General features: G+C 50.8%; 57 protein-coding genes (1 of these 57 cut by a window edge). 35 read left to right on the top strand and 22 right to left on the bottom strand.

From position 1 onward, the window contains the following. Positions 1–47: 47 nt before the first annotated feature. Positions 48–287 (bottom strand): septal ring assembly protein ZapB, encoded by a 240-nt coding sequence (gene zapB, locus ACLBVC_RS20500; protein WP_013577585.1) that lies wholly within the window; start codon positions 285–287, stop codon positions 48–50. Positions 288–876: 589 nt separating this feature from the next. On the opposite strand from zapB, the gene ACLBVC_RS20505 reads away from it, so the two are divergent. The 3 genes from ACLBVC_RS20505 to glpX all read left to right on the top strand — a co-directional run bounded on the left by ACLBVC_RS20505 (position 877) and on the right by glpX (position 4,448). After that, positions 877–1,725, top strand: a complete 849-nt coding sequence (locus tag ACLBVC_RS20505) for an MIP/aquaporin family protein (protein WP_152325022.1) — start codon at positions 877–879, stop codon at positions 1,723–1,725. A gap of 45 nt (positions 1,726–1,770) precedes the next feature. Then, entirely contained in the window at positions 1,771–3,294 is a 1,524-nt protein-coding gene (gene glpK, locus ACLBVC_RS20510; protein WP_152325021.1) for a glycerol kinase GlpK, read from the top strand. 143 nt (positions 3,295–3,437) lie between these two features. Further along, positions 3,438–4,448 (top strand): class II fructose-bisphosphatase, encoded by a 1,011-nt coding sequence (glpX, locus tag ACLBVC_RS20515; protein WP_195816148.1) that lies wholly within the window; start codon positions 3,438–3,440, stop codon positions 4,446–4,448. Positions 4,449–4,505: 57 nt separating this feature from the next. Here the strand turns inward: glpX and emrD are convergent, their stop codons facing one another. After that, the gene (gene emrD / locus ACLBVC_RS20520; RefSeq protein ID WP_410151159.1) at positions 4,506–5,699 is read right to left on the bottom strand and encodes a multidrug efflux MFS transporter EmrD; all 1,194 of its coding nucleotides are present in this window, start codon (positions 5,697–5,699) and stop codon (positions 4,506–4,508) included. 308 nt (positions 5,700–6,007) lie between these two features. Here emrD and fpr point away from each other — a divergent pair, with 308 nt between their 5' ends. Then, positions 6,008–6,754, top strand: coding sequence for a ferredoxin--NADP(+) reductase (gene fpr, locus ACLBVC_RS20525; protein ID WP_410151160.1), 747 nt, complete (start codon positions 6,008–6,010; stop codon positions 6,752–6,754). Between the two features lie 7 nt (positions 6,755–6,761). Here the strand turns inward: fpr and ACLBVC_RS20530 are convergent, their stop codons facing one another. Then, complete coding sequence (locus ACLBVC_RS20530) at positions 6,762–7,190, bottom strand: DUF805 domain-containing protein (RefSeq protein ID WP_410151161.1); 429 nt, start codon at positions 7,188–7,190, stop codon at positions 6,762–6,764. Positions 7,191–7,347: 157 nt separating this feature from the next. On the opposite strand from ACLBVC_RS20530, the gene ACLBVC_RS20535 reads away from it, so the two are divergent. Continuing rightward, entirely contained in the window at positions 7,348–7,953 is a 606-nt protein-coding gene (locus ACLBVC_RS20535; protein ID WP_410151162.1) for a DUF1454 family protein, read from the top strand. Positions 7,954–8,079: 126 nt separating this feature from the next. Further along, on the top strand, positions 8,080–8,847 hold the full coding sequence (tpiA, locus tag ACLBVC_RS20540) for a triose-phosphate isomerase (protein ID WP_104923984.1): 768 nt from the start codon (positions 8,080–8,082) through the stop codon (positions 8,845–8,847). 64 nt (positions 8,848–8,911) lie between these two features. Here tpiA and ACLBVC_RS20545 read toward each other — a convergent pair whose 3' ends face one another. The 3 genes from ACLBVC_RS20545 to cpxP all read right to left on the bottom strand — a co-directional run bounded on the left by ACLBVC_RS20545 (position 8,912) and on the right by cpxP (position 11,938). Further along, a complete protein-coding gene (locus ACLBVC_RS20545) occupies positions 8,912–9,901 on the bottom strand; it encodes a sulfate ABC transporter substrate-binding protein (protein WP_104924834.1) in 990 nt (329 codons plus the stop codon). A 194-nt stretch (positions 9,902–10,095) separates the two neighbouring features. Then, positions 10,096–11,082 carry a 6-phosphofructokinase gene (gene pfkA, locus ACLBVC_RS20550; RefSeq protein ID WP_152325016.1) on the bottom strand — a complete coding sequence of 329 codons (987 nt, stop codon included), beginning with the start codon at positions 11,080–11,082 and terminating at the stop codon, positions 10,096–10,098. A 346-nt stretch (positions 11,083–11,428) separates the two neighbouring features. Continuing rightward, positions 11,429–11,938, bottom strand: a complete 510-nt coding sequence (gene cpxP / locus ACLBVC_RS20555; RefSeq protein ID WP_410151163.1) for a cell-envelope stress modulator CpxP — start codon at positions 11,936–11,938, stop codon at positions 11,429–11,431. Between the two features lie 151 nt (positions 11,939–12,089). On the opposite strand from cpxP, the gene cpxR reads away from it, so the two are divergent. From cpxR to trmL, 3 genes are read left to right on the top strand one after another with little or no spacing between them, the layout of a single operon-like run. Next, the gene (gene cpxR / locus ACLBVC_RS20560) at positions 12,090–12,791 is read left to right on the top strand and encodes an envelope stress response regulator transcription factor CpxR (protein WP_120133127.1); all 702 of its coding nucleotides are present in this window, start codon (positions 12,090–12,092) and stop codon (positions 12,789–12,791) included. Continuing rightward, positions 12,788–14,158, top strand: coding sequence for an envelope stress sensor histidine kinase CpxA (gene cpxA, locus ACLBVC_RS20565; RefSeq protein WP_101079902.1), 1,371 nt, complete (start codon positions 12,788–12,790; stop codon positions 14,156–14,158). Before cpxR ends, cpxA begins: the two co-directional genes overlap by 4 nt. A gap of 37 nt (positions 14,159–14,195) precedes the next feature. Then, the gene (gene trmL / locus ACLBVC_RS20570) at positions 14,196–14,669 is read left to right on the top strand and encodes a tRNA (uridine(34)/cytosine(34)/5-carboxymethylaminomethyluridine(34)-2'-O)-methyltransferase TrmL (protein ID WP_195825782.1); all 474 of its coding nucleotides are present in this window, start codon (positions 14,196–14,198) and stop codon (positions 14,667–14,669) included. A gap of 58 nt (positions 14,670–14,727) precedes the next feature. On the opposite strand, the gene cysE is transcribed toward trmL, so the two are convergent. The 5 genes from cysE to ACLBVC_RS20595 all read right to left on the bottom strand — a co-directional run bounded on the left by cysE (position 14,728) and on the right by ACLBVC_RS20595 (position 17,928). Beyond that, entirely contained in the window at positions 14,728–15,549 is an 822-nt protein-coding gene (gene cysE / locus ACLBVC_RS20575; RefSeq protein WP_101079904.1) for a serine O-acetyltransferase, read from the bottom strand. Positions 15,550–15,637: 88 nt separating this feature from the next. Continuing rightward, positions 15,638–16,657, bottom strand: a complete 1,020-nt coding sequence (gene gpsA, locus ACLBVC_RS20580) for an NAD(P)H-dependent glycerol-3-phosphate dehydrogenase (protein WP_410151164.1) — start codon at positions 16,655–16,657, stop codon at positions 15,638–15,640. Then, positions 16,657–17,127 carry a protein-export chaperone SecB gene (gene secB, locus ACLBVC_RS20585; RefSeq protein ID WP_410151165.1) on the bottom strand — a complete coding sequence of 157 codons (471 nt, stop codon included), beginning with the start codon at positions 17,125–17,127 and terminating at the stop codon, positions 16,657–16,659. Before secB ends, gpsA begins: the two co-directional genes overlap by 1 nt. Positions 17,128–17,191: 64 nt before the next feature. Then, positions 17,192–17,443 (bottom strand): glutaredoxin 3, encoded by a 252-nt coding sequence (gene grxC / locus ACLBVC_RS20590; RefSeq protein ID WP_101079906.1) that lies wholly within the window; start codon positions 17,441–17,443, stop codon positions 17,192–17,194. A 53-nt stretch (positions 17,444–17,496) separates the two neighbouring features. Continuing rightward, positions 17,497–17,928, bottom strand: coding sequence for a rhodanese-like domain-containing protein (locus tag ACLBVC_RS20595; RefSeq protein ID WP_104923978.1), 432 nt, complete (start codon positions 17,926–17,928; stop codon positions 17,497–17,499). A gap of 305 nt (positions 17,929–18,233) precedes the next feature. Between ACLBVC_RS20595 and gpmM the strand changes: the two genes are divergently transcribed. The 5 genes from gpmM (at position 18,234) to ACLBVC_RS20620 (ending at position 24,494) form a co-directional block, all read left to right on the top strand. Then, entirely contained in the window at positions 18,234–19,778 is a 1,545-nt protein-coding gene (gene gpmM, locus ACLBVC_RS20600) for a 2,3-bisphosphoglycerate-independent phosphoglycerate mutase (protein ID WP_410151166.1), read from the top strand. Between the two features lie 172 nt (positions 19,779–19,950). Next, complete coding sequence (envC, locus tag ACLBVC_RS20605) at positions 19,951–21,216, top strand: murein hydrolase activator EnvC (protein ID WP_410151209.1); 1,266 nt, start codon at positions 19,951–19,953, stop codon at positions 21,214–21,216. A gap of 2 nt (positions 21,217–21,218) precedes the next feature. Next, entirely contained in the window at positions 21,219–22,151 is a 933-nt protein-coding gene (locus ACLBVC_RS20610) for a divergent polysaccharide deacetylase family protein (RefSeq protein WP_410151167.1), read from the top strand. A gap of 187 nt (positions 22,152–22,338) precedes the next feature. Then, positions 22,339–23,562, top strand: a complete 1,224-nt coding sequence (locus tag ACLBVC_RS20615; protein ID WP_410151168.1) for a glycosyltransferase — start codon at positions 22,339–22,341, stop codon at positions 23,560–23,562. Between the two features lie 2 nt (positions 23,563–23,564). Then, positions 23,565–24,494, top strand: a complete 930-nt coding sequence (locus ACLBVC_RS20620; protein WP_410151169.1) for a hypothetical protein — start codon at positions 23,565–23,567, stop codon at positions 24,492–24,494. 58 nt (positions 24,495–24,552) lie between these two features. On the opposite strand, the gene tdh is transcribed toward ACLBVC_RS20620, so the two are convergent. Both tdh and kbl read right to left on the bottom strand, forming a co-directional pair. Continuing rightward, entirely contained in the window at positions 24,553–25,575 is a 1,023-nt protein-coding gene (gene tdh, locus ACLBVC_RS20625) for an L-threonine 3-dehydrogenase (RefSeq protein WP_410151170.1), read from the bottom strand. A 9-nt stretch (positions 25,576–25,584) separates the two neighbouring features. Beyond that, on the bottom strand, positions 25,585–26,781 hold the full coding sequence (kbl, locus tag ACLBVC_RS20630) for a glycine C-acetyltransferase (RefSeq protein WP_410151171.1): 1,197 nt from the start codon (positions 26,779–26,781) through the stop codon (positions 25,585–25,587). Between the two features lie 241 nt (positions 26,782–27,022). Here kbl and rfaD point away from each other — a divergent pair, with 241 nt between their 5' ends. The 11 genes from rfaD to coaD all read left to right on the top strand — a co-directional run bounded on the left by rfaD (position 27,023) and on the right by coaD (position 38,291). Continuing rightward, complete coding sequence (gene rfaD / locus ACLBVC_RS20635; RefSeq protein WP_101079915.1) at positions 27,023–27,955, top strand: ADP-glyceromanno-heptose 6-epimerase; 933 nt, start codon at positions 27,023–27,025, stop codon at positions 27,953–27,955. A gap of 29 nt (positions 27,956–27,984) precedes the next feature. Continuing rightward, positions 27,985–29,034, top strand: coding sequence for an ADP-heptose--LPS heptosyltransferase RfaF (rfaF, locus tag ACLBVC_RS20640; RefSeq protein WP_410151172.1), 1,050 nt, complete (start codon positions 27,985–27,987; stop codon positions 29,032–29,034). After that, positions 29,034–30,017, top strand: a complete 984-nt coding sequence (rfaC, locus tag ACLBVC_RS20645) for a lipopolysaccharide heptosyltransferase RfaC (protein ID WP_410151173.1) — start codon at positions 29,034–29,036, stop codon at positions 30,015–30,017. Before rfaF ends, rfaC begins: the two co-directional genes overlap by 1 nt. Positions 30,018–30,019: 2 nt before the next feature. Beyond that, positions 30,020–31,117, top strand: coding sequence for a glycosyltransferase family 9 protein (locus ACLBVC_RS20650; RefSeq protein WP_410151174.1), 1,098 nt, complete (start codon positions 30,020–30,022; stop codon positions 31,115–31,117). Then, positions 31,110–32,114, top strand: coding sequence for a glycosyltransferase family 8 protein (locus tag ACLBVC_RS20655; protein WP_410151175.1), 1,005 nt, complete (start codon positions 31,110–31,112; stop codon positions 32,112–32,114). Before ACLBVC_RS20650 ends, ACLBVC_RS20655 begins: the two co-directional genes overlap by 8 nt. Positions 32,115–32,252: 138 nt before the next feature. Next, complete coding sequence (locus tag ACLBVC_RS20660; protein ID WP_410151176.1) at positions 32,253–33,260, top strand: glycosyltransferase; 1,008 nt, start codon at positions 32,253–32,255, stop codon at positions 33,258–33,260. A gap of 159 nt (positions 33,261–33,419) precedes the next feature. Further along, positions 33,420–34,502, top strand: a complete 1,083-nt coding sequence (gene rfaQ / locus ACLBVC_RS20665) for a putative lipopolysaccharide heptosyltransferase III (RefSeq protein WP_410151177.1) — start codon at positions 33,420–33,422, stop codon at positions 34,500–34,502. Further along, complete coding sequence (locus ACLBVC_RS20670) at positions 34,495–35,640, top strand: glycosyltransferase family 4 protein (protein ID WP_410151178.1); 1,146 nt, start codon at positions 34,495–34,497, stop codon at positions 35,638–35,640. Before rfaQ ends, ACLBVC_RS20670 begins: the two co-directional genes overlap by 8 nt. 120 nt (positions 35,641–35,760) lie before the next feature. Continuing rightward, complete coding sequence (waaA, locus tag ACLBVC_RS20675) at positions 35,761–37,035, top strand: lipid IV(A) 3-deoxy-D-manno-octulosonic acid transferase (RefSeq protein ID WP_410151179.1); 1,275 nt, start codon at positions 35,761–35,763, stop codon at positions 37,033–37,035. Then, the gene (locus tag ACLBVC_RS20680) at positions 37,035–37,802 is read left to right on the top strand and encodes a glycosyltransferase family 2 protein (RefSeq protein WP_410151180.1); all 768 of its coding nucleotides are present in this window, start codon (positions 37,035–37,037) and stop codon (positions 37,800–37,802) included. Before waaA ends, ACLBVC_RS20680 begins: the two co-directional genes overlap by 1 nt. Before the next feature lie 6 nt (positions 37,803–37,808). Next, positions 37,809–38,291, top strand: coding sequence for a pantetheine-phosphate adenylyltransferase (coaD, locus tag ACLBVC_RS20685; RefSeq protein ID WP_410151181.1), 483 nt, complete (start codon positions 37,809–37,811; stop codon positions 38,289–38,291). A 7-nt stretch (positions 38,292–38,298) separates the two neighbouring features. Here the strand turns inward: coaD and mutM are convergent, their stop codons facing one another. From mutM to radC, 4 genes are all read right to left on the bottom strand, one after another. Next, positions 38,299–39,108 (bottom strand): bifunctional DNA-formamidopyrimidine glycosylase/DNA-(apurinic or apyrimidinic site) lyase, encoded by an 810-nt coding sequence (mutM, locus tag ACLBVC_RS20690; protein WP_410151182.1) that lies wholly within the window; start codon positions 39,106–39,108, stop codon positions 38,299–38,301. A gap of 140 nt (positions 39,109–39,248) precedes the next feature. Beyond that, positions 39,249–39,416, bottom strand: coding sequence for a 50S ribosomal protein L33 (gene rpmG / locus ACLBVC_RS20695; RefSeq protein WP_004392084.1), 168 nt, complete (start codon positions 39,414–39,416; stop codon positions 39,249–39,251). Positions 39,417–39,427: 11 nt separating this feature from the next. Next, positions 39,428–39,664 carry a 50S ribosomal protein L28 gene (rpmB, locus tag ACLBVC_RS20700; protein WP_004953342.1) on the bottom strand — a complete coding sequence of 79 codons (237 nt, stop codon included), beginning with the start codon at positions 39,662–39,664 and terminating at the stop codon, positions 39,428–39,430. Positions 39,665–39,930: 266 nt separating this feature from the next. Further along, positions 39,931–40,611, bottom strand: coding sequence for a RadC family protein (gene radC, locus ACLBVC_RS20705; protein WP_410151183.1), 681 nt, complete (start codon positions 40,609–40,611; stop codon positions 39,931–39,933). A gap of 182 nt (positions 40,612–40,793) precedes the next feature. Here radC and coaBC point away from each other — a divergent pair, with 182 nt between their 5' ends. The 3 genes from coaBC to slmA all read left to right on the top strand — a co-directional run bounded on the left by coaBC (position 40,794) and on the right by slmA (position 43,215). Further along, on the top strand, positions 40,794–42,011 hold the full coding sequence (coaBC, locus tag ACLBVC_RS20710) for a bifunctional phosphopantothenoylcysteine decarboxylase/phosphopantothenate--cysteine ligase CoaBC (protein WP_410151184.1): 1,218 nt from the start codon (positions 40,794–40,796) through the stop codon (positions 42,009–42,011). Further along, a complete protein-coding gene (dut, locus tag ACLBVC_RS20715) occupies positions 41,989–42,447 on the top strand; it encodes a dUTP diphosphatase (protein ID WP_410151185.1) in 459 nt (152 codons plus the stop codon). The genes coaBC and dut overlap by 23 nt, the downstream gene beginning before the upstream one ends. 171 nt (positions 42,448–42,618) lie before the next feature. Further along, entirely contained in the window at positions 42,619–43,215 is a 597-nt protein-coding gene (gene slmA, locus ACLBVC_RS20720; RefSeq protein WP_410151186.1) for a nucleoid occlusion factor SlmA, read from the top strand. Between the two features lie 69 nt (positions 43,216–43,284). Here the strand turns inward: slmA and pyrE are convergent, their stop codons facing one another. Together pyrE and rph are read right to left on the bottom strand one after the other, a co-directional pair. Then, on the bottom strand, positions 43,285–43,926 hold the full coding sequence (gene pyrE / locus ACLBVC_RS20725) for an orotate phosphoribosyltransferase (RefSeq protein WP_101079932.1): 642 nt from the start codon (positions 43,924–43,926) through the stop codon (positions 43,285–43,287). Positions 43,927–44,011: 85 nt separating this feature from the next. Beyond that, positions 44,012–44,728: a ribonuclease PH gene (gene rph / locus ACLBVC_RS20730; RefSeq protein WP_101079933.1), complete on the bottom strand. Its 717-nt coding sequence runs from the start codon at positions 44,726–44,728 to the stop codon at positions 44,012–44,014. 126 nt (positions 44,729–44,854) lie between these two features. Between rph and ACLBVC_RS20735 the strand changes: the two genes are divergently transcribed. After that, positions 44,855–45,718 (top strand): YicC/YloC family endoribonuclease, encoded by an 864-nt coding sequence (locus tag ACLBVC_RS20735; RefSeq protein WP_195816120.1) that lies wholly within the window; start codon positions 44,855–44,857, stop codon positions 45,716–45,718. Between the two features lie 89 nt (positions 45,719–45,807). Here ACLBVC_RS20735 and fabF read toward each other — a convergent pair whose 3' ends face one another. Together fabF and ACLBVC_RS20745 are read right to left on the bottom strand one after the other, a co-directional pair. Then, positions 45,808–47,082 carry a beta-ketoacyl-ACP synthase II gene (gene fabF / locus ACLBVC_RS20740; protein WP_410151187.1) on the bottom strand — a complete coding sequence of 425 codons (1,275 nt, stop codon included), beginning with the start codon at positions 47,080–47,082 and terminating at the stop codon, positions 45,808–45,810. A 140-nt stretch (positions 47,083–47,222) separates the two neighbouring features. Continuing rightward, positions 47,223–47,843, bottom strand: coding sequence for a TetR/AcrR family transcriptional regulator (locus tag ACLBVC_RS20745; protein WP_410151188.1), 621 nt, complete (start codon positions 47,841–47,843; stop codon positions 47,223–47,225). 344 nt (positions 47,844–48,187) lie between these two features. Between ACLBVC_RS20745 and ACLBVC_RS20750 the strand changes: the two genes are divergently transcribed. Further along, positions 48,188–48,805 carry a trimeric intracellular cation channel family protein gene (locus ACLBVC_RS20750; protein ID WP_410151189.1) on the top strand — a complete coding sequence of 206 codons (618 nt, stop codon included), beginning with the start codon at positions 48,188–48,190 and terminating at the stop codon, positions 48,803–48,805. 21 nt (positions 48,806–48,826) lie between these two features. Here the strand turns inward: ACLBVC_RS20750 and ligB are convergent, their stop codons facing one another. Continuing rightward, positions 48,827–50,524 carry an NAD-dependent DNA ligase LigB gene (gene ligB, locus ACLBVC_RS20755; RefSeq protein ID WP_410151190.1) on the bottom strand — a complete coding sequence of 566 codons (1,698 nt, stop codon included), beginning with the start codon at positions 50,522–50,524 and terminating at the stop codon, positions 48,827–48,829. 278 nt (positions 50,525–50,802) lie between these two features. Between ligB and gmk the strand changes: the two genes are divergently transcribed. The 5 genes in view from gmk to recG are tightly spaced (at most 54 nt apart) and all read left to right on the top strand, a layout consistent with a single transcriptional unit that may run on beyond the window. Next, a complete protein-coding gene (gene gmk, locus ACLBVC_RS20760; protein WP_410151191.1) occupies positions 50,803–51,426 on the top strand; it encodes a guanylate kinase in 624 nt (207 codons plus the stop codon). 54 nt (positions 51,427–51,480) lie between these two features. Next, entirely contained in the window at positions 51,481–51,756 is a 276-nt protein-coding gene (gene rpoZ, locus ACLBVC_RS20765; RefSeq protein ID WP_015699238.1) for a DNA-directed RNA polymerase subunit omega, read from the top strand. A gap of 19 nt (positions 51,757–51,775) precedes the next feature. Further along, positions 51,776–53,884 (top strand): bifunctional GTP diphosphokinase/guanosine-3',5'-bis pyrophosphate 3'-pyrophosphohydrolase, encoded by a 2,109-nt coding sequence (gene spoT / locus ACLBVC_RS20770; RefSeq protein WP_410151192.1) that lies wholly within the window; start codon positions 51,776–51,778, stop codon positions 53,882–53,884. A 5-nt stretch (positions 53,885–53,889) separates the two neighbouring features. Next, positions 53,890–54,588, top strand: coding sequence for a tRNA (guanosine(18)-2'-O)-methyltransferase TrmH (gene trmH, locus ACLBVC_RS20775; protein WP_195825802.1), 699 nt, complete (start codon positions 53,890–53,892; stop codon positions 54,586–54,588). Next, positions 54,585–56,623, top strand: the 5' portion of a protein-coding gene (gene recG, locus ACLBVC_RS20780) for an ATP-dependent DNA helicase RecG (protein WP_410151193.1). It continues 43 nt past the right edge of the window; the window shows 2,039 of its 2,082 coding nt (coding positions 1–2,039); it begins with the start codon at positions 54,585–54,587; its stop codon lies beyond the right edge, outside the window. Before trmH ends, recG begins: the two co-directional genes overlap by 4 nt.

Here is a 56,623-nt window from a genome sequence, read left to right on the forward strand (position 1 = left end):
CAAAAAAGGACGCCGTGGCGTCCTTTTTTATTTTCAGGCCGAAGTCATCAGACTTCTTCCATTTTTCCCAGTAATGCGCGCAGACGATCCTGCCACACGTGCTGTTCTTCTTTCAGCTGTGCATTTTCACGCACCAGCGATTCATGATTACCACTCGCCTGCTGAACTTCCTGAGACAGAGTATTGTTTTGTTCTTTCAGTTCTTCGATTTCCATCTGCAAAAGAGTAATGGTATCGATCGCTTGCTGAACTTTAGCTTCTAATTTCTCAAATACTTCAAATGACATTTTTCGGTCCCCTTATGTTCGCAAGGCGCACATCTTAAGTTCTGCCACATCATCCGGACACGGCTCAAGAATTCCTGCACTCCGTCGATTTTGATAACGAATTCAAACCAAATCCGGGTCTGAATTACGCCAAAGTCTTGTAAAACCAGCGGGTGTCTTACCGGGTGATTGTATGTAGCCAGCTTTGCCCTGTCTAGCAAGAACCCCTTCCTGCACGCAGTCTGTTGCAATTTTACTGCGCCGGGTATCAGGAAATGCTTAAAAAGCAGCGTCACTCACCAGAAATCCCCGTTAATACCGAATAACCTTATCCGGCCTGTTGTGATGTTCGTTTCACCCGACGCAGCCCGAAAATTGTTAAATCGTGGCCTTTTTGCCGCGCGTGATGGCCTGAGAATACGCGAAATCGCTCATTTTTATGACACGACACACAAAATTTGATTTCGCTATTTCTCGTTTATGCTCGTTAACGATAAATTCACATTACGTTCTCATTTAATGATGAACGTCAAAATCCGATTACGTTCACGTACGACATAACAGAAAAACTATAACCAATCATTAACATCATCCTTAGCAGGATCAAACTATGAGCCAAACCATGAGTTCCACATTAAAAGGTCAGTGCATCGCTGAGTTTCTGGGTACCGGGCTTATCATTTTCTTCGGTGCAGGCTGTGTTGCTGCATTGAAGCTTGCCGGAGCATCCTTTGGCCAGTGGGAAATCAGTATCGTCTGGGGTTTCGGTGTGGCCATGGCCATTTACCTGACGGCGGCGATCTCAGGCGCACACCTGAACCCGGCTGTCACCGTCGCGCTATGTTTGTTTGCAAACTTTGAAGGACGCAAAGTTCTGCCTTACATCATCGCGCAGGTCGCAGGCGCCTTCTGTGCCGCCGCGCTGGTTTACGGCCTTTACTACAATCTGTTTTACGATTTCGAGCAAACTCACAATATGGTACGCGGCAGCGTAGACAGTCTGAGCCTTGCCGGTATCTTCTCGACGTATCCGAACCCGCACATCAGCGTATTGCAGGCGTTCCTGGTGGAAACCGTGATCACCGCCGTTCTGATGTCGCTGATCCTCGGCCTGACTGATGACGGCAACGGCCTGCCGCGCGGCCCGCTGGCTCCGCTGCTGATCGGTATTCTGATTGCAGTTATCGGCGCATCCATGGGACCACTGACCGGATTCGCACTGAACCCGGCGCGTGATTTCGGACCAAAACTGTTCGCTTACTTCGCAGGCTGGGGCAAAGTGGCCTTCACCGGCGCCCGAGATATCCCTTACTTCCTGGTACCGATTTTTGGCCCACTGCTGGGTGCGTGTCTGGGTGCGGTCGGCTATAAGGCATTGATTAGTCGTCATCTGCCACACCAGATTAACGAAACTGCTGCTGACAAAGCGTCACAGCCAACCAAACAGCGCAAGGCCTGATCGGCTAAACTGTTCCACAGCTTACTCATTTGCAGGATGAAAATTATGTCAGCAGATACGACTCACGAAAAAAAATACATTGTCGCACTCGATCAGGGTACGACCAGCTCACGCGCAGTAGTGCTGGATCACGATGCCAACATCATCAGCGTTTCGCAGCGTGAATTTACCCAGATCTACCCTAAATCTGGCTGGGTTGAGCATGATCCGATGGAAATCTGGTCATCCCAAAGCTCGGTACTGGTTGAAGTGCTGGCCAAAGCCGACATCAATTCCGATCAGATTGCCGGTATCGGTATCACCAACCAGCGTGAAACCACCATCGTGTGGGAAAAAGAAACTGGCAAACCGATTTATAATGCGATTGTGTGGCAATGCCGTCGTACTGCTGATATCTGCGAAAAGCTGAAAAAAGACGGGATGGAAGAGTACATCCGTCACAACACCGGCCTGGTAGTTGACCCGTACTTCTCCGGCACCAAGCTGAAGTGGATCCTCGATAACGTCGAAGGCTCCCGTGAACGTGCAAAGCGCGGCGAACTGCTGTTCGGGACTGTGGATACCTGGCTGGTCTGGAAAATGACTCAGGGACGCGTTCACGTGACGGATTACACCAACGCATCACGTACCATGCTGTTCAACATCCGTGATTTGAAGTGGGATGAACGCATGCTCGAAGCACTGGATATTCCGCGTGAAATGCTGCCGGAAGTCCGTCCTTCCTCAGAAATTTACGGCCAGACCAACATTGGTGGTAAAGGCGGTACGCGTATTCCAATCGCCGGTATTGCGGGTGACCAGCAGGCGGCGCTTTACGGCCAACTGTGCGTGCAACCTGGCATGGCGAAAAACACCTACGGCACCGGCTGCTTCCTGCTGATGAACACCGGTACTGAAGTTGTTGCATCGAAAAATGGTCTGCTGACCACCATCGCCTGTGGCCCACGTGGCGAAGTAAACTACGCGCTGGAAGGTGCCGTATTCGTCGGTGGCGCATCTATTCAGTGGCTGCGTGATGAGCTGAAGCTGATCAGCGATGCGACTGACTCCGAATATTTTGCGATGAAAGTGAAAGACACTAACGGCGTTTACGTAGTGCCTGCTTTCACCGGCCTCGGCGCACCTTACTGGGATCCGTATGCCCGTGGCGCAATCTTCGGTCTGAGCCGTGGTGCGAACAGCAACCACATCATCCGCGCAACGCTGGAGTCTATTGCTTATCAAACCCGCGACGTACTGGATGCCATGCAAGCCGATTCCGGTGCCCGTCTGCAATCCTTACGCGTAGACGGCGGCGCAGTCGCCAACAACTTCCTGATGCAATTCCAGTCCGATATTTTGGGTACCCGCGTTGAGCGTCCTGAAGTGCTGGAAGTTACCGCGCTGGGTTCTGCTTTCCTCGCAGGTCTGGCCGTCGGTTTCTGGAACGATCTGGAAGAAGTTCGCAGCAAAGCCACTATCGAACGTGAATTCCGCCCAAGTATTGAAACGACGGAACGTAATGTCCGCTATAAAGGCTGGCAGAAAGCGGTGGCACGCGTTCGTTCGTGGGAAGATCACGACGAATAATCCCGTCAGTTTTACGCCAACATCTTTTATGAAACTCCCCATCCGGGGAGTTTTTTTATGCGTCCTTCCCACTGTGCTAAAATCTGGGGCACAGATGAGCCTTGCCTCACCGAACTCTTTCTTTTCTTCCAACAGGTTTTCCAATGAAACGTGAATTAGCAATCGAGTTCTCCCGCGTGACCGAAGCTGCCGCGCTCGCCGGTTATAAATGGCTGGGCCGTGGGGATAAAAACCTCGCCGATAACGCCGCCGTGCAGTCCATGCGCATCATGCTTAATAAAGTCGATATCGACGGCACGATTGTGATTGGCGAAGGTGAAATCGATGAAGCGCCGATGCTGTATATCGGCGAAAAAGTCGGTACCGGTAACGGCGACGCTGTCGATATCGCGGTGGATCCGATTGAAGGCACGCGCATGACCGCCATGGGTCAGTCCAACGCGCTGGCTGTGCTGGCGGTGGGTGATCAGGGTTCTTTCCTCAACGCCCCTGACATGTACATGGAGAAAATCGCCGTCGGTCCTGGCGCAAAAGGCGCGATTAATCTGAACCTGACGCTGGCAGAAAATCTGGCGAATATTGCCAAAGCGCTGAACAAACCGCTGACCGAACTGACCGTCGCCGTGCTGGCAAAACCGCGTCATGACGACGCAATCCGTGAAATGCTGGCCGCCGGTGTCCGCGTCTTTGCGTTCCCGGACGGCGACGTCGCAGCAACCATTCTGACCTGCATGCCGGAAAGTGAAGTTGATGTGCTCTACGGAATTGGCGGCGCGCCTGAAGGCGTGATTTCTGCGGCCGTTATCCGCGCGCTGGATGGCGATATGCAGGGGCGATTACTGGCGCGTCATGACGTCAAAGGGGATACGCCGGAAAACCGCCGGATTGGCGAAGAAGAGCTGGCGCGCTGTAAAGCGATGGGGATTGAAGCCGGGAAAGTGCTGTTGCTCGATGATATGGCGCGCAACGACAACGTGATTTTCTCCGCAACCGGGATTACCAAAGGCGATCTGCTGGAAGGCATCAGCCGTCAGGGAAATATGGCGACGACCGAAACACTGCTGATTCGTGGCAAATCCCGCACCATCCGCCGCATCCGTTCGACGCATTATCTCGACCGCAAAGACGCCGCGCTGCACGAATTCATTATCTGATCCACGGCATTCCGGTCATCAAAAAGGCAGGGGGTTTTACGCCCTGCTTTTCTCAATTCAGACTACATGACCTTCATGCTGACTGCGGTTCGACATCGGCCACCAGCACAACAAAATCAGTACGGCCATCGCAAACATCAGCAGGCCAAGACTGAACTGACCGGTTTGCGGCAACATTGCTGACATCCACGCCACCAGCCCGGATCCCATATTCTGCAAACCGCCCACCAGCGCCCCTGCCGCACCCGCCAGATACGGGAAAGGCTCCATCGCGCCAGTCGTCGCCAGCGGGAATAACATACCCGCGCCGAAGAAGAACAAAGACGCAGGCACGATCAGCGTCCAGATATTCATGATACCCAGCCAGCCCGGGAGCCACATCAAGAGCCCCGCCAGCAGACAGCTGATGACCGAATGCCACATCAGTTGCTGGAAACTTTTCTCCGTGCGCCCGGCATACCAGGCACCAAAGAATGCGGCAGGGATCGGCAGGATAAACAGAATGCTGACCATTACGCCGCTCAGCCCCAACACGCCGCCCATCAGCACGCCACAGCTGGCTTCAAAGACCGCCACGCCCGCCAGCGCCCCCACCAGCATCACCAGATAACGGCTGAAATTGGCGTCTGCCAGCAACAAACGCAGGCTGCTAAGCATTTTGCGCGGCGGGTGGTCAGCGGTAAATTCCGGGCGGGTTTCCGGCAACCAGCGGTACATCGAAAACGCGACGCCCGCACATAGAATCAGCAGAAAACCGAAACTCGCCCGCCAGCCTAACCACGCGGCCAGCGCACCACCAATAACCGGTGCTAACAGTGGGCTGACCAGAATCCCCATGTTCAGCAAACTGTTGGCGTGGCGCAAAGCCCCGCCGCTGTATAAGTCACGTGGCATAGTTCTCGCCATCACGCCCGCTACGCCGGTGCCCAGCCCCTGCACGGCGCTGGCGGCAATCAGCATATTCAGACTTGACGACATCATCGCGCCCGCCGCACCCATCAGAAAAATCATCAGACCGGTGAGGATCACCGGTTTGCGCCCCACGTTGTCGGACAACGGGCCGTAAATCAGCTGCGAGCCGCCGTAGGTCAGCAAATAAGCGGCCATAACGCGCTGCACTGCCCCCGGTTTGACGGCCAGACTGGTCGCCATATCCGCGATGTTCGGCACATAAATGGTCTGCGCCATCTGACCGACCGCCACCAGCAATATCAGCATCACAAGCAGGTGAATATTTTCCAGATTTTTCATTTTTCAGTTCGTTATCAGATGGAGTAGGAAAAGTGCAGAACAAATAACCAGCAAAACCGCCGATAATACGGCGGCGCATAAGTTAACAAATTCAGATAAATAAGCGAGGGGTGCGGCAAACTCTCCTGTTATTTTGCTGGCAGCGGCAGGAGCCAGATCTGTAACGCAGACTGTACAGAAATCGATACCGGCTAACGGCTGCAGAACAGGCTGATAACATTTAACCGATAAGGGATCCGAAAAATTTGAAATAAAATCAGCGCATAAATTCGCTATGCATGACGAAATCAGAAACGACGGGAGTTTTTATGGCTGATTGGGTGACGGGAAAAATCAAAAAAGTTGAGCACTGGACGGACAATTTGTTCAGCATCACGGTCAATGCGCCAGTCGACTCTTTTACCGCAGGCCAATTTGCCAAACTCTCTCTGGAAATCGACGGCGAGCGGGTTCAGCGTGCGTATTCCTACGTCAATCCGCCTTCCTGCGCGGATCTGGAGTTTTATCTGGTCAACGTGCCGGAAGGAAAACTCAGCCCGCACCTGCACGTGATGCAGCCCGGTGATGAAATTCATGTCACCAAAGAAGCCGCCGGTTTTTTCGTTATTGATGAAGTCCCCGGGTGCGACACCCTGTGGATGCTGGCAACCGGCACCGCTATCGGGCCTTATCTTTCGATTTTGCAGGAAGGAATTGGTCTTGAGCGTTTTAAAAATATCGTTCTGGTCCACGCTGCGCGCTTTGCCGCCGATCTTAGCTATTTACCTCTGATGCAGAAATTACAGCGCAGTTATGAGGGCAAACTGCACATTCAGACCGTCGTCAGCCGTGAGGAAATTTCAGGCTCGCTGACCGGGCGTGTTCCGGCGCTGATTGAAAACGGCACGCTTGAAGGGGCTGTCGGCCTGAAGATTAACGCGGACGACAGTCACATCATGCTTTGCGGGAACCCGCAGATGGTTCGCGATACCCAGCAGGTTCTGAAAGACTTGCACGGCATGCGTAAACATCTCAAACGCAAACCGGGCCATATGACCAGCGAGCACTACTGGTAAGCGTGATTTATGCGGATTTAAATTTGACGTCTTCCGGTTCCGGGCCAAAACGATTTGTGCCCGGCGTACCAACAAAGGCACCGCAGTCGATAATCAGCATGATGAAAATCACCGAAGGCGCCAGCCGTCCTAATACCCAGCTCCACGTCTGCGGCATCGCCGCCGCCCAGTTTCCGGCCACCAGCATCCACGCCAGCACAAACAACAATGCCCACCAGGCCGACTTATTGCGGTCATGTAACCTTTTTACCAGCACCGCCGCCGTTGGCCACAACAGAACGACCAGCGCGAAACCGGCTGTCTGATAGGTAATCCAAAGCTGTGCGGCAAAGAAGAAATCTGCAGCCATCAGCGCCAGCCAGCTGATCATCCAGAGCCAAAAATCGCGGCGGCTCAGGCGGCCGTTAAAAGAAAACAGTGCGTGCTGTAACGTCATTGACCGTCGGTTCCCTAAAAACAATGAGAGGAAAATGTTAAAACAGGGCGAGTGTACCTGATGCACCGTGGCCGGGAGAATCTTTACGCACTCCTTTTGACATTGCCCCCCGATCACCGCTTTAATCGTTCTGTTGAAACAAAATAAGAAACGCCCTATGACTGTTGCAAAATCGATTTTACAACTGGCTTTGCCCGTATTGCTGATACTCGCGGGCCAGAGCACTGCCTTTGCCGATCCGCCGACGGACCATTCCGGCGCAGAAGAAATGCCGAAAGCCCCCTATCTTCTGGCAGGCGCACCGACGTTTGAAACTACGCTGATTAATTTTCGCGCCAAATACAACGAAGCCAATCCGACCCAGCAGATTGGTGAATTCCGCGCGATCAGTGAGCCCGCCAACAGCTCGCTGACCCGCGCAGCCAGCAAAATTAACGAAAATCTTTATGCCTCAACCGCACTGGAAAAAGGCACCGGCAAAATCAAAACGCTGCAAATTACCTATTTGCCGATTCAGGGCCCTGAAGAAAAAGCGGCCCGCACGCTGGCTGTCCGCTATATGGCCAATCTGATGCGTCAGTTTGATGCCACCCTTTCGTCAGAGCAAAGTGTGGCAAAAGTGACATCCTTGATTGAAAAAGGGAAAGGACAGCAATTCTATAAACAGGAAGTTGGGGCGGTGCGTTTTGTGATTTCAGACAATGGCGAAAAAGGCCTGACGTTTGCCGTTGAGCCGGTAAAACTGGCGCTGGCCGAGCCCTGAGATGACGGTTTTAATGACAAAAAGCAAAGCCTTTATGGTCAATGATCTCTATACTGTTGCACAGGTAATCTGCTCGTTTGGCAGAAATTTTAATCGACACTCGCGTCCCCTTTTGGAGGAAAAAACATGCGACATCCATTAGTGATGGGTAACTGGAAGCTTAACGGCAGCACCCACATGGTTAACGAACTGATTGCTGCTCTGCGCACCGAGCTGAGCACCGTTGTAGGTTGTGGCGTTGCAATTGCTCCACCAGAAGTTTACCTGTCACAGGCTAAACACGCTCTGGCCGGCAGCCGTATCGCGCTGGGTGCTCAGAACGTTGACGCTAACCTGTCTGGCGCATTCACCGGTGAAATCTCTGCCGATATGCTGAAAGATATCGGTGCAAAATACATCATCATCGGTCACTCAGAACGCCGCACTTACCACAAAGAAAGCGACGAATTCATTGCTAAGAAATTTGGCGTACTGAAAGAAGCGGGTCTGATCCCTGTTCTGTGCATCGGTGAAACTGAAGCAGAAAACGAAGCCGGTAAAACTGAAGCCGTTTGCGCTAAGCAACTGGACGCCGTTCTGAACACTCTGGGCGCGAAAGCATTCGAAGGCGCAGTGATCGCTTACGAACCAGTCTGGGCTATCGGTACTGGCAAATCAGCGACCCCAGCTCAGGCTCAGGCAGTTCACAAATTCATCCGTGACCACATCGCTAAACAAGATGCTGCTGTTGCTGAACAAGTTATCATCCAGTACGGCGGTTCTGTGAACGCTGCTAATGCTGCTGAACTGTTCACTCAACCAGACATCGATGGCGCACTGGTTGGCGGCGCATCACTGAAAGCTGACGCTTTCGCCGTGATCGTTAAAGCTGCTGCAGAAGCAAAACAAGCGTAAGTCTGTTTCTTTTGAGCGCAAAAAACCCCGGCATGCCGGGGTTTTTTATTTCCTGAATGCAGGATTAACGTTTGCTGATTTGGTCGAAAATCCCGTCAGTCGCGAAGTGATCTTTCTGTGCCTGAGCCCAGGTTCCTGCCACATCGCCAATAGTGAACAGTTTCAGTTTAGGGAATTCAGCATCGAATTTTTTCTCAACAACCGGATCACGCGGACGATAGTAGTTTTCAGCCGCAATAGTCTGGCCTTCCGGTGAATACAGATACTTCAGATAGGCTTCCGCCACGGTGCGGGTATCACGCTTATCAACCACTTTATCCACTACAGAAACTGTTGGCTCTGCCAGAATCGATTCGCTTGGCGTTACGATCTCAAATTTGTCTTTGCCGACTTCTTTGGTTGCCAACAGAGCTTCGTTTTCCCAGGCAATCAACACATCACCAATACCGCGTTCCACAAAGGTATTTGTCGCGCCGCGGGCACCGGAATCCAGCACCTCCACGTTTTTATACAGCGCTTTCACAAAATCCTGAGCTTTTGCTTTGTCATTGTTGTTGTGATGCAGGGCATAGCCCCACGCAGCCAGATAGTTCCAGCGCGCGCCGCCTGATGTTTTAGGATTCGGGGTGATAACCGACACGCCCGGTTTGATCAAATCATTCCAGTCGTGAATTTGTTTCGGGTTGCCTTTGCGTACCAGGAATACGATGGTCGACGTGTAAGGAGCAGAATTGTCTGGCAGACGGGTGATCCAGTTTTTATCAATACGACCGCGTTCAGCGATAGCATCCACATCATACGCCAGGGCGAGGGTCACGACATCGGCTTCAATACCGTTAATGACAGACGTTGCCTGCTTGCCTGAACCGCCGTGTGACTGACGAACGGTCACGGTATCACCGGTTTTACCCTGCCAGTATTTGCTGAACGCTTTATTGTATTGTTCATAAAGCTCACGGGTTGGATCGTACGACACGTTCAGAATCTGAATGTCTTTGGCAATCGCCCCGGTTGCTACCAACAGTAATGCCAGACCTGCACCCCATTTACGCATACGCATCGCACTCTCTCCCAAAAATAGTTTTTATGGATTTCATTAATTTGATCGGATGAACAGAGCGTGCCAGAGAAAAAGAAAACAACTAAAGAATAAAAGGTTTTTTTCTATTACCTTTTGGAATAACCAGAAACAGGTCGAAAAAAAACCTCCCGTGAAAGAGGTTCTTATATTCAGGCAAGAAGCTGTTATTAGAACAGTTTTTTAGCAGTGTCGTACCAGTCTTCTTTAAACTTACTTTTCTTGTTCTCAGGAGAGATACACACAGAGATCAGTTCGTGAACCATTTTCTCATTTTGAACACCGACGCAGTAACCGCCTTTGCCGTAGTCACGACCTTCTTCCATCAGCAGGTCTACCGCGTAAGCACCCATGCGGGACGCTAAAATACGGTCATAAGCAACCGGTGCGCCACCACGCTGGATGTGACCCAGTACGGTGCCACGGGTTTCACGGCAGGTTTCTTTCTCGATGTATTTAGCCAGCTCATCGATATCATCTAACTTTTCAGTGATGGCGACGATAGCGTGCTTTTTACCTTTCGCGATACCGGCTTTGATTTCAGCAACCAGATCATCACGTTTGAATTCAACTTCAGGGATAGCGATAAATTCGCAACCACCGGCAATTGCCGCAGCCAGGGTCAAATCGCCGCAGTAACGGCCCATCACTTCAACGATAGAGATACGCTGATGTGAAGAAGAGGTGTCACGCAGACGGTCGATAGCTTCAACCACAGTCCCCAGAGCAGTGAAGAAACCGATGGTGTAGTCAGTACCGGCAACGTCGTTGTCGATGGTGCCTGGCAGGCCGATACAACGAATGCCACCTTCTTTGGTCAGCAGGTCAGCACCGGCATAAGAACCGTCGCCGCCGATAACGACGAGGCCGTCGATACCACGATCTTTCAGGTTTTGCAGGGCAACTTTACGCATGTCCGGATCGCGGAATTCAGGGAAACGCGCTGAACCAAGGAAAGTACCGCCACGGTTGATCATGTCTGAAACGCTGTAGCGGTCGAGTTCTCGCATGCGATTTTCGTACATGCCGAGATAGCCATCTTCAATACCGAAAACTTCCAAACCTGCGGATAACGCCGAACGCACAACGCCACGGATCGCAGCGTTCATGCCCGGGGCATCGCCACCGCTTGTCAGTACACCAATTTTTTTGATCATGACTACCTCTGAACTTGTAGATGCAATTTCTTAAGAATCTTGAGCCTGCCTGTTGGACGGATTTAACTTATGCAGCCAAAGGGCTTATTAGCGTTTAAGCCTATAGTATAACAAAACACCGTAGCTGAATTGATTCAAGTCAGCAAGAACACGCATACAACGCTCTGTACATCGCAATTTACTGATTCATACGGCTTTTACAAGATATTTCCGGTTGGTTACGCGCAGATTTCCATCTTGTTAATTTCCGGTTTTGTGAAACATTTCCAAATTGCGGACAAAAAAAACCCCACCTTTCGGTGGGGGAAGACAGGGATGGTGTCTATGGCAAGGAAAAACAGGGATCTTACTCGGTCGTGCTGGTACTACTCGTCTTCTGGGCAGAAGGGGTTTGTAAGCCAGAAAGCTGTGCCTGCATTTCTTTCATGCGTTGCTCGTGCTTCTGGTTTAGTACGTTTTTTTGCGCAGGAGTCAGAAGATTAAACATCTGATTGCGGATGCGAGCCATTTCTACCTGGCGGTCCACTTGTTCCTGAGCCATTAATTCGGCTTGGGCCCTTACAGCGGGCTGATCAAATTTTTCAGCAGTCACCAGCCTGTGCATAGTTTCCACTTGTTCTACATTTACATGAGGCAAATCTTTACGAGCCTGATGCATTAGGTCGCGCATTTGTTGGCGCTGTTGCTCTGTCAGATTCACACCGTCAAACAGTGTGTTGCGTTCCTGAGGCTTATCCAACAACGTGCTATCATGTTCTGCTGGCATCGCCGACACTGGTTTTGCGCCATCTGCTAAAACGACACCTGAACTCAGCGTCAGAAGCGTGGCCAAACCCATTGAAGCTGCCTTAAACATCACATACTCCTAAAGTCTTTATCACTCATCGCGAATCATTGAAAAGCAGTCTAAACCTGCTGCTGCAAACAAGCGTCAGTGCTTGTAAAAGTACGTAAAGTCATGGAATAGCGGCAATTGATGACGTATTTTGCGTCTAGAGGTAAATACAATGAATAAAATTTTGTTAGTTGATGATGACCGTGAACTGACTTCACTTTTGAAAGAATTGCTCGAAATGGAAGGCTTTAATGTCGTAGTTGCTTACGACGGTGAGCAGGCATTAGAGAAAGTCGATAATACCATCGACCTTTTGCTGCTCGACGTGATGATGCCGAAAAAAAACGGCATTGAAACCCTTAAAGAATTACGCCAGCGCCACCAGACGCCGGTGATTATGCTGACTGCCCGTGGCAGTGAATTAGACCGCGTTCTCGGCCTCGAACTGGGTGCCGATGACTATCTGCCTAAACCGTTTAACGACCGTGAACTGGTTGCGCGTATCCGCGCCATGTTGCGCCGTTCCAACTGGAGCGAACAGCAGCAAACCAATGAAAACAATGGCTCGCCAACGCTGGAAGTTGACGGGTTGCAACTTAACCCCGGCCGCCAGGAAGCCAGTTTTAACGGTGAAGCGCTGGATCTAACCGGGACTGAATTTACCCTGCTGTATTTACTGGCAAAACATCTCGGACAGGTCGTTTCACGCGAACATCTGAGCCAGGAAGTACTGGGTAAACGTCTGACGCCGTTTGACCGTGCCATCGATATGCATATTTCTAATTTGCGCCGTAAATTGCCCGACCGTCAGGACGGACATCCGTGGTTTAAAACCTTGCGCGGACGCGGTTATCTGATGGTTTCTGCTTCATGATAAACAGCCTTACGGCACGTATTTTTGCCATTTTTTGGTTCACATTAGCGCTGGTGCTGATGTTGGTATTGATGGTGCCGAAACTCGATTCTCGCCAGATTACGCCGTTGCTCGATAACGAACAGCGGCAAGGCCTGATGATTGAACAACATGTCGAAGCCGAACTCGCCACCGATCCGGCTAATGACCTGATGTGGTGGCGCAGGTTGTTCCGCGCGATCGATAAGTGGGCTCCGCCGGGCCAGCGCCTGTTGCTGGTCACGAGCGAAGGCCGCGTCATCGGTGCGCAGCGCAATGAAATGCAGATTGTGCGTAACTTCATCGGGCAGTCTGATAACTCAGATCGTCCGAAGAAAAAGAAATATGGCCGCGTTGAAATGGTGGGGCCATTTTCTGTTCGTGACGGCGAGGACAACTATCAGCTTTACCTGATGCGTCCGGCCAGCAGCTCTCAGTCTGATTTTATCAATCTGATGTTTGACCGGCCGCTTCTACTGCTCATCGTTACAATGCTAATCAGCGCCCCGCTTCTGCTCTGGCTGGCATGGAGTCTGGCGAAACCTGCACGTAAGTTGAAAAACGCCGCAGATGACGTCGCACGGGGAAATCTCAAACAACACCCTGAGCTCGAATCCGGACCGCAGGAATTCCTCGCGACCGGCGCCAGTTTCAACCAGATGGTCAGCGCACTCGAGCGCATGGTGACCGCGCAGCAACGGCTGATTTCGGATATCTCACATGAACTCCGGACGCCGCTGACGCGCCTTCAGCTGGCAACCGCGCTGATGCGTCGTCGCCACGGTGAAGGCAAAGAGTTGCAGCGCATCGAGAATGAGGCGCAGCGTCTGGATGGCATGATCAATGACCTGCTGGTGCTATCGCGCAGTCAGCACAAAAATGAGCTGTCGCGGGAAACCCTTAAGGCCAACGAATTGTGGGCTGGCGTGATTGATGATGCGCAGTTTGAAGCTGAGCAGATGGGCAAAACCCTTGAGGTGACATCGCCTCCAGGCCCGTGGAAACTCATCGGTAATGCGGCTGCGCTCGACAGCGCGCTGGAAAATATTGTGCGTAACGCCCTGCGTTATTCACATCATCACATCGCGCTAAACTTCGCTCACGACAACGAAGGTATCACCATAACCGTGGATGACGACGGCCCCGGCGTCAGTGAAGAAGATCGCGAACAGATTTTCCGTCCGTTCTACCGGACTGATGAAGCACGCGATCGTGAATCTGGCGGCACTGGTCTCGGACTGGCGATTGTGGATACCGCCGTTCAACAGCACAGAGGCAAGGTTAAAGCCGAAGACAGCCCGCTGGGTGGCCTTCGCCTGATTATCTGGCTACCGCTGCACCAGCGTTGAGTTTCTGCTATTCTGCGTCCCTCTATCAGGGGGACGCATGCTTAACATCGTTTTATTTGAACCAGAAATCCCGCCAAATACCGGCAATATTATCCGTTTGTGTGCCAACACCGGATGTCAGCTTCACCTCATCGAACCCCTGGGTTTCGGCTGGGACGATAAACGCCTGCGCCGTGCCGGGCTCGATTATCACGAATTCGCTCACATCAAGCATCACGCAAACTACGACGCTTTTCTCAGCAGCGAAAATCCGCAGCGCTTGTTCGCCTTGACCACCAAAGGCACGCCCGCTCACAGCGGCGTAAGCTATCAGGATAATGATTTCCTGCTGTTTGGCCCGGAAACGCGCGGCCTGCCCGCCACAATCCTGGATGCGCTCCCTGCCAGGCATAAAATTCGTATTCCGATGCTAGCAGAAAGCCGCAGCATGAACTTGTCGAATGCTGTTTCTGTCGTGGTTTACGAGGCCTGGCGCCAGCTGGGATATCCGGGTGCTTTACTCAAAGAGTAAACCGGGAGAGAAAAATGAAGTGAACGATGGCATGCAAAAACATGCCATCGGAAATCTGTCAGATACCGTCGCCGAATTCAAAACCCTGCGCAATACCGTTGAAATGCTGATCCATATCCATTGAAGGTCGTTCGCTTTCTGGCCGCCCAACGATGCGTGCAGGAACGCCTGCTGCCGTGGTGTGAGCAGGAACAGATTGCAATACCACAGAACCCGCCCCGATTTTTGCCCCTGCACCAACTTCAATATTGCCGAGGATTTTAGCGCCCGCGCCAATCATTACGCCTTCACGAATTTTCGGATGGCGGTCGCCGACCGTTTTGCCCGTACCCCCGAGCGTGACCGATTGAAGAATCGATACATCGTTTTCAACCACGGCGGTTTCACCGATGACAATCCCGGTGGCATGGTCAAACATGATCCCGCAACCAATGCGCGCCGCCGGGTGAATATCAACACCGAAGGAGACAGAAATCTGATTCTGGAAATAAATCGCCAGCGCTTTGCGATCCTGCTTCCACAGCCAGTTGCCGATGCGGTAAGCCTGAAGCGCATGAAAACCCTTGAGGTAAAGCAATGGCGTGGAGAATTTGTCGACCGCCGCATCACGCTGATGCACTGCCAGAATATCGCGGGCAGCAGAAAGGATCATTTGCTCGTCGTTGCGGTAAGCTTCTTCGACCACTTCACGAATCGCCATCGCCGGCATGATAGGGTTGCCCAGCTTGTTAGCCAGAATGTAGCTCAGCGCGCTGCCCAGCGTTTCATGTTTGAGTAACGTCGCGTGGAAAAAGCTGGCCAGCATCGGTTCACACTCAGCCAGTGCTCTCGCCTCTGATTTAATGTTATTCCAGACCAGTTCTAATTCTTCTAGCGACATCACTTTTCCTTACGACTTAGCAGGTTTTGATAATAAAAAGCCGCCCTGTCGGGAAACCCAACAAGGTGGCTATGCTTCATGTCGCCTTTCAGTGGCTGTGTTTTTCGTCCTTGCTCGCACGGGCCAGCAGACTGATGGCCGCTTCACGGGCATCTTTACCGCAGTACAACACCTGGTAAATCTGCTCCGTAATAGGCATCTCAACGTTATTACGCTGAGCCAGCGCCCGTACTTCTTTCGTGTTGCGATAGCCTTCAACAACCTGACCGATAGTGTCCTGAGCAGTCTGAACATCTTTGCCCTGCCCCAGCATAATGCCGAAACGACGGTTACGTGACTGGTTGTCTGTGCAGGTTAACACCAAATCGCCCAGCCCCGCCATGCCCATAAATGTCGCAGGATCAGCACCCAATGCGGAGCCCAGACGGGTCATTTCGGCCAGACCACGAGTGATCAGCGCAGTTCGGGCATTCGCACCGAAGCCAATCCCATCGGACATACCAGCACCAATGGCGATAACGTTTTTAATCGCGCCACCCAACTGCACACCGATGAAATCAGGATTGCTGTAAACCCGGAAACTTTTACCGCAATGCAGCAACTGCTGAAGGTCTTCCGCAAAGCTCGCATCGGTGGCTGCCAGCGAAATCGCTGTCGGCATACCCGCGGCCAGCTCTTTGGCAAACGTCGGCCCGGAAACCACGGCTAACGGAATGGCATCACCCAGCTCTTCACGCGCGACATCCTGCAACAGACGTCCGGTTTCCGCCTCAAGCCCTTTCGTCGCCCACACTACGCGCGCATCTGCCCGCAAATGCGGTTTCAGCTGACGCAGGACGTCTCCAAATACGTGGCTCGGCACAACTACCAGCACATTACGGCTGGCGGCCAAGGCGACGGACAGATCGGTTTCGAGCAGCAGGTTATCGGGGAACGGAACATCAGGAAGGAATTCCTGATTACAACGGGCTTGTTGCAACGCATTGATGTGATTGGGATTATGTCCCCAAAGCACAACAGGGTGGCCATTTCTGGCAAGAGTAATCGCTAAAGCGGTGCCGTAAGATCCGGCACCGATAACAGTCATTGACGCATTGACGGTTTTCATCAGGCATCCTGATGCGGTTCAGCACCTTCGCCTTCAGCTTGCTGTTGCAGATAGTTCATGAACAGTGCGTCGAAGTTAACAGGTGCCAGGTTCAGTTGCGGGAAGGTACCGCGTGAAACCAGGCTGGTGATGCACTCACGCGCATACGGGAACAGAATGTTCGGGCAGTATGCACCCAGGCAGTGTGCCAACTGGTTGCCATCAATACCGGAGATAGTGAAGATACCACCCTGTTGAACTTCGCACAGGAATGCAGTTTCGTCACCCAGTGAAGAAGTTACGGTCACACGCAAGACGACTTCATATACGCCTTCAGCCAGCTGGCTGGAAGCGGTATCAAGATCCAGTTTCACTTCCGGCTGCCAGTCCTGCTGGAAAACCTGAGGAGCATTTGGCGCTTCGAAAGAAATATCTTTGGTGTAGATGCGTTGGATCTGGAAAGCCATCTCGGTGTTGTTTTGTTCTGACATGTGAGTAGTACCCTCGAGTTAATAGTCCTTTTAAACACTTAATGAAAATGCGCAGCTACCGGCATTAACCCAATAAAGGGTCAAGGCCGCCACGCGCATCAAGTGCATGTAAATCATCGCAACCGCCCACGTGCTGTCCGTCGATAAAAATCTGAGGAACAGTTGAACGACCGCTGCGGGCGATCATTTTTTCACGCGTATCTGCGTCACCATCAATAGCGATTTCATCAAATGAAGCGCCTTTGCTATTGAGCAGGGCTTTCGCACGATGGCAGTAAGGACAGGTTGCCTTGGTATAGATTTCAATTTTAGCCATGGGTTCCACCTCTGAGTCGTAGATTTTAGTGCCGTTGCGACAGGGTCTGAATCTTACTTACCGCGTGCTAAAGGCAGGTTTTCACCGCTCCAGCCGCTGATACCTTCTTTTAACGTGAAAACACGTTCGAAACCTGCTGCGATCAGGCCTTCTGCCGCCGTGCGGGAAGTCTGGCCGGTGGCGCAAACAACGATAACGGGTTGCGCTTTATGCTTGCTCAGTTCGCCCAGGTTATTGTTTTTAATGTCTGCACTCAGCACATTTTGGGATTCGGCGATGTGGCCTTTGCGGAATTCTTCACGCGCCCGAACATCGACAACAACGGCATCTTCTTTGTTGATCAGGCGGGTCGCTTCGCCACGCGTAATCTCTTTCACTTTAGAAAAACGTGTTTTAAAGGTGGTCACAATTACTGCAATCAGTAACGCAACCCACGCCAGGCTGAGAACCGGATGCGCACTGATGAATGGCATAATATCTTGCATGGGGTGTAGCAACTCCCGTCAGTTGGGGGAAAATTCAAGGCTTCAGAGTATACCTGCGCGTCGGCGCAAATACAGCCAGTATGCGCGGGCTAATGCCACAAACTGCGGCACATCCCGAAAAATTAACACGCCTTTATGCCGAAAGTTAACGCCCGCCGCACTCCATCTTTGATCTCCCACGGCTATTCCCCTTTCTGCGCTGGGGTAAAATCAGCCCGCTTAAATGCACTTAGCCACGCCTGTTTATACATATCGAGCTGGCGAGCCTATTGAGCATTTCATCTTTCAAATTGAGGTCAATTGACATGTCGAGCAATAAAAAACCGATGGTTCTGGTTATTCTTGATGGCTACGGATTTCGCGAAGAACAACAAGATAACGCGATTCTGAATGCAAAAACCCCGGTCATGGATAAGCTGTGGGCGACTCAGCCTCACACCCTGATTGCTGCATCAGGCCTTGATGTCGGTCTGCCTGATGGCCAGATGGGCAACTCCGAAGTGGGCCACGTGAATTTAGGCGCGGGGCGTATCGTTTATCAGGATCTCACCCGCCTGGATAAAGAAATCAAAGAAGGCGATTTCTTTAATAATAGCGTACTCACCGGCGCGGTTGATCGCGCAATCAGCGCGGGCAAAGCGGTTCACATTATGGGTCTGCTGTCAGCGGGTGGCGTTCATAGCCACGAAGACCACATCATGGCGATGGTCGAACTGGCTCACCGCCGTGGCGCGAAAGCCATTTATCTGCACGTCTTCCTGGATGGCCGCGACACGCCTCCGCGCAGCGCTGAAGCCGCATTAAAACGTTTCTCTGAGAAGTTTGCAGAAATCGGCACTGGCCGCATCGCGTCTATCGTCGGACGTTATTACTCAATGGATCGCGACAACCGCTGGGATCGCGTGAAACTGGCTTATGACCTGATGTCTCAGGCTAAAGGCGCATTCACGGCGGATAACGCATTGGCAGGCTTGCAAGCCGCCTACGCCCGCGACGAAAATGATGAGTTCGTGAAACCAACCGTATTGCAGGCTTCCGGAGAAGAAACGGCCGCAATTAATGACGGCGATGCGATGATCTTCATGAATTTCCGTGCCGACCGTGCGCGTGAAATTACCCGTGCCTTCATCAGCACCGACTTCGACGGCTTTGCCCGCGAAAAAGTCATCAACTTCGGCGATTTCATCATGCTGACTGAATACGCCGCTGATATCAAAGCAGCTTGCGCGTATCCGCCTGCATCACTGAAAAATACGCTGGGCGAATGGCTGATGGCGCATAAGAAAACTCAGCTTCGCATCTCCGAAACTGAGAAATATGCGCACGTGACCTTCTTCTTCAACGGCGGAATGGAAGATCCGTTTGAAGGCGAAGACCGCATTCTGGTGAAATCGCCAAATGTCGCGACTTATGATTTGCAACCGGAAATGAGCTCCGCAGAATTGACCGAGAAACTGCTGGCCGCAATTGCCAGCGGAAAATATGACACGATCATCTGTAACTACCCGAACGGCGACATGGTTGGCCATACCGGCGTTTATGACGCTGCCGTCAACGCGGTAGAAGCGCTGGATCAATGTGTTGCTCAGGTTGTGGATGCGGTTAAAGCTGTCGGCGGGCAACTGCTGATCACCGCCGATCACGGTAACGCAGAGCAAATGCGTGACCCGGCGACCGGTCAGGCGCACACCGCACATACCAGCCTGCCGGTTCCGCTGATTTATGTGGGCGGCAATGCGCAGGCAATCGAAGGCGGGAAATTGTCTGATATTGCGCCGACCATGCTCTCCCTGATGGGAATGGAAATCCCGGCCGAAATGAGCGGCAAACCGCTGTTTATTGCGCGCTAATTTCCGTTAAAAAAGCGAATTTAAGGCGTATCAGCACTGGCTGGTGCGCCTTTTTTGTTTGTGCATCAGCCGGTTGATTAGTGTTACGATAAGCTAAGGGACAGCCATATTGTCTATCATCCACGGTCGACAAGCGGAAAAAAGTTTGAGCAAATTCATTCATTTCAGCCTGATGAGAACCCGCCTTTCCGCTCAGGACAAGGCCGTATCTGCCTTCCCATCTCCAGCCTTATTACTTTGCGCTTCATTGTTAACTCTCTCCGTGAGTGTGCACGCTGACGAAAACAAAGATCAGCTCAAAACCATTCAGCAGAACATTGCGGAAAAAGAGAAGAGCGTAAAACAGCAGAAACAACAACGGGGAACGTTGTTGCAACAGTTGCAAGTGCAGGAAAAAACCATCGCCTCGGCCAGCACTCAGTTACGCGGAACGCAGTCAACACTGGCGACGCTGAATAAAGATATCGCCGGGCTAAATGCCTCTATCGATAAACTGCAAAAACAACAGAAAACGCAGGAAGCCATTCTTGCAAAGCAGCTGGATGCGGCATTCCGTATCGGCCAGCACAAAGGCCTGCAACTGCTGTTAAGCGGTGAAGAGACCGAACGCAGCGAACGCATCATGGCCTATTTTGGCTATCTGAATGAAGCCCGCCAGAAAACCATCGAAGAACTTAAACAAACGCGTACCAAACTGGCAGAGCAGCGGGTTTCCCTGCAGTCGAAAGAGACCCAGCAAAAAAGCCTGTTAGGCGAGCAGCAAACGCAGCAACAAAAACTTGAGCAGGCCCGTTCGGCACGAAAACAAACGCTGACGGCGCTGGAATCCTCGTTGCAAAAAGATGAGCAAAGTCTGACAGAGTTGCGCGCCAACGAAGCCAGTTTGCAGAATAAAATTGCCGCAGCTGAACGTGCAGCAAAAGCCCGTGCAGAGAAGGAAGCGCGCGAAGCCGCCGCCGTCCGGGCGAAAGAGCAGCAGGCGAAGAAAACCGGCACCACTTATAAACCGACCCAAAGTGAGCAATCACTGATGGCGCGTACCGGCGGTCTGGGAAGACCATCCGGCCAGAATATGTGGCCGGTTAACGGTTCGTTGATACACCGTTTCGGCGAACAGCTTCAGGGTGAACTACGCTGGAAAGGTATTGTTATTTCAGCCAGAGAAGGCAGCGACGTCCGGGCAATTGCCGACGGTCGCGTCATTCTGGCTGACTGGTTACAAGGATACGGGCTGGTTGTGGTTATCGATCACGGCAGAGGTGATATGAGTCTGTACGGGTACAACCAGGATGCGTTAGTCAGTGTTGGCGATCAGGTCAGAACCGGCCAGGCCATTGCTAAAGTTGGAAACAGCGGCGGACAGGGCCAGCCATCGCTGTATTTTGAAATTCGTCGTCAGGGTCAGGCAGTTAATCCACAGCCGTGGTTGGGAAGATAGCATTGCGATATAAAAAGTCCGTTTTAGCTGCCCTTTGTGGTACTGCGTTATTCGTTTGCCAGGCTCAGGCAGCGAAGTTATCCATCCTGATTGATGACTTTGGTTATCGCCAGCATGAGGAAAACCAGGTACTCCAGATGCCAAAAGCGGTATCCGTAGCGATTTTCCCCAATGCGCCAGATTCGCAGATGATGATGAACAAGGCCCATCAGCAGGGACGTGAAATCCTGATCCACCTGCCGATGGCACCGCTGAGTAAGCAACCGCTGGAAAAAAATACGCTGACGCCGTCCATGAGTGCATCTGAAGTGAAGCACATTGTCGATCAGGCTATCAGTAATATCCCTTACGCCATCGGTATCAATAACCATATGGGCAGCGCCATGACCTCCAGCCTGTCTGGCATGGAAAACGTTATGCAGGCCATGAACGCCCATAACCTGTTCTTCCTCGACAGCATGACGATCGGCAATACTCAGTCGGTCAAAGCCGCGCAGGGTACCCGAGTGAAAGTCATCAAGCGCAATGTCTTTTTAGATGATGTGCAGAACGAAGCTGAAATCCGCCGCCAGTTCGAGCGCGCAATTCAGTTAGCCCGCAAAAATGGTTATGCCATTGCCATCGGCCACCCGCACCCGACGACGGTAAAAGTGCTGCAACAAATGCTGCCAAATTTACCGTCAGATATTGTGCTGGTGCGCCCAAGTGATTTGTTAGATGAAGCCCAGCGCAGCGCGCTTTCGGGCAAACCGTTGAATATCCCGCCGGCCAAACCATCACGCAAAGGCATCAGCCTGTGCCGGATCAAACATCCTGTACCGCCAGTTTATGCCGGCAGCTTGTTTACCGTCGTGGGAGAAAGCCTGCAATCGCTGCCTGCCGTTCAGTTCGTAGAACGGCAATATGGGGTTTGGGTCGGACTCTTCAAAAAATAGGCGTTCGCCAGATTAATTAGCTTTCAGATTACAAGCATAGGCCAGATGGATAGTTCTTAAAGAATCATTCAATATATTGAATATAAAGATTTTAATGAACATATCAAAGAGGTAGAGCTTATAGAGTTTGCCTCCTATAATAGGGGCCGCGAAATATACCATTCAGACTGAGCAGGAGCACTCACCGATGGGGCAAGATCGATTTAAAATTCTGCTGCTGGATAGCGGCAAAGAATGGGGAGGCGGAACTAACAGCATGTTAGAACTGCTGAAAAGAATCGATCGCGATAAATTCGAAATCAGTTGCTGCTTCTACAACGATTACGCCCGTGACAACGGAGAAACCATCGGCCAGATATTAAACTCATTAAATGTGCCGGTGTTTTTTATTCCTCAGGCAAAGCAGCCGACATGGGCAAAAATCAGCAAAGAAGTTTTAAGAACGCTGTTTTTCTTCAGTAGCAACTTACGTCAAAAAGCCATTTACGCTGTCGATAAAATCTGGCGAATTAACCCTAATATTCGAAAAATCCACTCCCTGCTTGAACTCGGTCAGTTTGATATTTTATATATGAATAATCAGCCAAGCTCTAATGTGGAAGGCTATTATTCTACTGACGGTTTACCGACACAGATTGTCCAACATTGTCGCATTGAGCCTGTTCTTAGCCGGGATGTTGTACGTATTGTGAACAAATTCTGCCACAGCATAATTTCGGTTTCCCAGGGTGTACAGGAACAACTGCTCAGGCGCGGCGTTCGCAAAGAATTATGCTTTACCGTCTTCAATGGGATTGATATCAACCAGCCTTTGCCAGATGGGAAAAATATCCGTGAGACGCTCGGAACGACCGAAGAAACTTTCGTCTTTGGCAGCATCGGCTCACTGATCAACCGTAAAGCACATCAGTTCACTTTGCTGGCACTGGATAAATTTAACCGCACGTTCCCTGAAGCAAAATGGAAGATGGTTTTTGTCGGCGAGGGTCCCAATCTTCGAAAGCTGATCCAACAGGCATCAACCCTGAACATTCTGGATAAAGTCGTCTTTACAGGTTTTCAGCGCAATGCACTGGAATATCTGGCAGCTTTCGATACCTTCATTTTGGGTTCCAAAAGCGAAGGTTTACCACGGGTCGTTTTAGAGTCAATGTTACTCAAAACACCGGTTATTGGCTCAAATGTCACCGGCACCGCTGAGCTCGTTAAAAATGCAGAAACGGGCATGCTCTTCGAATATGGCGATATTGAGATGCTCTTCAACCATATGAAAACCCTGTATCTGAACGAGCACCTGAGAAATGAAATTGCGCAACAGGCAAACTCTATGGTTCGTGAAAGGTTTGCTATTGAAAAATATGTCTCTGGTGTTGAAACCGTTTTAAGCAGCGTAAATAAGCAACAAGGCTGAAAATGTTCAAATTTCTAAACTCAAAATATCGCCATATTCTTTCACGTCATAACCTGCCATATGCAGAAACCTTGACAGCTGGAATGCCTGAGAAGACGGTGACATCTGTTGTAATCCCGTCAGCGGGTGCCGACTATATTGAAGAAGCCTGCCTGTGTGCAGAATTTGCCGACAAATTTGCCACCGAATTAGTGGAAATCGTGATTGTGACCGATCAGGACGCCAGTCAGTTCCGGCCGCTACCTGCTAAGGTTCGTATCGTGACGCTAAATCCGGAAACGAAGCCCGGTGATTATCGCTACAAGCAAATCTATCTCAGCCGAATGATCAAACTCATGGCACCTTTGCAGGCCAGAACCGACGGTATTTTGATGATCGACTCCGATCTTAATCTGCTTAAAATGCCGGAAATTCAGCTACAGGATAATCATATTTACTCCAGTTTCCGTCAGGGGAAAATGATTGCAAAACTTGATGGTTGCGACCCGGAAACCATCCCGGCCTATTATAAAAATAGTGTGCGCCCCTATATCGTAGACCATGTTAACGGGGCATTTTTAGCGGCAACACGTAAAACCTGGGAGCGCTTATCTCCACTGTGGATTATGTTTTTCAGAGATACCTGGAACATTCTGCCGGATAACCAGCCACCGACAGATCAGCTGCCACTGGCCGCTATGCTTGATACTCTCGATATAAAAACCGTCAATCTTGGCGACTGGATGAACTGGCCAGTCTCAAAGAAAATTGGCGGCACGCCGTCTGTTATTCCGAAAGAAGTGATTGGTGCTCACGGCGGATTCCCGCTGTCCGAATGGCAAAAATACCTCGAATCACCGGCTAACGAACTGTTATTTAAAGGACAGGATTACACGCGTAAAGTCCGCTATCTGACAGATGCAGAGAAGAAGGCTGCCGACACGGCAGGGTAATCGCTCAGAAAAAGCCCGTGAATATCACGGGCAAGATTTGTTTTGAATGGCGTCAGTACTACCAGTCCAAAATCACTTTTCCTGAGTGGCCGGACCGCATTGCATCGAAACCTTTCTGGAAATCATCAATAGGGAAATGATGCGTAATCAGCGGTGTCAGGTCTAAACCTGACTGGATCAGCGCAGCCATTTTGTACCAGGTTTCAAACATTTCCCGGCCATAAATCCCTTTGATGAACAACCCCTTGAAGATGACCTGATTCCAGTCGATAGCCATTTCGGTCGACGGAATACCCAACATCGCAATGCGGCCGCCGTGGTTCATGGCATTGAGCATGCTGCGAAACGCCGCCGGAGCGCCGGACATTTCGAGTCCCACGTCAAAACCTTCGGTCATGCCAAGCTCTTCCATGACGTCCTGCAAACTTTGCTGGCTGACATTCACCGCACGGGTTACGCCCATTTTACGGGCCAGCCCCAGACGATATTCATTCATGTCCGTGATCACCACATGGCGGGCGCCCACATGTTTGCAAATTGCCGCCGCCATAATGCCAATCGGGCCTGCACCGCTGATCAGGACATCTTCCCCGACCAGATCAAACGATAATGCGGTATGCACAGCGTTGCCTAAAGGGTCGAAAATGGCCGCAAGATCGTCGGAAATGTTGTCCGGAATTTTAAAAGCATTAAAGGCAGGCAGAACCAGATATTCCGCAAAAGCGCCTGGACGGTTAACGCCCACGCCTTGTGCATTTCGGCATAAATGCGTGCGACCACCCCGGCAGTTGCGGCAATGGCCACAGGTAATGTGTCCTTCACCTGAAACCCGGTCGCCAAGGCTAAAGCCCTTAACCTCCTGACCAATCCCCACGACTTCGCCGACATATTCATGCCCGACCACCATCGGTACCGGAATGGTTTTTTGCGACCACGCATCCCAGTTATAAATGTGTACATCCGTTCCGCAGATGGCGGTTTTACGGATTTTGATCAGCAAATCGTTATGTCCCAGCTCCGGCACCGGCGCGTCGGTCATCCAGATGCCTTCTTCACGTTTCAGTTTTGCTAAGGCTTTCACAGACACTCCTCAGGCGATCACGCCAAGTTTTTTGCCAATCTGGGTGAAGGCGCTGACCGCCTTTTCGATTTGTTCCGTGCTGTGCGCAGCCGACATTTGTGTGCGGATTCGCGCCTGCCCTTTTGGCACCACGGGATAGAAGAAGCCGGTGACATAAATGCCTTCCTGTTGAAGCAACGCGGCAAATTCCTGTGCCAACCGCGCTTCGCCGAGCATCACGGGAATAATGGCGTGATCGGCACCGGCCAGCGTGAAGCCGGCAGCGGTCATTTTTGCACGGAAGAGTTTGGTATTGCGCAGCAGCTTTTCACGCAGATCGCTGCCGGCTTCCAGCATCGAGAGGACTTTCAGGGAAGCGGAGACAATCGAAGGAGCCAGAGAGTTTGAGAACAGATAAGGACGCGAGCGCTGACGTAACCAGTCAATCACTTCCTGACGCGCGGCGGTATATCCGCCGGACGCGCCGCCCAGCGCTTTGCCGAGTGTTCCAGTGATGATATCCACGCGGCCCATGACGTCACAATATTCGTGCGTTCCGCGCCCTTCCGCGCCAACAAAACCGACGGCATGGGAATCATCCACCATGACCAGGGCATCAAAACGCTCCGCCAGATCACAAACGCCTTTCAGATTGGCAATGACGCCATCCATCGAAAACACGCCGTCTGTCGCCACGAGAATGTGACGAGCGCCGTCCTTTTTCGCCTGCTCCAGACAAGCTTCAAGTTCGGCCATACTGTTATTGGCATAGCGATAACGTTTAGCCTTACAAAGGCGAACCCCATCAATAATTGACGCGTGATTCAGTGCATCAGAAATAATGGCGTCTTCTTCCGTCAGCAGGGTTTCGAATAATCCGCCGTTGGCATCAAAGCAGGAGGAATACAAAATGGCGTCGTCCATTCCCAGATAATCTGCCAGGCGATGTTCGAGTTCTTTATGAGTGTCTTGCGTTCCGCAAATGAAACGTACTGATGCCATGCCAAAACCGTGGCTGTCGAGCCCTGCTTTGGCGGCCTGAATTAATTCCGGATGGTTTGCCAACCCGAGATAGTTATTCGCGCAAAAATTGATGACCGGCTTGCCGCCTGCGACGGACACTTCGGACTGCTGAGGTGTGGTCAGAATGCGTTCTTCTTTAAACAGCCCTTCTGCACGTGCCTGGTCAAGCTGATCTTCTAACTGGCGATAAAACGAAACAGACATACAGTATTCTCCTGAAATGACTCATTCACGGAATACCTTACTAACCTGCCTGCGAAAGAACGATGGAACAGCTCACAATATCTTAGTTTTGCAGCATAGTTCACGCCTTACCACCTGAAACACAAGAATGCGTGTTATCGGACACCTTCCCAATGTGAGCTTCATAATGAAGTGTTATGATATTACCCACTGTATAAGCTGCGCATGGTGCGCGGCTCTTCAAAGATTAAAGGTGAATCCCATGATAATCGTCACTGGCGGCGCTGGTTTTATCGGCAGCAATATTATTAAATCGCTCAATGATATGGGATACCGCGATATTTTGGTGGTTGATAACCTGAAAGACGGCACCAAATTCGTCAATCTGGTGGATCTGGATATTGCGGATTACTGCGACAAAGAAGATTTCATTGCCAGCATCGTTGCCGGCGACGATCTGGGTGATATCGACGCCATCTTCCATGAAGGTGCCTGCTCTTCCACCACCGAGTGGGACGGCAAATACATGATGGATAACAACTATCAGTATTCCAAAGATATACTGCATTATTGCCTGGATCGCAGCATTCCTTTCCTTTACGCCTCTTCTGCCGCCACTTACGGCAGCCAGAGCACCAGCTTTGTCGAAGACCGTAAATATGAACAACCGCTGAACGTCTACGGCTACTCCAAGTTCCTGTTTGACCAGTATGTTCGCGAGATCCTGCCTCATGCGGATTCACAAATTTGTGGTTTCCGTTACTTCAACGTCTACGGACCGCGTGAAGGTCATAAAGGCAGCATGGCCAGCGTAGCGTTCCATCTGAACAATCAGATCAAAGCCGGTGAGAATCCGAAATTATTCTCCGGCAGCGAAGGGTTCAAACGCGATTTCATCTACGTGGGTGACGTAGCCGCCGTGAACCTGTGGTTCTGGCAGAACGGTGTTTCCGGTATCTTCAACTGCGGGACTGGCCGTTCAGAATCGTTCCAGGCCGTTGCGGATGCCGTGGTTGCGTACCACAAATCTGGCGATATCGAATACATTCCTTTCCCGGAAAAACTGAAAGGCCGTTATCAGTCCTTTACGCAGGCCGATATGACCGCATTGCGTAACGCCGGTTACGACAAACCGTTCAAAACGGTTGCAGAAGGTGTAACGGAATACATGAGCTGGCTTAACCGCACAGTATAAGTCCGCTGATTGAGGAATGGATTAACGGTATGAAAATACTGGTAATTGGGCCGTCATGGGTCGGTGACATGATGATGTCACAAAGTCTCTACCGCACGCTGAAAGCGGCGCATCCGGAAGCGCAAATCGACGTGATGGCACCTGCATGGTGCCGTCCCTTACTCGACCGGATGCCGGAAGTGCGTCAGGCTCTGCCGATGCCGTTAGGCCACGGTGCTCTGGAACTTGGTGAACGCCGACGTCTGGGCATTTCACTTCGTGGCGAACAATATCATCGCGCCTTCGTGCTGCCTAACTCCTTCAAATCAGCGCTGGTTCCGTTCTTTGCCCGCATTCCTCAGCGTACCGGCTGGCGTGGCGAAATGCGTTATGGCCTTCTCAATGACCTGCGTGTTCTCGATAAAGCCGCCTTTCCTCTGATGGTTCAGCGCTATGCCGCGCTGGGATATAACGCACAACAAATCAGAACCGCTGCCGATTTACCGCAGCCGATTCTCTGGCCGAAATTACAGGTGTCTGAAGCGGAAGTGGTGGCGGTCAAAACCTCATTTGCTGTCGACGACAGCAGGCCGCTTATCGGTTTTTGTCCGGGCGCTGAATTCGGTCCAGCAAAGCGCTGGCCGCACTATCATTACGCCGCACTGGCCGAAAAACTGATTGGGGAAGGCAAGCAGGTCGTGCTCTTCGGTTCTGCGAAAGACCATCCGGCAGGCGAACAAATCCGCCTTGCCTTGACCGAAAGCGCGCAGCCTTTCTGCCTCAATCTGGCAGGAAAAACGTCGCTGGATCAGGCCGTAGTAATGATTGCCGCCTGTCAGGCCGTGGTCAGCAATGACTCAGGACTGATGCACGTCGCCGCCGCGCTGGATAAACCGCTGGTTGCCCTGTACGGTCCGAGCAGCCCGGATTTCACTCCGCCGCTCAGCCATCAGGCCAAAGTGATCCGCCTCATTACCGGCTACCATAAAGTCCGTAAAGGCGATGCCGAAGAAGGCTATCACCAGAGTCTGATCGATATTCAGCCAGAGCAGGTTTATCAGGGATTAAGTCAGTTACTGAATTCAGGAAAGGGGAAGTAATGCGGGTTCTCATCGTCAAAACATCGTCAATGGGTGACGTTCTGCATACTCTCCCGGCACTGACGGATGCCATGCAGGCCATCCCCGGGATCAGGTTTGACTGGGTCGTGGAGGAAGGTTTCACGCAAATTCCCGGCTGGCATCCGGCGGTAGATCGCGTTATCCCGGTAGCCATCCGGCGGTGGCGTAAAAATTGGTTTGGTTCTGAAACCCGCCAGCAACGTTGTGATTTCAAACGCGAAGTGCAATCGCGGACCTATGATGCCGTCATCGACGCACAGGGCCTGATCAAAAGCGCGGCGCTGATTACCCGTGTCGCAAAAGGCGAAAAGCACGGTCAGGATTGCAAAAGTGCCCGCGAGCCTTTTGCCAGTTGGTTTTACAATCAGCGTCATGAAATCGATAAAAAACAACATGCTGTAGAACGCACCCGCGAGCTTTTTGCAAAAAGTCTGGGCTATGAAAAAGCTGTGATTCAGGGCGACTACGCCATCGCTGCTCGCTTCCTTTCACATCTTCCCGAAGATGCGGGCCAGTATCTGGTTTTCCTCCACGCCACTACCCGCGCGGATAAACACTGGCCGGAGGAACACTGGCGCGAACTGATCGGCCTGTTCAGCACGCAGAATATCCGTATCAAACTGCCGTGGGGAGCCGAGCACGAATATCAGCGCGCACTGCGACTTGCAGAAGGTTTCCCCTTCGTTGAAGTATTACCGAAATTTAGTCTGCAAAATGTGGCCGAAGTGCTGGCGGGAGCAAAAGCCGTCGTTTCAGTCGATACCGGTCTGAGTCATTTGACGGCTGCGCTGGATCGCCCCAATATCACGCTTTACGGCCCGACAGATCCGGGGCTGATCGGAGGATATGGGAAAAATCAGTTCGTCCTGAAAGCAGAAGGTAATTCTTTGGAAAATCTGAAGGCAGGACAAGTGTTTGATCGTCTAAATGCCATTCTTTCTGACGAAAAGGAAATGAACTGACCATGAGCTACGTGATTATTTTCATCCTGCTGTGGCCGTTCAAGATACTGATGAAACCTTTCCATCAGCGGAAAGGGCGAAATTTGGTCATACAAACCGCTAAAATTGGCGATTTCGTTAATATCACGCCGCTACTTAAGCATCTAAAAAAATCTGATGTCCTGATCAGCAAAACTGTTTTACCTCTGGCTGAGCGGGATTCAACAATCGGGAATATCTATCTCATTGAAGAGCATAAAAAATCCTTCTTCAGTAAGATCCGTCTCGCCTTTACTCTGCTTAACCGCTATGACGACGTGTATTTGCTGCAACCCAACAGCGTTAATGCTTTCTATGCGGCATTTTGTAATGCCAGTAAAAAAGCGTTTCTGGTTGCCTATACTCGAAAGTGGTATCACGGAATTTTCTACCAGACAGCGGATGTTATTCGCTTACATCAGAAAACAGACTTCACGCTGGAGAGTTATCTGAAGCTGGCAGATCCGGCTTTAACAGCAGAGAGTTATCATAAACATGCGACCTATCCATTGTGGATACCCGATAAGATCGTATCTGAACTGACCGAAAGTAAACCGATAAAAATAGGAATCAGCATTTCTGCGGGAAACAAAGCAAAAACAATTCCTACGGAGATCTGGGTTAACATACTTAATTGCTTGTCAGATTTACCCTGTACTTTTTATGTTTTCGGTCCTGAAAACGAACATGAATATCTTACTCAACTGCTGGCGAAAACAGGACCCGGTAAAAACATAACCAGTTTGATCGGTAAGCTAAAATTACATGAAGTTCCGTATGCGATTTCATTGATGGATGTATATGTAGCTTCCGATTCAGGCAATGTCTATATCGCTGATGCAGTGAATGTTCCGGTAGTGTGCCTTGCGGGTCCATGTGACCTGGCAGAGCAACATCCGACATATGCCCCATTGATTCTGACACCTGAAGACAAACGTTTAGCACCAGAATCTTACATATTTTCAGCACCTTATAAATTCCAGCACAGTGCCGAGGATCTTTTTTATCTAAGCCCGAAACAGTTAAGTCAAATACGTTCATTTTTAATCAGCAGAACACACCAGGAACAGAACCATGCATAACCATGAATACCTAAGTTATCTCGAGCATAAAGAAGAGCTCGTAAACAATTTAGAGTTTTCAGCATTACCTGTTGTTCATATTGCGTTTGGTGTAAACAATGCGTATGCCCGAGGTATGGGGATCACTATTTTTTCAGTTCTGGAAAACAACCCTGATTTAGCTTTTCATATTCATATCTTTGGCAGCGCTCTGGACCAAAAATCTAAAACATTGCTGCTGGAACTGGCCCCCAATCATCCTGTAGCAATGACGTGCTATGTGTTTAAAGAGTCAGCTTTTGCAGATTTGCCACTGATGGGACGCTATCCGCAGGCGATTTATTACCGTCTGTTCACACCGTATATTCTTTCTGATGTCACATCAAAACTACTTTACCTTGACGCAGATACGCTTTGTCTGGGCAGCTATAAAGCATTAAATGAATTAGATATAAGTAAATTCACACTTGCAGCAGTTAATGACACAAGGCGTGCAAGAAATAAACTTTGCCCTAAACTTTGCCTTGAAAGTGGAAATTATTTCAACTCTGGTTTTTTATATATCAACGTTCCTCTTTGGACTGAAAAAAAGACTACAGAGCGAATTATTCAAATACTTTCTGCCCATGGTGAAGGGCTTAATTTCCCTGATCAGGATGCGCTCAACATCACACTTGAGCATGAAGTCATGTTACTGCCTAAAAAATATAATTTCATATGTGACATCATTTTAAATAAAGTTGGAAAGAAAATAGCGATTCCTCAGGACACAGTATTAATCCACTACACCGGTAAATGTAAGCCCTGGCATCTTTGGGGGACGGGGGAACTCGCCGCTATTTATGATCAATACTATGGAAGGTCACCCTGGAAATCGACCCCACATGACATGCCAGTTTCTTACAAAGAAATGAAACGCTATGCGCAGGCACTTTGGTATAAAGGCCAATATGGAAGCAGCCTATACTGGACGTTTAAATATATGAATTATAAACTTTTCAGGGCTAAGGCTTTATGATTCATGATCGGCGATTAAACCTAAAAAACCTTACAGGGAATGTAAACGGACAGAGTTATTTCTTGCCCCATAATCTGACTGTTACTTTCTCAAGTTCTCTGAGAAGAGAGCCATCATTATCAGTGGAAATTGTGTGATATGACCCTTTCAACGACCTCCGAAAACATCAAGCTCAGCGCGATCATCCCGATGTTCAATGCAGGGGCGATGTTTCGAAACTTTATGGAGTCTCTCGTTGCTCAGACGTTGAAAAGTTTCGAAATTATCATTGTTAATGACGGTTCAACGGATGGGTCTGATCGCGTGGCGACAGAATATGCAGAAAAATTTCCTCATATTAGAGTAATCCATCAGGAAAACGGAGGGGTTTCGCGCGCGCGAAATGCGGGTCTCAATATTGCTCAAGGCCAATATGTCACTTTCCCTGATGCAGATGACATAATCGATCCGAATATGTACAAAACGCTGATAGAAATGTGTGAACAGGATAATTTGGATGTCGCACAATGTAATGGTGAACGTTATTTCGTCGGCTCGGAAAAAGTAAAACCGATTATTCCTACTGACCGCCTAACCTCTACAGGGGTGCTGGATGGGCCATACTGGCTAAAAACGGCCCTGGCAACCAACCGTTATTTGCATGTGGTCTGGCTTGGCGTTTACCGCCTGGAACTCATTAAGAAACATGGACTTTATTTTGAACCCGGTTTGCATCACCAGGATATTCCCTGGACCACCGAGGTAATGTTCAATGCGCGCCGCGTGAGATATACCCAAACAATACTTTATCGTTATTACATCCACGGTGAGTCTATCAGTAACCAAAAGCGGACAGGGATGAAAAACGTTGAATACCAAAGACATTATCTGAGAATTGCCAAAATGCTCGATGAGCTAAACCGGCAATATAAAGATAAAGTGAAAATCTATGCAGAGTTCCATCGCCAGGTTACCCGTGAGGCACTGACGGTTTGCCATTCGGTTCGTCGTGAGCCCGATCCTGCTGCACAAAAAGCCATCATTGATGATATTTACAACTCTGCCACGCGCAAAATTATGCTCCGTAATGCACGTGGCCCTAAACAATGGTGGCAATTATTGTTGTGGCTGAAACGCCTTCATGACTTGAAAAATAAACTCGCATGAGATGTTTCAGAAAGTGATGATTCCATTACGCTCTGAACGCTATTATAAAGACTTCATAAACGAAGTTATTTATCTTCTATATCAGCCAGATAAATAACTTCACAGCACTGGATTCTTCACCTAGAATCAATTTACTCTATTCTACGATCAGAAAATAGAATGCCTAACTCCGAAGCCAAATATGCAGCGTTGACCCCCAGAAGAATTCTGCTGATTAAACTCCGTCATCACGGAGATATGGTGCTGACGACGCCGGTGATAAACAGAATTCACCAGCATTACCCTGATGCTGAAATTGATGTACTTTTGTACAAAGAAACACGTCCTATTCTGAGCGAACATCCTGCTTTAACACATATCCATGTTATTGACAGATCATGGAAAAAGAAAGGTATTCGCTACCAGATGCAGCAAGAGCTTCTGTTAATCAAAAGCATCCGCGCACGACAATATGATCTGGTGATAAATCTGGCAGATCAATGGCGCAGCGCCCTGCTTTCGATGCTCTCCGGTGCAAAAGTCCGGCTGGGATTCGACTTCAAAAAACGTCGCTCAGTGGTATGGCGGGTGGGTCATACGCATTTGGTCACCACGGAAAATCACAGCGAGCTGCACACGGTTGAGCAAAATATGTCGATTTTATCTCCGCTGGGTATTTCGACTGAAGATGCCAGAACATCAATGCATTATTCAGAAAGTGATAAAGCATTCTGTCAGCAATTACTGATTAAAAATCAGGTTACGGGCGGTTACATCGTGATTCAGCCAACATCCCGCTGGGCTTTCAAATGCTGGGATGATGATAAATTTGCCAGCGTAATTGATGCGCTTGGAGATACCGGCCTGACGGTTGTGATGACAGCCAGCCCCGACAAGAAGGAGCTGGAGATGGTTCAGAAAATCCAGGATCTTAGCCATAATCCTCAGGTTGTCTCTTTTGCCGGTCAGCTATCACTGACGCAACTGGCTGCAATGATTGATGGTGCTAAACTCTTCATTGGCGTCGACTCTGCCCCGATGCATATGGCGGCGGCGCTCAATACGCCATGCGTTGCCTTGTTCGGGCCAACAAAAATGCAGCACTGGCGACCGTGGGGAAATAACAACACGACGCTGTGGGCGGGTGATTACGCACCTCTTCCTGCACCTGACTCTATTGATACGAAAACTCAACAACGTTATTTGCATGCTATCCCGGTGAGCGATGTCATCAATGCCGCCAGGGGTTATCTGCATGAATAAAACTCCGGATACAAAAGCAATCTCTCTGGCTATTGTCAGGCAAAAATATCGGCCTGACGGAGGCGCTGAGCGCTTTATCTCTCGGGCGCTTGAAGCGCTTGATGATCAGAATATTGACCTGAATATCATCACCCGCCAGTGGGAAGGTAAGCCAAATCCAAAATGGAAACTCCACCTCTGTAATCCGGCAAAATATGGACGGGTTTCAAGGGAGAAGGGTTTTGCGGCTGCGGCTCAACGGTGCTGGAAACAGGAGCATTTCGATATTGTTCAAAGCCATGAGCGCATTCCCGGCTGCGATATTTTCCGTGCCGGCGATGGAGCACACCGTGTCTGGCTTGAACAACGGTCTCGCGTTATTTCGCCTTTACAGCGTCTGATTACTCGAATCAGCCCTTATCACCGCTATGTGCTGCGGGCTGAAGAAGAGATGTTCCATTCCCCGGAATTGAAGAAAATCATCTGCAATTCAGAAATGGTTAAGCGCGATATCATACGTTGCTATGGTGTTCACGAAGACCGTTTTGAAGTGATATACAACGCAATTGATGCACAAAAATTTGTTCCTGCAACACCAGAGCAGCGCGTGCTGTCACGCGAAAATCTTTCTATCCCCCAGCATGCTGTGGCGCTGATCTACGTGGGTTCGGGTTTTGAACGCAAAGGTTTGAAACCAGCAATCGAAGCCGTTGCAGCAAGCGACCGTTATCTCATCGTGGTCGGCCAGGATAAAGATCAGAAAAAGTATGAGTATCTGGCACAGCAATCAGGGTGCGCTGACCGGGTTCGTTTTGCAGGTGTTCAAAACCACGTACTTCCTTATTATCACGCAGCAGATGGTATGATTTTACCCACGCTGTATGACCCGTTCCCGAATGTCATTCTAGAAGCCATGGCCTGCGGACTGCCTGTTATCACCAGCCAGACTTGCGGTGGGGCTGAATTTATCACCGAAGGGCGTGAAGGCTTTGTTTGCGATGCGCTTGATGCTGCAAAACTTAGTGAGTTTGTGAAGCGAATTCCATCACGTCTTGAGGATGAAAAGATGGGGAACGCTGCCAGAGCACGAATTTTACCTTATTCACCTAAAAACCTTTCACAACAGTTAGTCGCGCTTTATTACTCATTACTGGCCTGACGACACGGGTGCTGACATGATGAGTCGATCTTACTTATCTGGTAACATGTGCCCAACTATCCGCTGGGACTATTTTCGCTATATGAAATTGACTTTCCCTAACGTAACGCCGCAAAAAAAATGACTATTTTTTATAATATAATCATATACCTCATCCAGCCTCTTATCTGGATCCGTTTGCTGGTTCGTGGCCGGAAGTCACCGGCATACCGTAAACGCTGGGCTGAACGTTACGGCTTCTGCAAAGGGAAGGTGGTTTCTGGTGGCATCATGCTGCATTCCGTCTCAGTGGGAGAAACACTAGCGGCAATTCCCTTAGTCCGCGCGCTGCGCCATCGTTACCCTTCATTGCCGATCACTGTGACGACGATGACGCCAACAGGCTCTGAGCGTGTTCAATCCGCTTTTGGTGCCGGTGTTCATCACGTTTATCTTCCTTATGATCTGCCAGGATCGCTGAGCCGTTTTCTTGATGAAGTGAACCCCAAGCTGGTTATCATTATGGAAACCGAGCTGTGGCCAAATCTCATCAGCGCTCTGCATCGCCGTAAAATTCCTTTAGTCATTGCCAATGCACGCCTCTCTGAGCGTTCGGCCAAAGGCTACAAAAAGCTGGGCAAGTTTATCCGCACGGTTTTACAACGCATCACGCTGATTGCCGCGCAAAATCAGGAAGACGGCGATCGCTTCCTTTCTCTGGGGCTGAAACGCAACCAGCTTGCCGTCACCGGCAGCCTGAAATTTGATATCTCGGTAACACCTGAATTAGCGGCTAAAGCCATTGCGCTTCGCAGTCAGTGGGCATCGCGCCGGCAGGTATGGATTGCGACCAGTACGCATGAAGGGGAAGAAACCCTGCTGCTGGAAGCGCATAAAGAATTGCTCAAAGCTCACCCGACGCTGCTGCTGATCCTTGTGCCGCGCCATCCGGAACGTTTCCCGGTCGCGTGCGAACTGACGCGCAAAGCAGGTCTGACCTTCACGCAGCGCAGTACGGGGGAAGTGCCTTCGTCGGGAACGCAGGTCGTGATCGGCGATACGATGGGTGAGTTAATGCTGCTGTACGGAATTGCCGATCTGGCGTTTGTTGGTGGCAGTCTGGTCGATCGCGGAGGTCATAATCCTCTGGAAGCCGCAGCACACGCCATTCCTGTCCTGATGGGTCCCCACACGTTCAACTTCAAAGATATTTGCGCCAAGCTCGCGCAGGACGATGGGTTGATCACCGTGACGGATACGCCGTCGCTGGTTAAAGAGATCTCCACGCTGCTGACAGATGAAGACTATCGTCTGTACTACGGGCGTCACGCGGTAGAAGTCTTGCACCAAAATCAGGGCGCGCTGCAACGTCTGCTGCATTTACTGGAGCCCTATCTGCCTGTGCGGGGTCATTAATGGCCGACAAAAAACGCTTATCCGTCGTGCTGATTGCGCGTAATGAAGCTGATTTACTGCCCGAGTGTCTGGAGTCTGTAGTCTGGGCAGATGAAATTATCCTGCTCGATTCAGGCAGTGAAGACGCCACGCTGGACGTTGCCCGTGAGTTCGGTGCGAAAGTTTTCACTAACACGCAATGGCCGGGTTTTGGCAAACAGCGCCAGTTAGCGCAAAGTTATGCGTCCGGCGATTATATTTTGGTGATCGACGCAGATGAGCGGGTTTCCCCGGAATTGCGTCGGTCGGTTGAAAATGTTCTGAATAATCCTCAGGAAAATACGGTTTACAGTCTCGGCCGCAGTAACTTATTCCTTGGAAAATTTATGCGCCACAGCGGCTGGTATCCCGACCGCGTCAATCGCTTATATCCTTCATCCTTTCGCTATAACGACGATTTAGTTCACGAATCACTGAACACCGGAAATTCTGCCATTGTCCCTTTGCAAGGCGATTTATTGCATCTGACTTGCCGGGATTTCTTTGCCTTCCAGCGTAAACAGCTCAGTTATGCTGAGGCTTGGGCTCGTCAGCGCCATCAGCAAGGTCGTCGTTGTAGCTTTTTCTCTGTCATTTCACACACATTGGGCGCATTCATAAAAACCTGGATCCTGCGGGCGGGCTTTCTGGATGGCAAACAGGGTTTGATCCTGGCTGGCGTCAATGCACAATATACTTTCAATAAATATGCCGCCCTGTGGGCGCTCAGCCATCAACTGCAAAAGTGAGCCTGTATGAGCACTAAGGCGATTTATCCCGGCACCTTCGACCCGCTGACCAACGGACATCTGGATATCGTGAGACGTGCAGCGCTCATGTTCGATCACGTCATTCTGGCAATTGCCGCCAGCCCAAGTAAGAAGCCCATGTTTACGCTCGATGAACGTGTAGCGCTGGCAACAATAGTGACCTCTCATCTGAAGAATGTAGAAGTGATTGGCTTCAGCGATCTGATGGCGAATTTTGCCAAAGCGCAGGGTGCCAATGTCCTGGTGCGTGGCTTGCGTGCCGTATCTGACTTTGAATATGAATTACAGCTGGCAAACATGAACCGGCATTTGCTGCCGACGCTGGAAAGTGTCTTTATGATGCCATCAAGAGAGTGGTCGTTTATTTCATCATCTCTGGTGAAGGAAGTGGCCCGCCACGGTGGCGATATCACGCCGTTCCTGCCTCAAAAAGTCACTCAGGCACTGATGGAGAAGATCAGCGCCTGAGTGCGTTTCACCGCTGGCAGTTAGGGCAGAAAAACGTGGTGCGCTGAGCGTGTTTCTTACTCTCGATGGGCGCACCGCATGCCCGGCAAGGTTCACCAGCGCGGCCATAAACCTGCAGTTCCTGCGCGAAATACCCTGGTTTACCATCCGACTGAAGGAAATCTTTCAGAGTCGTACCGCCCTGTTCAATGGAACGCAGCAATACTGCTTTAATGGTTCTGACGAGTAACTCAGCCTCATCGCGTTTCAGCGAATGCGCCTGCCTGTCCGGCGAAATGCCTGCAACAAACAGCGATTCGCTAGCGTAAATATTACCCACCCCGACCACCAGTTTGTTATCCATCAGCCACGGTTTGATGGGCGATTTTTTTGTACGCGATTTCTCCAGCAGATAATCACCGGTGAAATCCGAACTTAAAGGCTCAGGCCCGAGATGCGCCAAGACGTTGCTGGCCGCCAGATCTGAAGACCATAACCAGGCACCAAAACGCCGTGGATCCGTATAGCGCAACACAAAACCGGTATCCATCACCAGATCGACATGGTCATGTTTACCCGGTTCAGTTTCTTCCGGCAAAATCCGCAAACTGCCAGACATGCCCAGATGGATGATGATCCAGCCGGTTTCAAGCTCAACCAGCAGATACTTTGCACGACGCTGAACGCTCAGCACCGGCTGGTCACTGAGCGAGAGAATCTCCGCAGAAACGGGCCAGCGCAGACGCGGATTACGCACGATGGCATGCATAATCGTATGGCCTTTCAGATAGGGTTCTATCCCTCTGCGGCTGGTTTCAACCTCAGGTAATTCCGGCATAATTTCTCCCTTAGCAGAATGATTCTCAAAGTGTGTCGCAGACATCAGCATCAGGCAAACAAAAGTCGTGCTGAGCGAAAATGACCAAATTCAGGCAATAAAAAACCCGGCCGGAGCCGGGTTTTATTAATCCACTAAAATTATTTAATTTTAGCTTCTTTATAGATCACGTGTTGACGGACAACTGGATCGAATTTCTTCAGTTCCAATTTTTCCGGCTTAGTACGCTTGTTCTTCGTAGTGGTATAGAAGTGACCAGTACCAGCAGAAGAAACCAGCTTGATCTTCTCGCGAACACCTTTAGCCATGATTCAGTTCCTTAATACTTCTCACCGCGGGTACGCAGATCGGCCAAGACCGTCTCAATACCCTTCTTATCAATAACACGCATACCTTTAGCAGATACACGCAGAGTTACAAAGCGCTTCTCAGCCTCAACCCAAAAACGGTGTGAGTGCAGGTTTGGCAGAAAACGGCGTTTGGTCGCGTTCATTGCGTGGGAACGGTTGTTACCGCTCACCGGGCGCTTGCCAGTAACTTGGCAGACTCGGGACATGTCTATATCTCCAAAAATCAAATCAGCTCGAGCTTCGTATAGGGTATGGCCGCCTCGTCAGGCTTTTAGAGCCCATCTCAGCAAACTCCACTGAGAACCGACTCACTGTCGTCGGGTAAAAACCATTTCATCAGGTTAGAAACCTGCTGAGATAGGCTCTTAACGCCAAACCCAAGATTCTCAAAGGTGGCGTAGTATACGCTCTGTAGCGTAAGTGCTCAAGTCCCGAACAGCTAAAGATCCCTAAGGATCTTCAAAAAACGATGCTAAATCCAACCGCGCTCAGCAAAAGAGACTGTTTCTCCGTGACCTACAACCAAATGGTCGAGGACACGAATTTCCAGCAATTGGCACGCTCGAATAATCTGTTCAGTCACTTTCCGGTCCATCAGGCTGGGCTCAGCCCGACCGGATGGGTGATTATGCGCCAGAATTAGGGCTGCCGCATTAACCTTCATCGCACCGCGAACAATTTCGCGGGGATACACTTCTACGTGCCCAATAGTACCAGCAAACATCTCCTCATGGCGAATAACGCGATGCTGGTTATCGAGAAAAAGTACCAGAAATACCTCTCTTTCCCGAAAAACCAGCAAATTCTGCAAATATTCCCGGATGATCTCCGGGCTGAGCATCGCATTTTCAGCATTTAAATGACGCAAATACGAACGGCGCGACAATTCAGAAACCGCAACCAGCTGTGCAAATTTCGCGACGCCCATTCCTTTAATGCCTGCCAATGAATCAAAATCCGCCATCAGCAGTTTATGCAGAGAACCGAATTCTTCCAGAAGATTCTTCGCCAGCTCCATAACATGCATCCCCTGGCAACCGGTACGCAAATAAATCGCCAGCAGCTCCTGATCCGTCAGCCCTTTGGCGCCTTGCTGTAATAATTTTTCCCGCGGTGGTAACTCGCCCGGCCAGTTTTCCTGTGCTTTTGTCATCCTGACTCCTTTTATGTACCGATTGTCGCACAGAGCCCGCCTGCAGGTATTTCCGGTTTAAAAGCCTGCGAGGCGTTACGCAGAATTTTTATTCATCCGCTTAAGAGTATCGCCAATAGCTGTCATCATTCCGCGTTATGCTAAAATGTCGCTTCTTTCGGCTTACAACCAATCGGACAATGATGATGACGGGACTTTCCGGCAAACATATTGTGCTCGGTATCAGCGGTGGTATCGCTGCCTATAAAGCACCAGAACTGGTACGTCGCTTACGTGAAAGAGGCGCAGAAGTGCGCGTGGTCATGACACAAGCGGCGAAATCCTTTGTGACCCCACTGAGCCTGCAGGCAGTTTCTGGCTATCCGGTGTCTGATGACCTGCTTGATCCGGCTGCTGAAGCGGCAATGGGACATATCGAGTTGGGCAAGTGGGCTGACTTAGTTCTGATTGCTCCCGCAACGGCTGATTTGCTTGCACGAATGAATGCGGGTATGGCGAATGACTTGCTGACGACCGTCTGTCTGGCAACTGCCGCGCAGGTCGCCGTGTTGCCGGCGATGAATCAGCAGATGTATCGCGCTGCCGTCACTCAGGAAAATCTGGAGAAACTGGCCGCACGCGGCACATTAATCTGGGGACCTGACAGTGGAAGCCAGGCCTGTGGCGATATCGGTCCGGGCCGGATGCTTGATCCGCTGGTGATTGTCGACCTGGCCAATACCCACTTCTCTACCCGTAAAGATCTGGCGCATTTGAACATTATGGTCACCGCAGGCCCGACGCGCGAAGCGCTCGACCCGGTACGTTTTATCAGCAACCACAGTTCAGGAAAGATGGGATTCGCCATCGCCAAAGCGGCTGCTGACCGTGGCGCACAGGTCACCCTGATTGCGGGTCCTGTATCACAACCGACACCGCCGAATGTCCGCCGCATTGACGTCGAAAGCGCGCTGGATATGCAGAAAGCCGTTCAGCTTTCCGCCGCTTCACAGCAGATTTTCATCTCCTGTGCCGCCGTTGCGGATTACCGTGCAGAATTGGTTGCTGAAGAAAAAATCAAAAAACAAGGTGATGAAATCACTGTAAAAATGGTTAAAAACCCCGATATTGTGGCAGGCGTTGCGGCAATGTCGGAAAACAGGCCTTATGTCGTGGGGTTTGCCGCAGAAACCCAGAATGTGGAAGAATATGCGCGGCAAAAAAGGATCCGCAAGAATCTGGATCTGATTTGCGCCAACGACGTTTCACTTGCCGGGCACGGTTTCAATACTGATACCAATGCCTTGCATCTTTTTTGGCAGGACGGGGATAAAATCTTACCGCTCAGCGATAAGTCCCTGCTTGGTCAACGTTTATTAGAAGAGATTGTCAGCCGTTATGATGAAAAAAATCGACATTAAAATTCTCGACCCGCGCATCGGTTCGACTTTCCCTTTACCTGCCTACGCGACACCGGGCTCCGCAGGTTTGGATTTACGCGCCTGTCTGGACACGTCTGTAGAACTGAAACCGGGCGAAACGACGTTACTTCCAACCGGTCTGGCTATCCATATCGGCGATGCAAATCTGGCGGCGGTTATCCTGCCACGTTCAGGTTTGGGCCATAAACACGGCGTCGTTCTGGGCAACCTGGTTGGTCTTATTGATTCCGATTATCAGGGCCAGCTGATGGTTTCCGTCTGGAACCGTGGTCAGACTACATTTGTGATCGAGCCGGGCGAACGTATTGCTCAAATGGTGTTTGTGCCAGTGGTTCAGGCAGAATTCAATCTGGTGGAAGATTTTGACGCCAGTGAACGCGGTGAAGGTGGTTTTGGCCACTCGGGCCGTCAATAAGAACCTGTTCAGCACCGCAGATTTTGACGCGATATTGAACAGATCCTTATCACTATCAGACCGTAACAACACCAAGGGAACGAAATAAGCCGCAGGATCACAGTGATTCATGCGGCAGTTGTGCGGTTTCTCCATGATTTTAGCCGTTTTTTAGCAAGGGTCTATTCAGACATGGCAGAGAAAGAAACGACAAAAAGGAACCGGCGCGAAGAGATTTTGCAGGCGTTAGCGCAAATGCTTCAGTCCAGCGATGGCAGCCAGCGGATCACTACCGCGAAACTCGCCGCCAGCGTTGGCGTTTCGGAAGCAGCTCTTTACCGTCATTTTCCCAGTAAGACGCGGATGTTTGACAGCTTAATCGAGTTTATCGAAGACAGCCTGATCACCCGTATCAATCTTATCCTGCAGGATGAAAAAGATACGTTAAACCGAATCCGTCTGATTTTGCTGCTGGTTTTAGGTTTTGCAGAACGCAATCCTGGGCTGACCCGCATCATGACAGGTCATGCGCTGATGTTCGAACAAGACCGATTACAAGGCCGCATCAACCAGCTTTTTGAGCGGATTGAAGCGCAGTTGCGACAGGTATTGCGCGAAAAGAAAATGCGCGAGGGCAGCGGATTCGCCAGTGATGAAACCCTTCTCGCCAGCCAGTTGCTGGCATTTTGCGAAGGCATGTTGTCGCGGTTTGTGCGCTCCGAGTTCAAATATCGTCCGACTCAGGACTTTGAAACCCGCTGGCCACTGATTTCTGCTCAGCTGCAATAACGTCAATCTTTAGCACGGTTACAGATGCAAAAAAGGGCCTAAAGGCCCTTTTTCATTTCACAGGAATGATTACACGCCGTATGTTTGCTGATACGCGCGCACAGCCGCCAGATGGTCAGCCATTTCCGCTTTTTCTTCCAGATATTCAATCAAATCCGCCAGCGTAATAATTGAAATCACCTTGCAGTGATAATCACGCTCGACTTCCTGAATCGCCGAAATATCCGCGCGGCCACGTTCCTGACGGTCCAGAGAAATCAGCACGCCCGCCAGCGTCGCGTTGTGAGCATTGATGATTTCCATGGATTCACGGATAGCTGTACCGGCAGTAATCACATCATCAACCAGCATGACGCGACCCTGAAGCGGACTACCCACCAGTAAACCGCCTTCACCATGATCTTTGGCTTCTTTTCGGTTGAAACAATACGGTACATCGCGGTCATGATGCTCAGCCAGCGCGACGGCGGTGGTTGTCGCGATCGGAATCCCTTTATAGGCCGGGCCGAAAACTAAATCGAAATCAATTTTTGAATCCATCAATGCTTCAGCGTAAAAACGTCCCAGTAACGCTAGATCACGGCCAGTATTAAACAAACCGGCATTGAAGAAGTAAGGACTGATGCGCCCGGACTTCAGGGTAAACTCGCCGAATTTCAAAACCTGTTTGTTCAGTGCGAACTCAATAAACTGGCGCTGATAGGCTTTCATTGATGGTCTCCTCGTTAACGTCTTATATCTGCAATTGTCAGCCCGCAGGCCATAAAAAAGGCGACTTCTCAGTCGCCTTAAAAAATTATTCCGCCAGCGCCGCTTTCTGCGCCTGGAAGATAGTGTCGATCCCCTCTCGTGCGAGGGAAAGTAAAGTGAGTAGTTCTTCGTGGCTGAACGGCTCGCCTTCGGCGGTACCCTGTACTTCAATCATGCGGCCATCTTCCATCATTACCACGTTCATGTCCGTTTCAGCAGCGGAGTCTTCAACATACTCGAGGTCGCACAGCGCTTCACCTTTCACAATACCGACGGAAACGGCAGCAACCATCCCTTTCATGGGATTAGCTTTCAGTTTACCCGCTGCCACCAGCGCGTTCAGTGCATCCGCCAGCGCGACACAGGCACCGGAGATAGACGCAGTACGCGTGCCGCCGTCAGCCTGCAAAACATCGCAGTCCAGCGTGATGGTGAATTCACCCAGTTTTTTGAGATCCACTGCCGCACGTAATGAGCGGGCAATCAGACGCTGAATTTCAAGAGTACGACCGCCTTGTTTGCCTTTCGCGGCTTCACGCGCATTACGGCTGTGCGTGGAGCGCGGCAGCATGCCGTATTCAGCCGTGATCCATCCCTGGCCCTGACCTTTCAGGAAACGCGGAACGCCTTCTTCGACCGTCGCGGTACACAGCACTTTGGTATCACCAAACTCCACCAGCACGGAACCTTCAGCGTGTTTAGTGTAATGGCGGGTCAGTGTTACGGGGCGTACTTGTTGTGCATTTCTGCCTGCTGGACGCATGGATAGTTCTCCGGGTCGCGAATCGTGTTTGGCTGCGCATTATACGGACTTCGCGAGGTAATGCCTATCATGACCCGCTTACCGGGGCTATAATCGCTGCATCTTTACATTAACAGGTACGCATACATGATCCGTAGTATGACCGCTTATGCCCGACGCGAAATTAAGGGTGACTGGGGCAGCGCCGCGTGGGAACTTCGCTCGGTAAACCAACGTTATCTCGAAACTTACATCCGTCTGCCAGAGCAATTTCGCAGCCTGGAGCCGGTTATTCGCGAGCGCATTCGTGCCCGTCTGACACGGGGTAAAGTCGAATGTAATCTGCGTTTTGATCTCGATCCTGGCGCACAAAGCACTTTGCAGCTGAATGAAAAACTGGCGAAACAGCTGGTTGAAGCGGCGCAATGGGTAAAAATGCAAAGCGACGAAGGCGAAATTAATCCACTGGAAGTTCTGCGCTGGCCGGGCGTGATGCTGGCCGAAGAACAGGATCTGGATGCAATCAGCACCGAACTGCTGCTGGCGCTGGATACAGCGCTGGACGACTTTATCAGCGCGCGCGAAAGCGAAGGTGCTGCGCTGAAAACGCTGATTGAACAACGTCTTGACGGCGTCAGCGGTGAAGTCGTGAAAGTTCGTGCCCAGATGCCTAATATCCTGCAATGGCAGCGTGAACGTCTGGTGAGTAAACTGGAAGATGCGCAGGTTCAGCTGGAAAATACCCGCCTGGAACAGGAACTGGTATTGATGGCGCAGCGTATTGATGTGGCAGAAGAGCTCGACAGACTTGAAGCGCACGTTAAAGAAACGCATAAAATCATGAAGAAAGAAGAGGCTGTGGGTCGCCGTCTTGATTTCATGATGCAGGAATTTAACCGTGAATCGAATACGCTGGCATCGAAATCGATCAATGCCGATGTCACGACTTCAGCCATCGAGCTAAAAGTGCTTATCGAACAAATGCGCGAGCAGATTCAGAACATCGAGTAAATCACCTGTTCTGACGCAATAAAAAACGCCTCCCGTCGGTCTGACCGGAGGCGTTTTTTTATGCTTCATCTCTGAAATTCAGAAGAAAATTAATCTTCCCAACGTTTCAGCAGTACACAAGCATTTACACCGCCAAAACCAAAGCCGTTGGACAGCGCGTAAGTAATGCCGTGCTTCTGCGCCGTATTGCCGACGATGTTCAGGCCTTCTGCCGCAACATCTTTGTTTTCAAGGTTCAGCGTTGGCGGAACGATTTGGTCGCGCACAGCCAGGATGGTAAAGATAGTTTCCAGACCGCCCGCAGCGCCCAGCAAGTGGCCGGTTGCAGATTTGGTGGATGTTACCGCTAGTTTACCGTCTGTACCAAACAGGGTTTTAATCGCATTGATTTCACCCAAATCACCCACCGGCGTAGAAGTCGCATGCGCATTCAAATGCTGTACATCCGAAGGCTGAATGCCCGCCTGGCGCAAAGCAATCTTCATCGCACGGCCAGCGCCGTTGCCATCTTCTGCCCCGGAAGTCATGTGGTAAGCATCACCGCTGGTACCGTAACCGACGATCTCCGCCAGAATTTTTGCACCACGCGCTTTCGCATGTTCCAGTTCTTCGATAACCAGCATGCCTGCGCCTTCGCCCATCACAAAGCCGTCGCGAGCGCTGTCGAATGGACGTGACGCTTTTTCAGGATGATCTTCGTGACCCGCAGACATCGCTTTTGCCGCCGCAAAACCACCCAGACTGACGGTATCGATAGCCGCTTCAGCGCCGCCGCAAAGTGCAACGTCTGCTTCATCATTGCGAATCAAACGAACCGCATCACCGATTGCCTGAACACCTGCCGCACAGGCGGTAACCGGCGCGCCGATTGGGCCTTTGAACTGGTGTTTAATAGAAACCTGACCGGAAGCCAGATTCACCAGGAAGGAAGGAATGGTGAACGGGGATAAACGCTTAGCACCACGACTGTCGTTGGTACGCACCGCATGCGCAATCGCCGGAAAACCACCGATACCAGAACCGATGACGGTTGCAGTACGTTCCTGCTGTTCAGCGGTTTCCGCTTTCCAGCCTGAATTCGCAATCGCCATATCGGCAGCAGCCATAGCGAAAAGAATGAAACGGTCCATTTTTTTCTGGTCTTTTGGCACAACAAAAAGGTCAGGATCGAAACCTGATTCAGGATCCTGTTCTTTAGTTTGTACCTGACCGCCAATCTTCACGGACAGCGTTTCAACAATTTCTTCCGGCAAAACGCGGATACCAGACTGACCGGCCAGCAGGCGCTTCCAGATAGTTTCGATATCACAGCCCAGAGGACTCACAGCCCCCATGCCGGTAATAACCACTCGACGATGAGTCATAAAACTTTCCTCTCTGTCTGTTAAAGACACAAGTTTCTGCTGGAACTTCCACCAGCGGGCAGAAACGATTTTAATTAAAGGCTGACAGTATGTGACGAATTACGATTTTGTAAACCCGTTACTCTAAATTTTTGTCTCAACTATTTTGCCAGACTACGCAGAACCAGACCGGTGATGGCCTGCACGCGTTCTTCTAATTGCTCCGGCGTTTTTTGTTCCAGCAACAGCGGATGAGAAAACGGAGTCGTCACGCTGGTGATGGCCATACACACCTCATCCAGAGGCGTTTTACGTTCAAATTCGCCAGACTCACGCCCGTCATTGACTATTTTTTCAAAAATGGAATACATCATAGCCCGGTGATTAAGCGTAGATTTCCACTGCTGCGCCGAAGCTGTCGCAGCCAGGTCATGTAACTTTCTATCCTGAAAGAAGAGATCCAGACTACGTGTTAACAACGTCTTAAAAATTGAACGCAGGCGCAGAGTTGCACTTTGGTCGCTCTGAGCAATCAGCAGCAAAGCCTGATCAATCTGACCGACACGCTGGGAACAGATTGCTTCACCAATTGCCTGTTTTGACTCAAAAAATTTATAAATATAAGCACTTGAAACACCAATTGATTTCGCCAGATCCGCCACAGACGTTTTGGCGTAACCATACAGGCGAAAATGATCAAATGCCGCATCGATAATTTGTTCGCGCCGTTCGTGCTCAGCTGGTCCACGCTGAGTTAACGCAACCGGAATTTCGGGCTTCATACACTCCTCCGGACAGATGAAACAATTGAGCTTTTCGTCTTTTAGTGACGATTTTGAATAATCGTAACTTAAAAGTAGACATTTTTCATCTTTATGGAAGAGACACCTCAGGAAAAAAACGAAAGAAGGATGAACAAGCTGGCATGCAATTACTGTTTTTCTAATCTAAAATAAATCAGAATTCCCCCAGAGTCTTTTGCTTAGCCTGACTCGTGGCTACATTACATTAGTTTTAGTAATCCTAAAGAGAATGCAAAAGAAAAACTCAATCGAGAGTTAATGAAAAGCTCATTACTCTACGTGACTCCTGCTTTCTCACTTACTGATTTGTCCGGCGAACATTCATGTTACTCACAGTGCTTTATATAATTGGGATCACCGCAGAAGCCATGACCGGTGCTCTGGCGGCCGGGCGCCGTAAAATGGACTCTTTCGGCGTCATTATTATCGCGGCAGCGACCGCGATTGGCGGCGGCTCTGTTCGTGATATGTTGTTGGGACACTATCCTTTAGGCTGGGTTAAGCATCCTGAATACATTGTGATTGTGGCCGTTGCCGCGATAATGACGACCTGGCTGGCACCGCTAATGCAGCATCTTCGCCGGTTGTTCCTCGTGCTTGATGCCTTAGGTCTGGTGGTGTTTTCGATCATCGGGACACAGGTCGCGCTTGATATGGGCCACGGCGCAATCATTGCGTCCGTCTGTGCCGTGATTACCGGCGTTTTCGGCGGTGTACTGCGGGATATGATGTGTAATCAGATCCCGCTGGTCTTTCAGAAAGAAATCTACGCTGGTATCTCTTTCGCCTCCGCCTGGGTTTATATCGGCCTGCAATATCTCGCTTTGCCGCACAATATGGTGGTCATCGTCACCCTGCTTGTCGGCTTTACTGCCCGTCTTATCGCGCTGCGCTTTCGCCTCGGGCTGCCTGTTTTCAATTACCCACACTCAGACCATTAACTTACCGGGCACCTTTACGGATTACTGAAAAGCAGGCAGTTTTGCCTGCTTCAGCCGCTCCGCCAGCGCCACCACCTGCGGATGATGAATGAAATCGTAGACCTGGCGGGCGCGTTTTTGACCTATTCCAGCCATTGTTTCCCACTCATCCGAACTAAGTTCCTCCAGCTGACGCCAGTTTTGCCTTTGTTCTGCAAATTTAAGGGCAAAGGAAGGAAATCCCAATGCTGACAGCCAGCGTTTGAAGCCTTTATCCCGCGTCAGCCGAATTTGTGCCACCAGCTTCTGAGCCTGCTTAACGCTAATCCCCGGCACCGTCGCCATTTCTTTCTCATTAAGATTTAGCCACGAAACCAGTGAATCAGGCGGTATCCCGTCGAGTAATTTTTGCCACGTCGCACCGCCGAAACCGACCATATCGACCCCTTCTGAGCTGCTGAGCCACACAAGGCGCGAAAGAAACTGCGGCGCGCAGCCGGGCTCCGGAGTTAAGCAAGAAAGCACATCATATTGTTGTGGCTCAGGAAGGTTTATTTCGGGGCGTTCGCTCACGCGCCACGTGACATCATCAAGGCGCGGGATCCCCTGACCGGCCAGACTGATAGCCACCTGATCACCGGGCAACACATCCCATGCTTTAAAGCGGGCTACCGAGCCTACACTGACTTTACTCACCGATTTATCGCCCAGTTTCAATGTCTTCAGGTTCAGAATCACGGTGACTTTTCCACTTCGCCCCGTGGTTGTCGTAATACCTGAAACTTCCGTGAGTTGTCTTGCAGGCGGATATTTCCACGCAACGGCCCATGTGGCGGGTTTATTTATCCAGTATTTTCCAGCAGGCTCTTGTTGCTGACGGATTACCACACCGTCCGTCGCAAAAGGCTGTGGCTGAAGGAACCATGTATCCCGCCATTTCGATACATCTTCCACCGAGTTAACTGCGAGTGTGAATTGAGAAACTTCAGGGAACCCTAAAGCACTAAGTTTTTGGAGATGTTCCCGCATGTCGGCAGGCCCGTCAGGCCATGACCAGATGAAGATACCAAACTGACTGAGCTGATCGGACAAAGAATTTCGCATCATGGCACCCGCCACTTTCGATCTTGCATTCATGCCACCTTCAACACTTTGTTGATGACCGGTCATCTTCAGATACAGCTCGCCCTGCAATACCAGCTCCGGGCCTTTATCGGGAATACTGAGTGGAATAGACGGAATGGATGCCGCTTTACCCGTCCAGTTCTGGCCTTTCTCTCCATCTCCGCGGCTTAGCAGCGCCGCAAGTTTGCCATAGCGGTAAATCAGCGAAACGGCCACACCGTCAACTTTAGGCTGCACCCAGAGATTTTTACGCCCGCGCATCCAGTCTGAAACGGCCTGTTTATCGCGTAATTTATTGAGCCCGGTATGGGCGACAGGATGAGTCATGACGGCGTCATCGCGAGCTGGCACCACGAGTTCAGGCAATGGCAATCCGGCGCACTGAAGCCACTGGCTCTGTTTCTGTCGCAGGTTATCGTAAACAGCATCTTCAATCGGGCTGCTACCAGATTGATGGTAAGCCTTATCCCACTGAGCCAGTTGCTCAGTGAGCTTATGTGTTTCCCTTGCCAGCTGCACAGATGACCACGCAGGGCAATCTTGCGGCAATATCTCACTGGCCGCGGCGGAGAAAATAAAACAAAACACGCTGATAAAAAGAGTGAAACGGCGCATAAGCACCTCCTTGTGGGTGCCAGTAAACGCTGTCGATATTTTATCTGCCAGTGCCAATGTTTGTGCTTGCGAGACGCCTTCCCGATTATTTGATTCGTTGCTGCAATTCAAAGAAATTTTGGAATGCGGCGCGTAATTCCACAAAGAAGGGCTATTTTCTCAGGCTTAGTTACGATGAAATACGTCGGAACGCTGCACCGAATGCGGCGAGCGTGTATACTGTGCGAGAGATCACTCTTCGCATACTTCCTATCAACCCATTCAGTTGAAACGTCATCATGGTTCAAGGCACGCTATATATTATCTCCGCCCCGAGTGGAGCAGGTAAATCAAGTCTGATTCAGGCTTTACTGAAAACACAACCGCTCTACGACACACAGGTTTCTATTTCCCATACAACCCGTACAGAACGTCCGGGCGAGAAACATGGCGAGCACTACTTTTTTGTCTCTAAAGAAGAGTTTCGCGGGATGATTGAGCGTGATGCCTTTTTAGAACACGCGGAAGTTTTCGGTAATTATTACGGGACTTCACGTGAAACCATTGAGCAGGTTTTGGCGTCTGGCGTTGACGTTTTTCTGGACATCGACTGGCAAGGTGCCCAGCAGATCAGGAAAAGAATGCCACAGGCACGCAGTATTTTCGTATTGCCGCCATCAAAAGATGAGCTTGACCGTCGCCTGCGTGGCCGGGGTCAGGACAGCGAAGAGGTTATCGCAAAACGTATGGCGCAGGCTGTGGCAGAAATGACGCACTTTGCCGAATACGACTATTTAATTGTGAATGATGATTTTGATCTGGCTTTATCGGATTTAAAAACGATTATTCGCGCCGAACGTCTGCGTCTGAGCCGTCAACGGCTCCGTCATGACGGATTAATCACCAAACTATTGGCAGACTGAAGTCACTTTCAGTATTATGCCCAGTCTTTCGTCACCCTGTGGAGTAGCACATATATGGCACGCGTAACTGTTCAAGACGCTGTTGAGAAAATTGGTAACCGTTTTGACCTGGTGTTGGTGGCTGCTCGTCGCGCACGCCAGCTGCAATCTGGTGGTAAAGATCCACTGGTCGCTGAAGAAAACGATAAATTCACTGTTATTGCCCTGCGCGAAATTGAAGAAGGCCTGATCACGAATCAGATCCTCGACGTTCGTGACCGTCAGGAACAGCAAGAGCAGGAAGCCGCAGAGATTCAGGCAGTGACTGCCATCGCTGAAGGTCGTCGTTAATTAACGAAACGGATCTCACTTGTATATCTTTGAAAGCCTGAATCAACTGATTCAAAAATACCTGCCGGAGGAGCAAATTAAGCGCCTCGTGCAGGCTTACCTCGTGGCGCGGGACGCGCATGAGGGGCAAACACGCTCCAGCGGTGAGCCTTATATTACTCACCCGGTAGCCGTGGCATGTATTTTGGCTGAAATGAGGCTCGATCATGAGACTCTTATGGCGGCGTTATTACACGACGTTATCGAAGACACGCCTGCAACCTACCAGGATATGGAACAACTGTTCGGCAAAAGCGTTGCTGAGCTGGTTGAAGGCGTTTCAAAGTTAGACAAGCTGAAATTCCGCGATAAGAAAGAAGCACAGGCGGAAAACTTCCGCAAAATGGTCATGGCGATGGTGCAAGACATCCGCGTCATTTTGATCAAACTCGCTGACCGTACCCACAATATGCGCACGCTGGGCTCTCTTCGCCCGGACAAACGTCGCCGCATTGCCCGCGAAACGCTGGAAATTTACAGCCCGCTGGCACACCGTTTGGGTATTCACCATCTGAAAACCGAGCTCGAAGAGCTGGGTTTCGAAGCACTCTATCCAAACCGTTATCGCGTCATCAAAGAAGTGGTGAAAGCCGCGCGTGGTAACCGTAAAGAGATGATCCAAAAAATCCTCTCTGAGATAGAAGGCCGTTTAACCGAAGCCGGTATTCAGTGCCGTGTGAGCGGTCGCGAAAAACACCTGTATTCGATCTATTGCAAAATGCACCTGAAAGAACAGCGTTTCCATTCCATTATGGATATCTACGCGTTCCGGGTGATCGTTAAAGAACTCGATACCTGTTATCGCGTGCTGGGTCAGGCACACAGCCTGTACAAACCGCGTCCGGGTCGGGTTAAAGATTACATCGCCATCCCTAAAGCCAACGGCTATCAATCCCTGCATACCTCTTTAATCGGCCCGCACGGTGTTCCGGTTGAGGTACAAATCCGTACCGAAGATATGGATCAGATGGCAGAGATGGGGGTTGCGGCACACTGGGCTTATAAAGAGAACAGTGAAACCAGCACGACGGCGCAGATTCGTGCCCAGCGCTGGTTGCAAAGCCTGCTCGAACTGCAACAGAGCGCAGGCAACTCATTTGAATTTATCGAGAGCGTGAAATCGGATCTGTTCCCGGACGAGATTTACGTCTTCACGCCGGAAGGCCGTATTGTCGAATTGCCTGCGGGTGCGACACCGGTCGACTTTGCATACGCCGTGCATACCGATATCGGACATGCCTGCGTCGGCGCCCGTGTAGATCGCCAGCCTTATCCGCTCTCGCAGCCGCTGACCAGCGGCCAGACAATCGAAATCATTACCGCGCCGGGCGCCCGTCCGAATGCGGCATGGCTCAACTTTGTCGTCAGCTCACGCGCTCGCGCCAAAATTCGTCAGATGCTAAAGAACCTGAAACGTGATGATTCCGTTTCGCTCGGGCGTCGTCTGCTGAACCATGCGCTGGGTGCCGGTAAGAAACTGTCAGACATTCCGCCAGAAAATATCAAAAACGAACTCGACCGCATGAAGCTCGCGGCGATGGACGATTTGCTGGCTGAAATTGGTCTCGGTAATGCTATGAGCGTTGTCGTGGCTAAGAATCTGATGGGTGATCAGTCTTCGATGGCAACATCCGGGACACGTAATCTGCCAATCAAAGGCGCAGACGGCGTGCTGATTACCTTCGCGAAATGCTGCCGCCCTATTCCGGGTGACCCGATAATTGCTCACGTGAGCCCGGGTAAAGGACTGGTGATTCATCATGAATCCTGTCGCAATATCCGTGGTTATCAGAAAGAACCTGAGAAATTCATGACCGTTGACTGGGACGATCACCAGGAAACCGATCAGGAATTTATCGCGGAAATCAAAGTCGACATGTTTAACCATCAGGGCGCTCTGGCAAATCTGACCGCTGCGATTAACGCCGCGCAGTCAAACATCCAGAGCCTGAGCACTGAAGAAAAAGACGGCCGCGTATACAGTGCCTTTATCCGCCTGACGACCCGCGACCGCGTTCATCTGGCGAACATTATGCGTAAAATTCGTATCATGCCGGACGTCATTAAAGTTACCCGCAACCGAAACTGATTGTTATGACCCCAGAACGTTATGCGCGCATCCGCGAAATGCTTGCGGCCCGACAGCCAGACCTGACGGTCTGCATGGAACAGGTGCATAAACCGCATAACGTTTCTGCTGTCATCCGGACTGCCGACGCCGTCGGTGTTCACCAAATCCACGCCGTCTGGCCAACGACCCGAATGAAGACGCTGGTGTCTTCCGCTGCGGGCAGTAACAGCTGGGTTCAGGTCAAAACGCACAAAACTATTCAGGATGCCGTCGCCAAAATGAAGGCGCAAGGCATGCAAATTCTTGCGACTAACCTGTCTGAAAAAGCCGTCGATTTCCGCGCGATTGATTACACCCGCCCGACTTGTATTTTGCTGGGGCAGGAAAAAACCGGTATTACTCCCGAAGCGCTGGCTCTTGCAGACAGCGATATCATTATTCCGATGATCGGGATGGTACAGTCGCTTAATGTGTCAGTGGCCTCCGCTTTAATCCTGTACGAAGCACAGCGCCAGCGTGAGAATGCCGGAATGTATACTCGCGAGAACAGCGTTTTAAGTGAGAAAGAACAGCAACGCCTGCTCTTTGAAGGTGGCTATCCGGTCTTATCTCATGTGGCGCAACGTAAGAAATTACCGCGCCCGTTCATTGATGAGAAGGGTCAAATTATTGCTGATGAGGAATGGTGGTCAGCGATGCAAATGACGGTGAAAAAAAGATGAAAGGCCGCCTGCTCGACGCCATCCCGCTCACGTCGCTCTCCGGCGTGGGAGCCAGTCAGGCAGACAAACTCGCTAAACTCGGTCTTGAAACTATTCAGGATCTGCTGCTTCACCTTCCCCTGCGTTACGAAGACCGCACCCGTCTGTACACCATCAATGATTTATTGCCGGGCATCTTTGCGACCGTAGAAGGCGAAGTGCTGCGAAGTGACATCAGTTTCGGCCGTCGCAGAATGCTGACCTGCCAGATAAGCGATGGCACTGGTTTGCTGACATTGCGTTTTTTCAACTTCAACGCAGCAATGAAAAATAGTCTGGCTGCTGGACGCCGTGTGACGGCTTATGGCGAAATCAAACGCGGCACGCACGGCGCAGAAATCATTCATCCGGAATACCGTATTCAGGGCGAAAACAGCGAAGTTGTTTTGCAGGAATCGCTGACGCCGGTTTATCCGACAACGGAAGGCATCCGTCAGGCCACGCTGCGTAAACTGACTGATCAGGCGCTGGAATTACTCGATACCGTGCCTATTGCAGAACTGTTGCCGGAAGAACTAAGCCGTTCGCTAATTCCGCTTCCGCAGGCCCTGCATTTACTGCACCGGCCGCCACCAGATATTCAGCTGACCGACCTGGAGAAAGGGCATCATCCGGCACAACGACGACTGATTATGGAGGAGTTGTTGGCGCACAATCTCAGCATGCTGGCCGTTCGCGCTGGCACGCAAAGCTATAAAGCCATGCCACTGCATCATGAGGATCGGCTGAAAAATCAGTTTCTGGCCTCTTTGCCGTTCAGCCCGACCGGCGCACAACAGCGCGTGGTGGCTGAAATCGAACAGGATTTAGCTAAAAGCTATCCAATGATGCGTCTGGTCCAGGGCGACGTAGGCTCAGGTAAAACGCTGGTAGCAGCACTTGCTGCGCTTTGTGCGATTGCGCAGGGTCAGCAGGTCGGGCTGATGGCGCCCACCGAATTACTCGCCGAGCAGCACGCTAATAATTTCCGTCAGTGGTTCGAACCGCTGGGAATTCAGGTCGGATGGCTGGCTGGAAAACAAAAAGGCAAAGCCAGACAGGCGCAGCAGGATGCGATTGCCAGCGGTCAGGTTTCGATGGTCGTGGGAACTCACGCGATATTTCAGGAACAGGTTCTGTTCTCTTCATTATCGCTGGTGATCATTGATGAACAACACCGCTTTGGCGTTCATCAGCGGCTGGCATTATGGGAGAAAGGTCTGCAACAGGGCTTCCATCCGCATCAGCTTATCATGACCGCAACGCCAATCCCGCGAACGCTTGCGATGACCGCTTACGCCGATCTGGATACATCAGTAATCGATGAACTTCCGCCTGGCAGAACGCCGGTAACGACCGTTGCGATCCCTGATACTCGGCGCAGCGATATCATCAGCCGCGTGAAAAGCGCCTGCGAGCAGGAAAACCGCCAGGCTTACTGGGTTTGTACGCTGATTGAAGAATCCGAAATGCTGGAAGCTCAGGCGGCGGAAGCTACATGGGAAGGGCTGAAAGAAGCGCTGCCTGCGCTGAATATCGGGCTGGTTCATGGCCGGATGAAAGCGCATGAAAAACAATCAGTTATGCAAGCATTCAAGCAGGGCGAAGTGCAGCTTCTGGTGGCGACAACTGTCATCGAAGTGGGCGTCGACGTGCCTAACGCAAGCCTGATGATCATCGAAAACCCGGAACGCCTTGGGCTGGCACAGTTACATCAGCTGCGTGGCCGCGTCGGACGTGGTGCTGTCGCTTCTCACTGCGTGTTGTTGTACAAAACACCGCTGAGCAAGACAGCGCAGAAGCGCTTGCAGGTTTTACGCGACAGCAACGATGGTTTTGTCATTGCTCAGCAGGATTTAGAAATCCGCGGGCCAGGTGAATTACTGGGCACACGCCAGACAGGTAGCGCTGAATTTAAAGTGGCTGACTTGCTGCGCGATCAGGCCATGATCCCCGACGTACAGCGTATTGCTCGGTATCTTCAGCATCAATTCCCCGATCATGCCAAAGCGCTGAT

The organism is Rahnella selenatireducens (assembly GCF_046449555.1).
In the GTDB taxonomy this organism is placed as follows: domain Bacteria; phylum Pseudomonadota; class Gammaproteobacteria; order Enterobacterales; family Enterobacteriaceae; genus Rahnella; species Rahnella selenatireducens.

Coding starts and splice junctions, on each gene's coding strand:
- ACLBVC_RS20680 (WP_410151180.1), top strand. CDS start 37,035: ATGGCCGACAAAAAACGCTTATCCGTCGTGCTGATTGCGCGTAATGAA.
- kbl (WP_410151171.1), bottom strand. CDS start 26,781: ATGTCTGTTTCGTTTTATCGCCAGTTAGAAGATCAGCTTGACCAGGCA.
- ACLBVC_RS20670 (WP_410151178.1), top strand. CDS start 34,495: ATGAATAAAACTCCGGATACAAAAGCAATCTCTCTGGCTATTGTCAGG.
- rpmG (WP_004392084.1), bottom strand. CDS start 39,416: ATGGCTAAAGGTGTTCGCGAGAAGATCAAGCTGGTTTCTTCTGCTGGT.
- mutM (WP_410151182.1), bottom strand. CDS start 39,108: ATGCCGGAATTACCTGAGGTTGAAACCAGCCGCAGAGGGATAGAACCC.
- ACLBVC_RS20545 (WP_104924834.1), bottom strand. CDS start 9,901: ATGCGTAAATGGGGTGCAGGTCTGGCATTACTGTTGGTAGCAACCGGG.
- gmk (WP_410151191.1), top strand. CDS start 50,803: ATGGTTCAAGGCACGCTATATATTATCTCCGCCCCGAGTGGAGCAGGT.
- fabF (WP_410151187.1), bottom strand. CDS start 47,082: ATGACTCATCGTCGAGTGGTTATTACCGGCATGGGGGCTGTGAGTCCT.
- cpxA (WP_101079902.1), top strand. CDS start 12,788: ATGATAAACAGCCTTACGGCACGTATTTTTGCCATTTTTTGGTTCACA.
- grxC (WP_101079906.1), bottom strand. CDS start 17,443: ATGGCTAAAATTGAAATCTATACCAAGGCAACCTGTCCTTACTGCCAT.
- rfaQ (WP_410151177.1), top strand. CDS start 33,420: ATGCCTAACTCCGAAGCCAAATATGCAGCGTTGACCCCCAGAAGAATT.
- ACLBVC_RS20650 (WP_410151174.1), top strand. CDS start 30,020: ATGAGCTACGTGATTATTTTCATCCTGCTGTGGCCGTTCAAGATACTG.
- rfaC (WP_410151173.1), top strand. CDS start 29,034: ATGCGGGTTCTCATCGTCAAAACATCGTCAATGGGTGACGTTCTGCAT.
- trmL (WP_195825782.1), top strand. CDS start 14,196: ATGCTTAACATCGTTTTATTTGAACCAGAAATCCCGCCAAATACCGGC.
- zapB (WP_013577585.1), bottom strand. CDS start 287: ATGTCATTTGAAGTATTTGAGAAATTAGAAGCTAAAGTTCAGCAAGCG.
- ACLBVC_RS20745 (WP_410151188.1), bottom strand. CDS start 47,843: ATGAAGCCCGAAATTCCGGTTGCGTTAACTCAGCGTGGACCAGCTGAG.
- coaBC (WP_410151184.1), top strand. CDS start 40,794: ATGATGACGGGACTTTCCGGCAAACATATTGTGCTCGGTATCAGCGGT.
- glpX (WP_195816148.1), top strand. CDS start 3,438: ATGAAACGTGAATTAGCAATCGAGTTCTCCCGCGTGACCGAAGCTGCC.
- pfkA (WP_152325016.1), bottom strand. CDS start 11,082: ATGATCAAAAAAATTGGTGTACTGACAAGCGGTGGCGATGCCCCGGGC.
- trmH (WP_195825802.1), top strand. CDS start 53,890: ATGACCCCAGAACGTTATGCGCGCATCCGCGAAATGCTTGCGGCCCGA.
- ACLBVC_RS20620 (WP_410151169.1), top strand. CDS start 23,565: ATGTTCAAATTTCTAAACTCAAAATATCGCCATATTCTTTCACGTCAT.
- rpoZ (WP_015699238.1), top strand. CDS start 51,481: ATGGCACGCGTAACTGTTCAAGACGCTGTTGAGAAAATTGGTAACCGT.
- ACLBVC_RS20530 (WP_410151161.1), bottom strand. CDS start 7,190: ATGACGTTACAGCACGCACTGTTTTCTTTTAACGGCCGCCTGAGCCGC.
- radC (WP_410151183.1), bottom strand. CDS start 40,611: ATGACAAAAGCACAGGAAAACTGGCCGGGCGAGTTACCACCGCGGGAA.
- ACLBVC_RS20535 (WP_410151162.1), top strand. CDS start 7,348: ATGACTGTTGCAAAATCGATTTTACAACTGGCTTTGCCCGTATTGCTG.
- ACLBVC_RS20595 (WP_104923978.1), bottom strand. CDS start 17,928: ATGCAAGATATTATGCCATTCATCAGTGCGCATCCGGTTCTCAGCCTG.
- secB (WP_410151165.1), bottom strand. CDS start 17,127: ATGTCAGAACAAAACAACACCGAGATGGCTTTCCAGATCCAACGCATC.
- rph (WP_101079933.1), bottom strand. CDS start 44,728: ATGCGTCCAGCAGGCAGAAATGCACAACAAGTACGCCCCGTAACACTG.
- rfaF (WP_410151172.1), top strand. CDS start 27,985: ATGAAAATACTGGTAATTGGGCCGTCATGGGTCGGTGACATGATGATG.
- cpxP (WP_410151163.1), bottom strand. CDS start 11,938: ATGTTTAAGGCAGCTTCAATGGGTTTGGCCACGCTTCTGACGCTGAGT.
- slmA (WP_410151186.1), top strand. CDS start 42,619: ATGGCAGAGAAAGAAACGACAAAAAGGAACCGGCGCGAAGAGATTTTG.
- fpr (WP_410151160.1), top strand. CDS start 6,008: ATGGCTGATTGGGTGACGGGAAAAATCAAAAAAGTTGAGCACTGGACG.
- pyrE (WP_101079932.1), bottom strand. CDS start 43,926: ATGAAAGCCTATCAGCGCCAGTTTATTGAGTTCGCACTGAACAAACAG.
- emrD (WP_410151159.1), bottom strand. CDS start 5,699: ATGAAAAATCTGGAAAATATTCACCTGCTTGTGATGCTGATATTGCTG.
- waaA (WP_410151179.1), top strand. CDS start 35,761: ATGACTATTTTTTATAATATAATCATATACCTCATCCAGCCTCTTATC.
- ACLBVC_RS20505 (WP_152325022.1), top strand. CDS start 877: ATGAGCCAAACCATGAGTTCCACATTAAAAGGTCAGTGCATCGCTGAG.
- rfaD (WP_101079915.1), top strand. CDS start 27,023: ATGATAATCGTCACTGGCGGCGCTGGTTTTATCGGCAGCAATATTATT.
- gpsA (WP_410151164.1), bottom strand. CDS start 16,657: ATGAAAACCGTCAATGCGTCAATGACTGTTATCGGTGCCGGATCTTAC.
- envC (WP_410151209.1), top strand. CDS start 19,951: ATGAGAACCCGCCTTTCCGCTCAGGACAAGGCCGTATCTGCCTTCCCA.
- ACLBVC_RS20750 (WP_410151189.1), top strand. CDS start 48,188: ATGTTACTCACAGTGCTTTATATAATTGGGATCACCGCAGAAGCCATG.
- dut (WP_410151185.1), top strand. CDS start 41,989: ATGATGAAAAAAATCGACATTAAAATTCTCGACCCGCGCATCGGTTCG.
- ACLBVC_RS20660 (WP_410151176.1), top strand. CDS start 32,253: ATGACCCTTTCAACGACCTCCGAAAACATCAAGCTCAGCGCGATCATC.
- rpmB (WP_004953342.1), bottom strand. CDS start 39,664: ATGTCCCGAGTCTGCCAAGTTACTGGCAAGCGCCCGGTGAGCGGTAAC.
- gpmM (WP_410151166.1), top strand. CDS start 18,234: ATGTCGAGCAATAAAAAACCGATGGTTCTGGTTATTCTTGATGGCTAC.
- tpiA (WP_104923984.1), top strand. CDS start 8,080: ATGCGACATCCATTAGTGATGGGTAACTGGAAGCTTAACGGCAGCACC.
- glpK (WP_152325021.1), top strand. CDS start 1,771: ATGTCAGCAGATACGACTCACGAAAAAAAATACATTGTCGCACTCGAT.
- cysE (WP_101079904.1), bottom strand. CDS start 15,549: ATGTCGCTAGAAGAATTAGAACTGGTCTGGAATAACATTAAATCAGAG.
- ligB (WP_410151190.1), bottom strand. CDS start 50,524: ATGCGCCGTTTCACTCTTTTTATCAGCGTGTTTTGTTTTATTTTCTCC.
- coaD (WP_410151181.1), top strand. CDS start 37,809: ATGAGCACTAAGGCGATTTATCCCGGCACCTTCGACCCGCTGACCAAC.
- ACLBVC_RS20615 (WP_410151168.1), top strand. CDS start 22,339: ATGGGGCAAGATCGATTTAAAATTCTGCTGCTGGATAGCGGCAAAGAA.
- ACLBVC_RS20655 (WP_410151175.1), top strand. CDS start 31,110: ATGCATAACCATGAATACCTAAGTTATCTCGAGCATAAAGAAGAGCTC.
- ACLBVC_RS20735 (WP_195816120.1), top strand. CDS start 44,855: ATGATCCGTAGTATGACCGCTTATGCCCGACGCGAAATTAAGGGTGAC.
- cpxR (WP_120133127.1), top strand. CDS start 12,090: ATGAATAAAATTTTGTTAGTTGATGATGACCGTGAACTGACTTCACTT.